Consider the following 57,671-nt stretch of genomic DNA (forward strand, 5'->3'; position numbering starts at 1 on the left):
GTCGTTGACCTTTTGCGGCGCGATCACGTTGCCCAGCGACTTGGACATCTTGCGGCCGGACTCGTCGACGGTGAAGCCGTGGGTCAGCAGCTCGCGGTATGGCGCGTGGTCGTCGATGGCGCAACCGGTCAGCAGCGACGAGTGGAACCAGCCACGGTGTTGGTCCGAGCCTTCCAGGTACAGGTCGGCGCGTGGACCGGTTTCGTGGCCCATCGGGTGCGAACCGCGCAGGACGTGCCAGTGTGTGGTGCCCGAATCGAACCAGACGTCCAGGGTGTCGCTGATCTTGTCGTACTGCGGCGCTTCGTCACCGAGCAGCTCGGCAGCGTCCATCTTGAACCAGGCTTCGATGCCTTCGACTTCAACGCGCTTGGCGACTTCTTCCATCAGCTCGGCGGTACGTGGGTGCAGCTCGCCGCTTTCCTTGTTCAGGAAGAACGGGATCGGCACGCCCCAGTTGCGCTGACGGGAGATGCACCAGTCCGGACGGTTGGCGATCATCGAGTGCAGGCGCGCCTGGCCCCAGGCCGGAACGAACTGAGTCTCTTCGATGGCTTTAAGAGCGCGCTTGCGCAGGGTGTCGCCGCTGACAGGCTCTTTGTCCATGCCGATGAACCACTGCGCAGTGGCGCGGTAGATCAGCGGGGTCTTGTGACGCCAGCAGTGCATGTAGCTGTGTTCGATGATGGTGGTGTGCAGCAGCGCACCGACTTCGGTCAGCTTGTCGACGATGGCCGGGTTGGCTTTCCAGATGAACTGGCCGCCAAAGAACTCCAGCGAAGTCGCGTATACGCCGTTGCTTTGTACCGGGTTGAGGATGTCGTCGTTGACCATGCCGTATTTCTTGCAGGTCACGAAGTCGTCCACGCCGTAGGCCGGAGCGGAGTGAACCACACCAGTGCCAGCGCCCAGCTCAACGTAGTCAGCCAGGTAAACCGGCGACAGACGGTCGTAGAACGGGTGACGGAAGTTGATCAGTTCCAGTTCTTTACCGGTGGTGGTCGCGATGACCGAACCTTCAAGGCTGTAACGGACCAGGCAGGATTCAACCAGCTCTTCAGCCAGCACCAGCAACTTGTCGCCTACATCGACCAGGGCGTAGTTGAATTCCGGGTGAACGTTCAGAGCCTGGTTGGCCGGGATGGTCCACGGGGTGGTGGTCCAGATCACGATCGAAGCAGGTTTGCCCAGCGACGGCAGACCGAAAGCGGCAGCCAGCTTGGCTTCATCGGCAATCGGGAACGCTACGTCGATGGTCGAGGACTTTTTGTTCTCGTACTCGACTTCCGCTTCAGCCAGGGCCGAACCGCAGTCGAAGCACCAGTTCACAGGCTTCAGGCCCTTGAACACAAAACCGCCCTTGACGATTTCGGCGAGTGCGCGGATTTCACCGGCCTCGTTCTTGAAGTCCATGGTCTTGTACGGGTTGGCGAAGTCGCCCAACACGCCCAGACGGATGAATTCGGATTTCTGGCCTTCGATCTGCTCGGTGGCGTAGGCACGGCACAGCTCGCGGGTCTTGTCCGCGCCCAGGTTCTTGCCGTGGGTCACTTCGACTTTGTGCTCGATTGGCAGACCGTGGCAGTCCCAGCCCGGAACATAAGGCGCGTCGAAACCCGACAGGGTTTTCGAGCGGATGATCATGTCCTTGAGGATCTTGTTCAGCGCATGACCGATGTGAATCGTGCCGTTGGCGTATGGAGGACCGTCGTGCAGAACGAACTTCGGACGATCCTTGCCAATCTCGCGCAACTTTCCGTACAGGCCAATACTGTCCCAGCGCTGCAGAATCTGCGGTTCGCGCTGTGGCAGGCCGGCCTTCATTGGGAAGGCGGTGTCCGGAAGGTTTAGCGTGGCTTTATAGTCGGTCATTTATGGCTCTTCATTAGCGATTGGCGCTAGGTGCGACAGGGCACGGGCGGCGGCGACATCCGCATTGATCGCCGTCTTAAGCGCCTCCAGAGAGGCGAAACGCTGCTCTTCACGCAGCTTGTGGTGGAAAACCACCGTCAAACGCCGGTCATACAGATCGCCGGCAAAATCTAAAAGATGTACTTCGAGGTGGGCTTTGCCATCCCCTTGGACCGTGGGCCGCACGCCGATATTGGCGACGCCTGGACAGGTCTTGCCGTCGATATCGACGTTGACCAGGTAAACCCCAGTGAGCGGCACGCGACGGCGCTTGAGTTGAATGTTGGCGGTTGGCGTACCCAACTGGCGCGCCAGTTTCTGACCATGCAGGACTCGCCCGGTAATCTGGAACGGCCGACCGAGCAGGCGTTCTGCCAAGGCAAAATCGGCAGCGGCCAGGGCATTTCGCACCTGGGTGCTGCTGACGCGAATGCCGTCCAGCTCAACGGTTTGCGCCGCTTCGACGGTGAAGCCCTGCATGACGCCGGCCTGTTGCAGGAAATCGAAATCCCCTACCCGATCACAGCCGAAGCGGAAGTCGTCACCAACCTCAAGATGCTGCACGCCGAGACCGTCCACCAGAATGGTATCAACGAATTCGCTGGCGCTGAGCTTGCTCAGGCGCTGGTTGAAAGCCAGGCACAGGACCCGGTCGACGCCTTCGTCAGCCAGCAGCTGCAGTTTGTCGCGCAGGCGCGCCAAGCGGGCCGGCGCTGTCTCCGGAGCGAAAAACTCCCGTGGCTGCGGCTCGAAAATCACCACGCAGCTGGGCACGCCCAACTCGAGCGCTCGCTCACGCAGCCTCGCCAGGATAGCCTGGTGGCCACGGTGAACACCGTCAAAGTTGCCAATAGTGGCGACACAGCCCCGATGCTGGGGGCGCAGGTTGTGGAGGCCTCGAACCAGCTGCATAACGCGCTTCTTGCTCATAAAGTGGTCGATTATAACCACACCCGGCGGCCGACGACAGGCAACACCGTAACCCAAAGTGATCGAACCGACAAAACTGCCGGCCCGCCCGTGTTTATCGAGGCAAAAGCCTCAGTTCAGCGCCTTGCGATTGAAGTCGCGCAAACGGAAGCCCATCAACAGCAACATGCCGAAATACGAGACCACGCCAGCCCCTACCAGAGCGCCCAGACGCAGGAATCGCTCAAGCATGTGGCCCTGATCCCAGGCCGGCATGAAATGCATCCCGGCCAGCAACACCGCGGACATCACCGTGACCGCTACCACCAGCTTGGCACCGAACTTCGCCCAGCCCGGCTGCGGCTGATACATCTGCTGTTTGCGCAGCTGATAGAACAACAACCCGGCGTTAAGGCAGGCACCAGCGCTGATCGCCAGAGCCAGACCGGCATGGGCCAGCGGCCCGATCAGCATCAGGTTGAACAACTGGGTAACCACCAGGGTGAAAATTGCGATTTTCACCGGCGTGCGAATGTTTTGTTGCGCATAAAAGCCCGGCGCCAGCACTTTGATCACGATAATCCCAAGCAACCCGACCGAATACGCAATGAGCGCGCGCTGAGTCATGGACGCATCGAAGGCGTTGAACTGGCCGTATTGAAACAGTGAGACCGTCAGCGGCTCAGCCAGGATCCCCAACGCCAGCGAGCACGGCAGCACCAGCACAAAGCACAGTCGCAGCCCCCAATCGAGAATCCGCGAATACTCTGCGCGATCCTTGCTGGCGTAGGTCTTGGCCAGGGTCGGCAACAGGATCGTGCCCAACGCCACACCCAGCACGCCGGACGGCAACTCCATCAGTCGGTCGGCGTAATACATCCACGACACCGAACCGGCGACCAGGAACGAGGCAAAAATGGTGTTGATGATCAGCGAAATCTGGCTCACCGAAACGCCGAGAATCGCCGGCAGCATCTGTTTCATGACCCGCCACACGCCACTGTCACGCAGGTTCAGGCGTGGCAGCACCAGCATGCCGATCTTTTTCAGGTGCGGCAGTTGATAGAGCAACTGCGCCAGACCACCCGCCAGCACCGCCCAACCCAGCGCCATGACCGGCGGATCGAAATACGGTGTCAGGAACACCGCAAAGATGATCATGCTGACGTTGAGCAAGGTCGGCACGAAGGCCGGCACCGAGAAGCGGTTATAGGTGTTGAGGATCGCCCCGGCCAATGAAGACAGGGAGATCAGCAATATGTAAGGGAATGTCACTCGCAACAGACTGGAGGTCAGCTCGAATTTTTCCGGGGTATCGGTGAAACCGGGCGCGGTCACCCAGATGACCCACGGTGCAGCGAGCATGCCCAACGCAGTGACCACTGCCAACGCCAGGGTCAGCAGTCCGGAGACGTAAGCAATAAAGGTTCGTGTCGCCTCTTCGCCTTGCTGGCTTTTATATTCAGCAAGAATCGGCACAAACGCCTGGGAAAACGCCCCTTCGGCGAAGATCCGGCGCAGCAGATTGGGCAGTTTGAAGGCGATAAAGAAGGCGTCGGTGGCCATTCCCGCACCAAAAATACGCGCAATGAGGGTGTCACGGACGAACCCCAGAATCCGGGAAAGCATCGTGATAGAGCTGACGGCGGCCAACGATTTGAGCAGATTCATTGAAAGAGTTTGTGCCTGTCGATAAACAGCAGGCGAACAAAGCGCCCACTTATGCGATACTCCGCGCCGCAGCAGCACAGAGCCAAAGCTCGCGAGTTTACAGGTCAAGCGCCGGAAATAAATATCCCGCCTCTTTATACCTACCACTTAGCGGAACGTCTCAACCGCCCTTGACAAGACATCAACTCATCGGCATGATTCGCGGCCTATTTTGTTTGCTATTTCCTAAAAAGTCTTTCGAGGAGCTCGACGGTGGCCAACACACCTTCCGCCAAAAAACGTGCAAAACAGGCTGAGAAGCGTCGCAGCCACAACGCCAGCCTGCGTTCCATGGTTCGTACCTACATCAAGAATGTAGTTAAAGCCATCGACGCAAAAGACGCTGAAAAAGCTCAAGCTGCTTACGTTCTGGCCGTGCCAGTTATCGACCGTATGGCCGATAAAGGCATCATCCACAAGAACAAGGCTGCTCGCCATAAGAGCCGCCTGAATGGCCACGTCAAGGCTCTGAACCTTGCTGCTGCCTAAGTAACACGCTTGTTAAAAAACCGACCTCAGGGTCGGTTTTTTATTGCCTGCGATTTGTGCTGCACGCCTGAAATCTCATTGAAACTGATCGCCAGCAAGCCGGCTCCTACAGGTATTGCGCAATCCTTGTAAGAGCCGGCTTGCTGGCGATAGCGGCCTTCAGATCACTGATGCGCCCAAGGCAGGATAGGAATCGCCGTCACCGCATTCTGCGGACTGCCTTCGATCAAGCGATCGCTGTACACCAGATACACCAGCGTATTGCGCTTCTTGTCGAGGAAACGCACCACCTGCATGGTCTTGAAGACTAGCGAAGTACGCTCCTTGAACACTTCTTCGCCATCCTTCAACTCACCCTTGAAGTTGATCGGACCAACCTGACGGCACGCAATGGACGCTTCCGCCCGATCTTCAGCCAAGCCCAAACCACCCTTCACACCGCCCGTCTTAGCCCGAGACAGGTAGCACGTCACCCCTTCGACCTTCGGATCATCAAATGCCTCGACGACGATGCGGTCGTTCGGGCCGACGAATTTAAACACCGTCGACACCTGACCAATCTCCTCGGCCGAAGCCAGCAGCGGCATTGCCAACAGCAAGCCCAACAATCCTTTTGCCACGCGCATTCAAATATTCCTTCAAACCAGGATCAGGTTATCGCGATGAACCAGTTCCGGCTCCGCCATGTAACCCAACAAACCGACAATCGCCTCAGACGACTGACCGATGATTTTTTGTGCTTCCAGCGCGCTGTAGTTGGCCAGGCCACGGGCGATTTCACGACCGTCCGGCGCGACGCACACCACCATTTCACCGCGACGGAAACTGCCCTGAACCAGTTTGACACCCACCGGCAGCAGACTTTTATTGCCCTGGGACAAGGCCGTCACCGCACCGGCATCCAGCACCAGCGTGCCGCGAGTTTGCAGATGCCCGGCCAGCCATTGCTTGCGCGCCGCCAGCATGCCGCGCTCCGGCGACAGCAAGGTGCCGATGCGCTCGCCGGCCTTCAGGCGATCCAGCACACGCTCAAGGCGCCCACCGACGATGATGGTGTGCGCACCTGAACGGGCCGCCAAGCGCGCCGCACGCAACTTGGTCTGCATGCCGCCACGACCCAACGCACCACCGGTACCGCCCGCCACCGCATCCAGCGCCGGATCATCAGCGCGCGCTTCGTAAATCAGCTTGGCATCAGGGTTGTTGCGCGGATCGGCGTCGAACATGCCGTCGCGATCCGTCAGGATCACCAGCAAATCAGCCTCGACCAGGTTGGCCACCAGCGCCGCGAGCGTATCGTTGTCGCCGAAACGGATTTCGTCGGTGACCACGGTGTCGTTTTCGTTGATCACCGGGATCACTTTCAACTCGACCAAGGCACGCAAGGTGCTGCGGGCATTCAGGTAGCGCTTGCGGTCGGACAGATCGTCATGAGTCAGAAGAATCTGCGCAGTGTGCCGGCCATGCTCGGCAAAGCTCGACTCCCACGCCTGAACCAGACCCATCTGGCCGATGGCGGCAGCTGCCTGCAATTCGTGCATTGCACTGGGTCGCACGGTCCAGCCCAGACGGCTCATGCCCGCCGCTACCGCCCCGGAGGACACCAGCACCAGCTCGACGCCCGCCTCATGCAAGGCCACCATCTGTTCGACCCAGACACCCATTGCCGCGCGATCCAGGCCCTTGCCGTCCGCCGTCAGCAACGCGCTGCCGATTTTCACGACCCAACGCTGCGCACCTGTCACCTTGCTCCGCATCATCTTCAACCTTAGCTTGAGGGCAGCACGACCTGGCACTGCCCGTGACGTTAATCGTGGCTATTTGTTACTAACAATCGATTTCCAGATACTAAAACGCCGCTCCAGGGAGCGGCGTTCAAGTTTATCGCAACAGATCAGTCGCGCACGTAAATGATTTCCGGACCGTCTTCGTCATCCACATCTTCTTCGTCCCAATCATCGTCACCGATGTCATGGACCGACTTCACGCCGCTGCGACGCAGGGCACGCTGGTCATCCAGGGCCTGCAACTGAGCGCGCGCTTCGTCTTCGATGCGCTGATCGAGATCGGCCAGCTCTTCCTTGTAAGCCGGGTCGTTCGCCAGACGGTCAGCACGATCTTCCATGTAACGCATGATGTCGTGGCACAGGCGCTCGGTACCGAGCTTGGAGATGGCGGAGATCACATAAACCGGACCGGTCCACTCCAGGCGATCAACGATTTCCTTGACGCGAGCATCGTGCTCTTCTTCAAGGATCTGGTCGCACTTGTTCAGTACCAGCCAGCGATCACGTTCAGCCAGGGACGGGCTGAACTTGGTCAGCTCGCTGACGATCACTTCAGCCGCATCCGGAGCGCTGGTGTCATCCAGCGGCGCCATGTCCACGAGGTGCAGCAGCAAACGGGTACGCGCCAAGTGCTTGAGGAAACGAATCCCCAGGCCAGCGCCGTCAGAGGCACCTTCGATCAGGCCTGGAATGTCCGCAACCACGAAGCTTTTCCAGCGATCGACGCTGACCACACCCAGGTTCGGCACCAGCGTGGTGAACGGGTAGTCGGCGACTTTCGGCTTGGCGGCCGATACCGAGCGAATGAAGGTACTTTTGCCAGCATTCGGCAAACCCAGCAGACCAACGTCCGCCAACACCTTCATTTCCAGCTTCAGGTCACGCGCCTCACCCGGCTTACCCGGAGTGGTCTGACGCGGAGCGCGGTTGGTACTGGATTTGAAACGGGTGTTACCCAGACCGTGCCAGCCGCCATGGGCCACCAGCAGCTTTTGACCAGCCTTGGTCAGGTCACCGATCACTTCTTGAGTGGCAGCGTCGATAACTGTGGTGCCGACCGGCACACGCAGCACCAGCTCTTCACCTTTCTTACCGGTGCAGTCGGTGCTGCCACCGTTGGAACCGCGCTCGGCATCAAAATGCCGGGTGTAACGGTAGTCCACCAGGGTGTTGAGGTTTTCATCGGCGATCATGTAGACCGAGCCACCATCACCACCGTCGCCGCCGTTCGGGCCGCCGTTTTCGATGAATTTCTCGCGACGGAAGCTCATGCAACCGTTGCCGCCGTCACCGGCCTTTACTCGAATCGATACTTCATCAACAAACTTCATAACAAAACGCCTCTCGCCATACGGACGAGCCGAAAAAATCCAGACATAAGACTCTTGCAAAAATGAGCGCAGCGACCTCAATCAACGACCGCAAATCCAGCGCTGGAGCTCATTACAAACAGCTTTGCAAGAGACTCACCCCACAAACGAAAAAGCCCCGTCGCGAGACAGGGCTTTTCCAGCATCTACGTAATTATGCCGCGACGACTTCAGTCTTCGGGACAATGCTCACGTAACGGCGGTTGAAAGCGCCTTTTACTTCAAACTTGATCACGCCGTCGATTTTAGCGAACAGAGTGTGATCTTTACCCATGCCAACACCGTAACCGGCGTGGAATTGGGTGCCGCGCTGACGCACGATGATGTTGCCCGGAATGATAACCTGGCCGCCATACATCTTCACGCCAAGGCGTTTGGCTTCTGAGTCGCGACCGTTACGGGTACTACCACCAGCTTTTTTGTGTGCCATGAGTCAATTCTCCTAGTGAGGAATTAGGCTGAAATTAAGCCTGAATACCGGTGATTTTGATCTCGGTGTACCACTGGCGGTGGCCCATACGCTTCATGTGGTGCTTACGACGACGGAACTTGATGATGCGGACTTTATCGTGACGACCTTGGGAGATCACTTCAGCCACAACGGTAGCGCCAGCAACAACTGGAGCGCCGATGTTCACGTCATCGCCATTGGCGACCAACAGAACGCGATCAAAAGTAACGGATTCGCCGGTAGCGATTTCCAGTTTTTCGATCTTCAGGTATTCACCTGGGGCGACCTTGTATTGCTTGCCACCAGTAACAATTACTGCGTACGACATGGTATTTCTCCGATAATCCTGCTCACCCAGCTCTTTATAAGAAGAGGTATTGGCTGGCATGGCTGCATATGGCTGGAAGGCCAGTTTGCAATTGCGTAAGGCAGGTGCTGCCCAGGAAGTTCAGGGTGCGCGATTGTACGCAAGCTGCCGTGGCGTTGCAAGAGGCCGTCCATCGCGCCTTGACACCCGCCGACGTGGGTCCTAGCATGCCGCGCAACCCTTCTGGAGCGACTGTCGCTGATGCAACCCCAAGCTTTCTACCGCGCGGTGGCGGACGATTTTAGCGCCGTCGACGGCATCATCAAGAAGCAGCTGACTTCCCGAGTGCCGCTGGTTTCAAAAATCGGCGATTACATTACCTCGGCTGGCGGTAAACGCCTGCGTCCTTTGTTAGTGCTGCTGTGTGGCAAGGCCCTTGGCCGCGAAGGCGACGACCTGCGTCTGCTGGCCGCGACCATCGAGTTCCTGCACACCGCCACCCTGCTGCACGACGACGTGGTCGACATGTCCGGCATGCGCCGCGGCCGTTCGACCGCCAACGCCATGTGGGGCAACGCGCCAAGCGTGCTGGTGGGCGACTTCCTGTACTCGCGCTCCTTCGAAATGATGGTCGAACTGGGCTCCATGCCGGTGATGAAGATCCTTTCGCAAGCCACGCGCATCATCGCCGAAGGCGAGGTGTTGCAGCTGTCCAAGGTTCGTGACGCGAGCACTACCGAAGAAACCTACATGGAAGTCATCCGCGGCAAGACCGCGATGCTTTTCGAGGCTTCGACCCACAGTGCCGCCGCCCTCTGCGAAGCCACGCCGGAACAGGCTGAAGCCCTGCGCACGTTTGGCGATCACCTGGGCGTAGCCTTCCAGCTGGTCGACGACCTGCTGGACTACAAAGGTGACGCAGAGACCCTGGGCAAGAACGTCGGTGACGATCTGGCCGAAGGCAAGCCGACCCTGCCGCTGATCTACACCATGCGCGAAGGCACGCCGGAGCAAGCAGCCCTGGTGCGCAAGGCGATCCAGAAAGGTGGCATCGAGGACCTGGAAAGCATTCGCGAGGCCGTTGATGCTTCCGGTTCGCTTGAGTACACCGCGCAACTGGCCCGCGACTACGTGGCCCGTGCGATCAAATGCCTCGACGCGCTGCCCGCCAGCGAATACCGCGATGCATTGGTCGAGCTGAGTGAATTCGCGGTCGCCCGCACTCACTGATCCGCTATTTGTAGGAGCCGGCTTGCTGGCGATCCAGTCGCTGCGGTGTTCCAGAAACACCGCGTGTGATGCCATCGCCGGCAAGCCGGCTCCTACAGGTCACCTCCCCCCGCCTAAAACCCTATATAATGTGCGCTTTTTAGCGATCCTGAATCCAAGGAGCTTTAGTGAGCACGTTGCCACCCTGCCCGAAATGCAATTCCGAATACACCTATGAAGACGGCGCACAGCTGATCTGCCCGGAGTGCGCCCACGAATGGTCCGCCAGCGGCGAAGCTGAAGCGGCGTCCGATGACGCCGTGAAAAAGGATTCGGTGGGCAATGTCCTGCAAGACGGCGACACCATCACCGTGATCAAGGACCTCAAGGTCAAAGGCACATCGCTGGTGGTCAAGGTCGGCACCAAGGTCAAGAACATCCGCTTGTGCGATGGCGATCACGACATCGACTGCAAGATCGACGGCATCGGCCCGATGAAGCTCAAATCCGAGTTCGTCAGAAAAGTCTGAACCTGCTGTATTCCATCCCGCGCCCGGCGTGGGATGGTGCTTCGCCCTCCCCCGCTTCGCCCCGCATTTCCTCGCAATAGCCAAACGCCAGCCGTTTTGACCTTACGCAATCTTTACCCGGAAAAAAACACAAACCGCCAATAGGCCCTTGCTATTTGATGAATAAGAATTATTCTCATTGAAACCAATCAATGGAGATGAGACCCATGACTTATTTGATCGATGCCTGGCTGGACCGCCCACACCCCTACCTCAGGATCCTGCATCGGGAAACCGGGGAAGTCTGTGCGGTGCTTGAAGAAGAAGCCTTGAACGAGCTGCAGGATCAGGGTGACCTGGACGTCAACGGCTTGAGTTCCAGCGAGCCGGTGGTGCTCAAGGAACTGGTGCGCAATCTGTTTCTGTTCTGCTACGCCCGGGCGTTGCGCCCGTCGCATGAACTGCATCACAAGCTAGAAATATGAGAAATCCCAAACCGTGTAGGAGCCGGCTTGCTGGCGATCGCATCACCGCGGTGCAACTGAAACACCGAGGCGCATGGATCGCCAGCAAGCCGGCTCCTACAGGTAGTCAGGCTTACAGAACGTCGAGCAGCTCGACGTCGAAGACCAGTACGCTGTGCGGCGGAATGCTGCCAACGCCTTGAGCGCCGTAAGCCAGTTCGCTCGGCACGTACAGACGCCATTTGCTGCCAGCGTTCATCAGTTGCAGGGCTTCGGTCCAGCCAGCGATCACGCCGCCTACCGGGAATTCTGCAGGCTGACCGCGCTCGTAGGAGCTGTCGAACACAGTGCCGTCGATCAGGGTGCCGTGGTAGTGAGTACGCACTTGGTCTTCACGGGTCGGCTTGGCGCCTTCACCGGCAGTCAGCACTTCGAATTGCAGACCGGAAGCCAGGGTGGTGATGCCATCGCGCTTGGCGTTTTCAGCCAGGAATGCCAAGCCTTCGCCAGCAGCCGCTTCAGCTTTTGCAGCTGCTTCGGCTTGCATGATTTCACGGATAACCTTGAAGCTGGCGGACATTTCTTCCTGACCTACACGGCTTTCCTTACCGGCGAAAGCGTCAGTCAGGCCTGCCAGGATTGCGTCCAGGCTAACGCCCGGCGGCGGGTTGTCGCGCAGTTGGTCGCCCAACTGACGGCCAATGCCGTAGCTGACGCGGGTTTCGTCGGTGGACAGATTTACTTCGGACATGACACTGCTCCGCTGTGCGGACGGCCCTGGAACTTGCCGTGCGTGCACAGCGCGTCCCGGAACGCCCGGAACCAAAAGGGCCAGCAGACTAGCACAGATGTCGTTGCGCTGATGAGGGGGTGTCAGTGCTGCCAGGCAGAACCGAAGGCAATCGGTACCTTCAGGCTTTCCCCAGCACTCGCACCCAACCCGCACATTTCATCGTGAACCGATGTATGCACAAGGTTGAATGGCAAGGTGGGAAAGTTATGCAGCACTTCACGCGCATGCTCGACCGAGCGCAGGTGAACCATCTCGCCGTGAGCATCACTCAACGGGTAGGCGGCCCCGTGCATGCGCGCCTCCAACAGGTAGATTCCGCCTTCCATGGAGATCAGGTTCAGCTCATCGACTTTCCCTGCGATGGCATAAGCACGTAACTCTACGAAGTTCATGAACGCACCTCACGCAGTGGCGAGCCAGCATTCATACAGGCATAGGCCTCGCAGCATCAAAGTACAAGCCATAAGCGCCACCGCCCGTCTGTTTCACACCGCCCATGTAGGAGCGAGCCTGCTCGCGAAGAACGTCAACGATAGCGCGTGCATCCTGGATAAACGCGGTGTCCTTGAGTTCTTCGCGAGCAGGCTCGCTCCTACATGGGGCCGCACTCAGTGCTTGGTGAGTTTATCCAGATACCCCATGGCAAACGCCGATACAACGAAGGTCATGTGGATGATCACGTACCACTTCAAATGCTCGGGATCGACGTTCTTGGCGTCCATGAAAACCCGCAGCAGGTGAATCGACGAAATGGCCACGATCGACGCCGCGACCTTCATCTTCAACGAAGACGAATCCATGGTGCCCAGCCAGTTGAGCTTTTCCTTGTTGTCGTCGATGTCCAGCTGGGAGACGAAGTTCTCGTAGCCGGAAATCATCACCATCACCAGCAAACCGCCCACCAGTGCCATGTCGATCAGCGACAGCAGCACCAGGATCACTTCCGACTCAACCATCGAGAAGATGTTGGGGAGAATGTGGAAAACTTCCTGGAAGAATTTCAGCGCCAGGGCCAGCAGCCCGAGGGACAGACCGAAGTAGATCGGCGCCAGCAGCCAGCGGGAGGCGTACATTGCATTTTCGATAAAGCGTTCCATTGAATCTCACACGTGGGCTGGAAATGGCCGCGAGTATACCAGCCACCCGTTACAGCCAGAAACACTCGGAAAATCCGCCACCTGCGCGTGTGTGACAAGGTTTTTCTGCTAGTGTCCAAAGCATTGACACCTCTGCGACATCGGACAGGACGACGGGAAATGGATGTGCGATTGCCTTTAATGAGCGCCGGGATTTGTCTGGCCCTGCTGGTGAGCGGCTGTTCACCGGACGATGACAAACGCCAGGTCAGCCTTGAGGAAAAGACCGCGCAATTCGAAACCTCCCTCGACGCAATCCAGGACCCGAAACTCAAGGATGCCGTGGCCGAACTCGGTGGCTCCCTGCTGCTGCTCGAACGTGCGCAACTCAAACTCGACAGCAAACCGGTAGAAACCGAGTACGGCGCAGACGTCCTTGCCGTGCTCAAGCACTACCCCACGCCACAGGCGCTGGTCGACACGTACATTAACGGCCTGTTCGTGCTGCACAAGGATTCCAGCTCCGACTACCTGACCGATCTGCAACCGGTGTTCCCGTTCAACTTCAACATTCCGGCCGAGTTTCTCTTTCCCCATGGCCTGGAATGGCAGTCGGTGACCTTGAGCAACAAACGCGTGATCCCGTTCCAGCCGGAGTGGTCGGAAACCGATCCGGGCATTCAACTGAGCCCGTCGAGCTCCAACCTGACCAGCCCCGACGATCTCACGGTGACTTACCCCTTCATCGACGGCCTGGGCATGGAAATCAAGAACCAGCCGCAGCCCGTCAGCCTGCAAGGCAAGGTCGAAGTCATCGCCCCGCGCAGGCTCTATAGCTTCGACCTGACCAAAAAAGACGTCGGCCAGACTCGCAGCAATGACAACCTGAGCGTCACGCTGCTGAAGCTGACAAACAACTACGCCGAAATCGAGTTCAGCAACAGCGCGCCGCTGGCCCCGGAAGTCAGCGAGATACCCTTCAACCCGTCGGTCGTCCAGGCCAGGGACGCCACCGGGCAATTTCTCTCACGCTCGGGTTCGATCAACCAAACCGCCGCGCAAATTGCCTTCTACCAGAAACAACTGGCGAAAATGCAACAGCAGAAGAGCTGGAGCGAAGCCTTCGAAAGGCAGCTCGATGAAGAACAACGCGCGTTTGAGAAGCAACAAACCAGGCATTACTCCAAGGTGTATTTCAACGGCCCCATCGAGACCCTTGAAGTCAGCCTGCTGGACTTTTCGGCGGCCACGGTCACGCGCAAGGACCTGGACCTGCCGATCCGTCGCTTCGATCAACACACCACGGCAAAAACCATCCAGCCACTGACTTTACCCGTGGTCGTGTACGACGATCAGGCACCGACCTGGCTCAAAGGCGCAACGCTCAGCGAGGAGCAACTGAAGAAAAGCGTCAGCATCCGGCAATCGGTGGACGACCCGAGCGCGGCGCGCATCGAGTTCGATCACACCCGAAGCTTCAACGATGAACTGCTTGGCACGTCCTTCAGCCCTGGCGATAGCCCGGTCAGCTTCTTTACCGAGGACAGCAGCGGTAAACGCGACGAGCCGATCGAACTGCCGCCCGAGGCTTACCAGGTCGATCCCCTGCGCGGCATCATCACTTATGACCTGAACCTGTTCGCGCAAACGCCGGCGTTTGCGGTGGGTTCCATGCCTCTGTTCCTGGCCACGGTCGACAAGCAAACACTTGAAACCGACCGGCTGCCCAAAGGCCTGGAATTGAAAGGCAATGCACTGGTGGTTGATCTGAAGCTGTTTCCCGCCCAGGACTGGCGCTTTTTCGCCAGGGACGATAGCGGCCACTATCTCAAGGAGATTCTCTCGGTCATTCACGATGCGAGTGCGCAGGGCCCGGCGTTATTCAGCGTGCATTACTTCTACGGCCAGCCGGCGCAGCTGGAAACCTACCAGCGAACCGATCTCACCACGGTGCAATATGGATTCGAGGTCAAACTCGACAAGGCTGATACGTCCAACCTCGCCCAATAGTCGTCTCAGTGATCGGGGCGGAACTCGAAGCCCCCCATGTTGCGGCAGCGCCCACCATTGATTTCCCGTAGCTGGGCTTGCAGGTGCAGGCACCAGATTTGCGGGTCATCGGCCAGTTCATAGCCGTGCAACGTCAGGCTTTCAACGATGGTGTCGAGGATCGATTCAGCCGCGAAGGGCCCAGGAAACGGACCTTGGGCTTTGATGGCTGAGGGTTGTTCGCCAGCCATTCCGGCGGCGAAAAGCAAAGTCCACATGCCCGTATCACCAGCCAATGGCTTGATGGCACATTCGATACGGGTCACAAGGCCCAGGCATTGACGGGTGAGGCAGAGGTTGCGCGACATGGCGGCGACCCTCGGTAGATCCGGTATTCAGCTCCCACGGGAGAACTGTCTCGATCCAGTGATTACTGTCGATGTCCTTGAGCTGAGAATAGAAGAAAAGTCAGACCCGCACGCCAGCTGAGACCAGAAGGCGCCGAATGGTCATTGTGTGAATATTGACGTCAGAGTGATGGCACATTGTTCTGGATAGGCCCGATACAAATGTGGGAGCGGGCCTGCTCGCGATAGCGATGTGTCAGCCGACATTTATGTCAACTGACACTCCCCAATCGCGAGCAGGCTCGCTCCCACAGTGGACCGGTGCTGTATCAGGCCGGCTTGGCTTCGACCAACGCTTCTTGTGCCGCTTCTTTCTCGGCTTCTTTCAGGTCTTCTTCGCTGATCATTTCCGCGATCACCCGCAAGCGCTCCACCACCCGCGCATTCACGCTGCCTTCTGGGAATTCGCCATTTTCATCCGGCGCACCGGCAGGCTCGCCGACCAACAGGCTCAGCGCTTCGTCAGCCTGGCGCACTGCGTAAACGTGGAATTGCCCTGCGCGCACCGCCGCCAGCACTTTCTCGTCCAGCATCAGCGTCGCCACGTTGGCGTGAGGAATGATCGCCCCCTGCTCACCGGTCAGCCCGCGGGCTTCGCAGAGACGGAAGAAGCCTTCGATCTTCTCGTTGACCCCGCCCACCGCCTGCACTTCGCCGAACTGGTTGATCGAGCCAGTGATTGCAAAGCATTGCTTGAGCGGCGTTTTCGACAACGCCGAAATCAACGTGCATGCCTCGCCCAACGACGCACTGTCGCCATCGACATAACCGTAGGACTGCTCCAGGGCGATACTCGCGGAAATCGCCAACGGGAATTCCTGGGCGTAACGGCTGCCCAGATACCCGGTGAGGATCATCACGCCTTTGGAGTGAATCGGCTGGCCGAGGTTGACCTCACGCTCGATGTCGACAATGCCGCTGCCACCCGGGTACACCGTGGCGGAAATCCGCGCCGGGACACCAAACGCCGAGTCCCCGACTTCCAGTACCGTCAGCCCGTTGCACTTGCCCACGGCCGCGCCATCGGTGTCGATCAGGATGATTCCCGCCAGCATGTCATCGAGAATCCGCGCCGAAACGCGCCCGGTGCGGGTGGCCTTGGCCTTGAGCGCACGCTCGATGTGGCCGGCGTCGGTCATTTCATCGCTGGCCAGGTGACGAATGAAATCCGCCTCGCTGACCAGTTGGAACAAGTCACCGATCCGCGCCGACAAACGCCCCTGGTGCTCGGCCAGACGCGCGCTGTAGGTCGCCAGACGCGCCACCGCATCGGCGGTCAGCGGTGCCATGCCTTCTTCGGAGGTACGGGTTTTGAGCAACTGGGCGAACTGCTCCAGGCTTTCGTCGACCATCGGGATGTCTTCGTCGAAGTCCACCAGAACGCGGAACATCTCCTGGAAGTCCGGATCGAGGTCTTGCAGCGTGTAATACAACTGCCGGGCACCGATGATGACGACTTTGACCTGCAACGGAATGTGTTGCGGTGTCAGGGTCACGGTGGCCAGACGCCCCAGCTCACCCAGCGGTGATTCCATTTTCAGTTTGCGCGATTGCAGGGCGCGCTTGAGCGCATCCCATACGAACGGCTCGCTGAGCATTTTATCGGCTTCAAGGATCAGGAAACCGCCGTTCGCGCGGTGCAGCGCGCCCGGTCGCAACTGGCGATACGTAGTGTAGAGCGCGCCCTGATCGGTGCTGTATTCGATGCGGCCAAACAGGTTTTCGTAGGTCGGGTGCGGCTCGAACACCACCGGCGCACCGCCGCTGGCCGAGTGACCGACCACCAGGCTCGGCGCGTATTGCTCTTCCAGCATCTTGCGCGCCACCGCATCGACCTTGCTGTCGTCGACCAATTGCTCGACCACGGTTTTCAGCAAGTAAACCTGCATGGCTTGCAGGTAACCGCACACCGCCGCGTTCTCGGCGTATTTTTCCGATAACGGCGACAGCAACGGTTGCAAGGCCAGGGTGATGGTTTCTTCGTTGAGGTGGCGCAGCTGATTGCTCGACTCGCGCTTCCACTGCGGCAGGCTGGCGAGTTCTTCGTTCAGACGCTCTTCCAGGCCAGAGATGTCTTCGTGGAAACGCTCGCGATCGGCTTCCGGCAACTGGGCGAATTCAGCTTCATCCAGCGCCTTGCCTTCGCTCATCGGGGTAAACGCGATGTTGCTCGCGTCACGGTACAGCGCGACTTCTTTCTCCAGCGCCAGGCGCTCGATGATGTCCAGCGCCTTGTCGTAGCGCTGGTTGAAGGCGCGGTCGATGGCGCTTTTTTTCTGCTGATAAGACGGATGTTCGAAGACCGCCGGGAAGGTCGCCAGCAGGTTGTCGATCAAAGCGTTGATATCACCGATGAACGCGCCGGCCGTGCCCGATGGCAATTCCAGGGCGCGCGGCTCGCGGGGTTCATCGAAATTGTTGACGTAGACCCAGTCGGCCGGGGTCTGCAGGCGCTTGCCTTCGGCCTTCAGGTAGCGTTTGACGAACGAAAACCGGCCAGTGCCAGGCTCGCCCATGACGAATACGTTGTAACCGGGGCGTGGCATGGCCACACCAAACTGCAAGGCTTCGACCGCACGTTCCTGGCCAAGCACACCGCGGAAGGGCTCCAGATCATTGGTGGTAGAGAAGCTGAACTGTTCAGCGGAAAACGGACGGGTCAGCGCTTCGGGCGCTAGACGCAAGCTGGCAGCAACAGGATCAGGCATCGGGCTTCCTTACATCAGGCGGGGCAGATAGCGGCATTCTGGCGCTGCCCATACCCCACTTGCAAGGCGCGCCTTTCGCCAAAGCATAGCCAAACGGGCATCCCCAGGCGGGCCGGGTCTAAATCAATGTTTTCAACGAATGTTTCGTAAAAAGTCACGGAACCCTTGGAACGTGCCTAAACTCCAAGCTGCGCGGCTGGAACAATAACCGGCCCACTGGCGCCAGATCGGGCCAGAACCCTTGTCCATTGGTACGCACATAAAGAGAACAAAGCTATGAAACGGATTCTTCTCGGTACTCTCTTCACCGCTGTATCCATCAACGCTATGGCACAGGCGCCAGGCGGCCCGGATTGCGGGTGGGGCAACATGCTGTTCGAAGGTCAGCGTGGCACCCCGGCTCACTTCCTGGCATCCACCACCAACGGCACTTCCGGCAACGCAACGTTCGGTATGACCTCTGGTACCAACGGTTGCGCGACTAATGCGTCGCTGACTTATGGCGGCAAATCCTGGTTTGCCATGAATGGCATGATGAACGAGCTGTCCGAAGACATGGCTAAAGGTAACGGCGAAGCGCTGACGACCTACGCCGTGGTACTGGGCGTGGCGCCGGAAGACCGTGCGCATTTCGCGGCTGTGACTCACGAGCACTTCCAGCAGATCTTCAGCAAGGCTGACGTGACTGCAGAAGATGTGCATACCAACACCCTGGCCGTTTTGAAGGCCGATCCTCGTCTGGCCAAGTACGCAACTCAAGCTTAAGCTCGACCCGCCCGCTCCTTTCGGGGAGCGGGTTTTATTTTTTGGACCTGCCCTCTTTGGTAATCCTGTTTAACTGTAGGAGCTGGCTTGCCAGCGATGATCGTTAACGATGACGCGTGCTTACTGGATAAACACGGCGCCTTTGAGACCATCGCTGGCAAGCCAGCTCCTACATTGACGGTGTCTACCGCGCTGGGTCTTTATTTTTTTCGACTTAAGTTGCCCACTATGCTCAAACGCCTTGCCTGGCTGGCGCTCTGTGTCTGCGCCCCGCTGTCCGCCGCGCCTCACATCGACAATCAACGTTTGCAGCAACTGGCCAACGACCCCTTCTGGATTTCCCTGGGGCATTACGAAACCGCCAAGCTCGGTGGCTGGCGCAGCTATGTCAGCGACAGGAAGTTCTTTCTGGCGCCCGATGGCAACGAACACCCCGACCGCGAACTGGCGGCCACCGTACAGGCGCTGTACGCTCCGGCCAGTGCCGGCGAAAAACATGCGCAATGCGTCTACCCGGCGCGTACCCGCTGGCTCAAGGCGCAACTCAACCTGACTGATTTGCCGGCCTTGGACTGTGCCGAATTCAAGCAATGGTTCAAGGATGTCTCGCCCCACAGCGCGGTGATGATTTTCCCGGCAGCCTACTTGAACAGTCCGTCATCGATGTTCGGCCACACGCTGCTGCGCATCGATCAGGCGGATGTGCAGAGCGACAAGACGTCATTGCTCAGCTACGCCATCAACTTCGGCGCCTACATCGAAGGTTCCGACAACAGCATTCTCTACGCCTGGAAAGGTTTGATGGGCGGCTACCCGGGCCTGTTTGCGCTGGTGCCGTATCAGGAAAAACTCTCGGAATACCGCAGCCTCGAAAACCGTGACCTGTGGGAATACCGGCTGAACCTGACGCAGCAGGAAACCGAGCGCATGGTCGAGCACGTCTGGGAACTCAAGCAGATCCAGTTCGACTATTTCTTCTTCGACGAAAACTGCTCCTATCGCCTGCTGGAACTGCTGCAGGTGGCGCGTCCAAACTTGCGCCTGACCGAACAATTCCCGCTGACCGCAATCCCCACCGATACGGTCAAAGCGGTGAAAGAAGCCGGCCTGGTGGAATCCATTCAGTATCGGCCGTCCCGCGAACGCGAACTGCTGAGCCGCGCCGAACCGTTGAATCCTGAAGAGCAGCAGTGGGTGCTGAAAGTCAGCGCCGACCAGAAACAGTTGCAGGAGCCGGCGTTCAAGGCGCAACCGCGCGAACGTCAGGCGCTGATCATCGACGCGGCTTACCGGCTCGAACGCTACCGCGCCAACGGCCAGGAACGCGACCCGCAGCGGGCTCAGCGCAGTTTTGAATTGCTGCGGGCGATCAACCAGAACCCGGCGCCGGAGCTGGACATCCCGCAACCGGGCTTACCCGAAGATGGCCATGAATCGCGCACCTGGCAGGCCGGCCTCGGCACCCGGGGCGACAAAGCCTTTGGCGAATATGGCCTGCGCATGGCGTATCACGACCTCAACGACAACTCGGAAAGCTTTCCCCTCGGCGCGCAGATCGAAATCCTGCAGATGAAACTGCGCCAGTACGAAGGCAATCAGTGGCAGTTGCAGCAACTGGATCTGGCGACCATTCGCTCCCTGACCCCGCGCAACGAGCTGCTGCAACCGCTGTCGTGGCAGGTCACCGGCGGCCTGGAGCGGGTGCCGGGCAAACATGACGATGAAACCCTCGTCAGCCATGTCAACGGCGGTGGTGGCGGCACGTGGCAACTGGGCGACGACATGCTCGGTTTTGCCTTGGGCACCGTGCGCGTCGAGCACAACAACGACTTCGCCGGTTTCATCGCCCCGGCGGCGGGTTTTAACAGCGGTGTGCTATGGAAGAATCCGCTGGGCAATTTCAGCCTGGAGGCCAAGGGGGATTTCTTCACCAATGGCGAAGTGCGCCGTAGTTTGAGTCTGAACCAGCAGTGGGAATTGTCGCGCAACCTGGGTCTGCGTCTGAGCGCCCAGCGTGAATTCAGCCATCTGGCTACACCTGAGAATGAAGTGATGCTTGAGCTGAAGTGGTATCACTACTGACCTGTAGGAGCCGGCTTGCTGCGGGCGGCGTTCCGACGATGGCATCACCGCGGTGAATCAGATAAACCGTGTCGATGCGATCGCCAGCAAGCCGGCTCCTACAAGGGATCTGTGTTGTTCAACGGATTCATCACAGGCCTTTCACGAAGGTCTCACGAATGCACTTCTAGACTTGAACCATAGGCCGTTGAACGGCCGGGAGTCCGAGATGTGGCGTTGTGTGGGTGTGGTGGGTGTGTTGCTGTTGTGCGCGGGTTGCCAGACGACTCACGAAGACCTGATTGCCAAAGGTTATCCTCCGGCCTTCGCCGATGGTTTCGATGACGGCTGCAGCAGTGGTCGACAGGCCGCCGGGGCGATCACCGGTGAATTTCGCAAGAACGTGCCGCGGTATCTCAAGGACAAGCCATACGCCGAAGGCTGGAGCGATGGTTTCCGCCAATGCCAGGCCATGCGCGAAAGCGAAGACCGCGAGGACTATCGCAGCCATCACTGGGACGAACGTGAAAAAGCCTGGCAACAGCAGAAAGATCAGGACGCCGCCCGTGCGTTTCGCTCGCAATGAGTCGCTGACAGACATCCGCCGAAACTAAAAGCCTGTGACCATGGCCTAAACCTCATAACGGGAGGAAACCATGAGTCGCGCCTTCGTCAATGAAGATAACGCCGCCGCGCAAGTTGATCAGCCCGTCGAACGGCAGGTCAGCACGCAGCCCAATTACGTCACGCCCGCAGGCCTTGCCCAGTTGCAGGCAAAAGTCGCCGGGTTGCAACAATTGCACAATGAACAATCGGCCAAAGGCGAACAGGCCGACAAGCAACGCCTGGTGGACCTTGAGCGGGATTTGCGCTACTTCAATCAGCGCCTGCAAAGCGCTCAGGTCGTGACCGCCGCCAGTTCGACGCAAAAGGTGCAGATCGGCGGCCGCGTGACCTTCGCCGACGAGCACAGCACCGAGCAAACCGTGCAATTGGTCGGTGAAGACCAGGCCGACGCGTCTGCGGGCCTGATCAACTGGGGTTCACCGCTGGGCCGGGCATTGCTTGGGGCGCAACTCGGCGACGAGGTGCTGTGGCAACGCCCGGCCGGCGATCAGACGATCGAAATCATCCGCATCGAACCGGCTTAAACCACGCCCTGGGCAAGCATGGCGTCGGCGACTTTGACGAAACCGGCGATGTTCGCGCCTTTGACGTAGTTGATGCGGCCGTTCTCTTCGCCGTAATGCACGCACGCATGGTGGATCGATTGCATGATCCCGTGGAGCTTGCTGTCCACTTCCCCGCCGGTCCACAGCAGACGCATGGCGTTCTGCGACATCTCCAGCCCGCTCACCGCGACACCGCCGGCGTTGGACGCCTTGCCCGGCGCGAACAGAATCCCGGCCTCGATAAACAGGTCCACGGCTTCCAGGGTGGTCGGCATGTTCGCGCCTTCCGCCACGCAGATGCAGCCGTTGCGCAGCAACGTGCGCGCGGCCTCGGCATCCAGTTCGTTTTGAGTGGCGCAGGGCAGCGCGATGTCGCACGCCAGATCCCATGGGCACTGACCCGCACGGAACTCCAGGCCGAAACGCGTGGCCAGCTCGCTGATCCGTCCACGCTTGACGTTTTTCAGCTCCAACAGCGCCAGCCACTGTTCTTCGGTCAAACCCGCCTCGCAATACAGCGTGCCTTCGGAGTCCGAGAGCGAAATCACCTTGCCGCCCAGGTCCATGACCTTGCGCGCCGCGTACTGCGCAACGTTGCCGGAACCCGAGATGGCTACGCGCTTGCCTTCGACGGCTTCACCGCTGCGCTTGAGCATTTCCTCGGCGAAGTACACGCAGCCGAAACCGGTGGCTTCCGGGCGAATCAGGCTGCCGCCATAGCTCGGGCCTTTGCCGGTCAGCACGCTGGTGAACTGGTTGCTCAGGCGCTTGTACTGGCCGAACAGGAAACCGATCTCGCGGGCACCCACGCCGATGTCGCCGGCCGGCACGTCAACGTCTGCACCGATGTGGCGGTACAACTCGCTCATGAAGGCCTGACAGAAGCGCATGACTTCCGCATCGCTTTTGCCTTTCGGGTCGAAGTCCGAGCCCCCCTTGCCACCGCCCATGGGCAACGAGGTCAGGGAGTTTTTGAAGGTCTGTTCGAAGGCGAGGAATTTCAGTACGCCGAGGTTCACCGAAGGATGGAAACGCAAGCCGCCCTTGTACGGACCGATCGCGCTGTTCATCTGGATGCGGAAACCGCGATTGACCTGCACCTTGCCGTGATCGTCGACCCAGGAAACACGGAACACAATCGCCCGCTCCGGCTCGCAGATCCGCTCCAGAATGCCGGAGGTCAGATAATGCGGATTGGCTTCAAGAAACGGCCACAGACTGCGCAGGACCTCTTCGACGGCCTGGTGGAATTCAGGTTGGTCCGGGTCGCGTTTTTTCAGTCGGGCAAGGAAGGTTTCGACGGATTCGATCATGGAAAAGTCTCGGCAAATTTATTGTCGTTGGAAGAGATTGGGCCGGACTTTAGCAAACGGAGTGCGCACAGTAATAGAGCAAAATGTCGCGTTTATGAAATTAAATGGTGCGCAGGATATAAATAAACTCCATTTTCAGGCTGATTTCGCACCTAAAAAGGGATTCGCAATCTGGGTTTTGCACCATTAGTTACACCGCTATCGCGAGCAGGCTCACTCCTACAATTTGATGTGCATTCCCCCTGTGGGAGCGAGCCTGCTCGCGATGAATTCGCCACGGTGCCACTGAAAAACCCATAAAAAAAAACGGAGCCCGAAGGCTCCGTTTTTTCATGCAACCAACCCGAAATCAGGCCAGTTTCTTGTGCCGTACACGATGCGGCTGGGAAGCCGCTTCGCCGAGGCGTTTCTTGCGATCGGCTTCGTACTCGGTGTAGTTACCTTCGAAGAACACTGCTTGCGAATCGTCTTCGTACGCCAGGATGTGCGTCGCGACGCGGTCAAGGAACCACCGATCGTGAGAGATCACAATGGCGGCGCCCGGGAAGTCCAGCAGGGCTTCTTCCAGGGAACGCAGGGTTTCAACGTCGAGGTCGTTGGACGGTTCGTCGAGCAGCAGGACGTTGCCGCCCTCTTTCAGGGTCAGGGCCAGGTGCAAGCGACCGCGCTCACCACCGGACAGATCCTTGACGAACTTCTGCTGATCGCCGCCCTTGAAGTTGAAGCGACCGACGTAGGTACGCGACGGGATCTCGTAGTTGCCGATGCGGATCTGATCCGAACCGTCGGAGATTTGCTGGAACACAGTCTTGCTGCCGTCCAGGTCTTCGCGGCTCTGATCGACGCAGGCCAGTTGCACGGTTTCGCCGACTTCGATGCTGCCCGAATCCGGTTGTTCCTTGCCCATCAGCATGCGGAACAGCGTCGACTTACCGGCACCGTTACCGCCGATCACGCCAACGATGGCGCCTTTAGGCATGGAGAACGACAGGTTGTCGATCAGCACGCGATCGCCATAGCCCTTGGAAACGTTCTTGAACTCGATGACCTTGTCACCCAGGCGTGGACCGGCCGGGATGTAGATCTCGTTGGTTTCCGAACGCTTCTGGAATTCCTGCGATTGCATTTCTTCGAAGCGTTGCAGACGTGCCTTGGATTTGGATTGGCGGGCCTTGGCGCCTTTGCGCACCCACTCCAGTTCTTCCTTCATGGCTTTTTCGTGGGCCGACTGTTGCTTGGATTCGGCAGCGAGACGATCGGACTTGGCTTCAAGCCAACCCGAATAGTTGCCCTCGTACGGGATACCGGCGCCGCGGTCGAGCTCGAGGATCCAGCCAGCAACGTTGTCCAGGAAGTAACGGTCGTGCGTGATCGCAACGACAGTGCCCGGGAAGTCGTGGAGAAAGTGTTCCAGCCAGGCGACGGAATCGGCGTCCAGGTGGTTGGTCGGTTCGTCGAGCAGCAGCATGTCGGGGGCGGACAGCAGCAGGCGGCACAGGGCCACACGACGTTTTTCACCACCGGAAAGGAATTCGACCTTGGCGTCCCAGGCCGGCAGGCGCAGCGCATCGGCGGCGACTTCCAGTTGGCGATCCAGGTTGTGACCGTCGCTGGCTTGCAGGATGGCTTCGAGCTTGGCCTGTTCGGCGGCCAGCTTGTCGAAGTCGGCATCTTCATCAGCGTAAGCCGCGTAGACCTCGTCCAGGCGTGCCTGGGCGTTCTTGATCACGCTGACCGCTTCCTCGACCACTTCACGCACGGTCTTGGTCGGGTCCAGGATCGGTTCCTGTGGCAGGTAACCGATGTTCAACTCCGGCATCGGACGGGCTTCGCCCTCGAACTCGGTGTCGACGCCGGCCATGATTTTCAGCAGCGTGGATTTACCCGAACCGTTGAGGCCGAGCACGCCGATCTTGGCGCCGGGGAAGAAGGACAGCGAAATGTTTTTCAGGATTTCCCGCTTCGGCGGAACAACTTTGCCCAGCCGATGCATGGTGAAGACGTATTGAGCCATGGAGAACCTTGGGTCAGTGACAGATGAATGATTGGAGCGCAGGCGATGCCCGGCCAGGCCGTGCGCGTCGACGACTGATAGGTATCAATGCTGCGCGCTGAAAAAACCTGATTCTAGGAGCTGGAACGCTCCCGCGTAACCGGCAAAGCTACCTTATTGACAGAAGGCAGTCCAGCCGGGAGGGTCTGGCACTTTGCCACAACTCAAGGCATGCTAGCCGCCCTCCGGGCGTCCGGCTTATAGTGCACGTCGCGCCAGTCCAGCTAAACCGCAGGATTACAGTTTGTCTAATGTCACTCCGCCCTTGACCACCCGTGCACCGACTGCTGTGTCCGGTTCCCCCCTGCGCGGAACATTAAAGGGCGCGCTGGCGACACTCGTGCTTTTGCTGCTCGCGTTGCTGTTCTGGCAACTGCTGGATCAGATGCGCGAAACCCAGAAAAACCAGCGCCAATACACCATCGACTACACCGCCGATCTGGCTGCGCAAGTCAGCCTGAACATGTCGCTCAATGCGCAGATCGCCCTCAACCTGCTACCGATCGTCGAACAGCCGCAAAGCGCCGACGAACAGCAGGAGCTGCTGCGCAAGCTGCAAAAGTCCTTGCCCGACCTGCGCAGCCTCGCGTTGTTGAGCCCCTCAGGGAAAGTCATCAGCGACACCACCGCCGACAGCGAGGACGCCGACTACCTCGTCGAGCTGGTACGCCGCAGCCGTACCCAGGCACATTATTTCAGCAACGCCGATAACGGTTCGGTGGTGCACCTGTTGCTGCATCAAGCCAGCGGCAGCTCTCGGGGCTATTGGGTCCTGCGCCTGACGCCGAGCTTTTTCTCGTCACTGACCAAACCAGGCGAGGCCGGGATCCGCCCATTGTGGCTGGTGGAAAACCGCGTCAATCACCAGGTCATCAGCCGCGATGATTCACAGCCCCTGGCCAAGCCGAGCGAGCTGACCGCAAATGATGTGGCCAACAGCGTGCTGACGGTTCCCCTGACCGGCAGCGACTGGCAACTGCGCGGGTTGTTCGACCGGCAACGTGTGATCGAAGAACTGCTGCCGGCGTTTATCGGTAAATGCCTGTTGGGGCTGGCGCTCTCTCTGCTGCCGCTGATCGCCCTGTTGAACATACGCCGTCGTCAGCGCCAGGTGAGTGAAGGTCGCCGGCGCTATCAGGATATTTTCGAAGGCACCGGCGTCGCTCTGTGCGTGCTCGATGTGTCTGGCCTCAAGAACGTCTTCGACAAAAACCAGTTGCTCAGCACCGAACACCTGCAAGCCTGGTTGGAAACCCCGGAACAACGCCAGCAGCTGTTGCAGGAACTGCGCATCACCGAGGTCAACCAGGTTGCCCTGCAACTGCTCAACGTCAATTCCTGCGAACAAGCCTGGAAGTTGCTGATCGACGGCAATCCGCTGGATGGCACCGCCATCGGCAATCAAGTGCTCGAAGCGGTACTCAATCAGCAGAAACAGTTTGAGCTGGAAATAAAGCTGCAAGACGCCAATGGCCGCGATCAGCACCTGTGGCTGGTGATGCGCCTGCCGGAAAACCAGGACGACTATAAAGCGGTGATCCTGAGCATCAGCGACATCACCAGTCGCAAGCTCATCGAACTGTCGCTGCTTGAGCGTGAAGGGTTCTGGTCCGACGTGGTGCGCACCGTGCCGGATCATTTGTACGTCCAGGACGTGATCAGCCAGCGCATGATCTTCAGCAACCATCACCTGGGCCAGACACTCGGTTACAACCGCACCGAGCTGCACCAGATGGGCGAGTACTTCTGGGAAATCCTGCTGCACCCCGAAGATGCCGACCACTACCACCGCGCGCGACAGACCCAGCGGCACGCGGGCTATACGCAATTGCTGCAATGCCAACTGCGCTTCCGTCACCGCAACGGCAAATGGCGGCGTTTCGATATTCGTGAACAGGCGCTGGCGCGGGACAAACACGATCAGGTCACACGGATCATCGGCGTGGCCAAGGACATCACCGAGCAGATCGAGGCCAGTGAGTCCCTGCGCGACAGCGAGCAGCGCTACCGGATGCTCGCCGAAAGCATCAGCGACGTGATTTTCTCCACCGACAGCAAGCTCTCGCTCAACTACGTCAGCCCGTCGGTGCAAGCCGTGCTGGGCTACGACACCGACTGGATTTTCCAGAACGGCTGGCAGTCGACCATTGCCAACCCGCAGCAGTTGAGCGGCATCTACAACCTGATGGACCGCGTCAGCAAAGCGCTGGGCAAACCCGACCAACTGGCGCTGTTGCGCAGCCAGGTGCAGACCCAACTGTTCCTGTTCGACTGCCTGCGTGCCGATGGGCGCAAGATACCAATCGAGTTGCGGCTGGTGCTGGTCTGGGACGAACACGGTGCCTTCGAAGGCGTGCTCGGTGTCGGTCGCGACATCAGCCAGCAACGCCGCGCCGAGAAAGACCTGCGCATGGCGGCCACGGTATTCGAACACTCGACGTCGGCGATCCTGATCACCGACCCGGCAGGCTACATCGTGCAGGCCAACGAAGCGTTCAGTCGCGTGAGCGGCTATGCGGTGGAGCAAGTGCTCGACCAGTTGCCGAACATGCTGACCGTCGACGAGCAGCAGGAAGCGCACCTGCGCTATGTGCTCAAGCAATTGAACCAGCACAGCACCTGGGAAGGCGAAGTCTGGCTCAGGCGTCGTAACGGCGAGCATTACCCGGCGTGGGTCGGTATCACGGCGGTGCTCGACGATGAAGGCGATCTGGCCAGTTACGTGTGTTTCTTCAGCGACATCAGCGAGCGCAAGGCCAGTGAACAACGGATTCACCGCCTCGCCTATTACGACGCCCTGACGCACCTGCCCAACCGCACGCTGTTCCAGGACCGCCTGCACACCGCACTGCAATCGGCGGAACGGCAGAAGTCCTGGGTGGTGCTGATGTTCCTCGACCTCGACCGTTTCAAGCCGATCAACGACTCCCTGGGCCACGCCGCCGGCGATCGCATGCTCAAGGAAATGGCCACGCGCCTGCTCGGTTGCGTCGATGACGACGACACCGTGGCGCGTATGGGCGGCGATGAATTCACCTTGCTCCTGCAACCGCGGGCCAACCGCGAAATCGCCCTCAATCGGGCGATTCACGTGGCCGAACAGATTCTCGCCAGCCTGGTGAAACCGTTCGTGCTTGAAGGCCGCGAATTCTTCGTCACCGCCAGTATCGGCATCGCCCTGAGCCCGCAGGACGGCAACGAACTCAGTCAGCTGATGAAGAACGCCGACACCGCGATGTACCACGCCAAGGAACGCGGCAAGAACAACTTCCAGTTCTATCAGGCGGACATGAACGCCAGTGCCCTCGAGCGCCTGGAGCTGGAAAGCGACTTGCGTCACGCCCTGGAACAGAACGAATTCGTGCTGTACTACCAGCCGCAATTCAGCGGCGACGGCAAACGCCTGACCGGCGCCGAAGCCTTGCTGCGCTGGCGTCATCCGCGCCGTGGCCTGGTGCCGCCGGGGGATTTCATTCCGGTGCTCGAAGAACTGGGCCTGGTGGTGGACGTCGGCGACTGGGTGATCAGCGAGGCCTGCCGTCAGCTCAAGACCTGGCATCAGGCCAAGGTGCGGGTGCCGAAGGTATCGGTCAACATCTCTGCCCGGCAGTTCTCCGACGGCCAGCTCGGCACGCGGATCGCCACTATCCTCAAGGAAACCGGCCTGCCACCGGCGTGCCTGGAGCTGGAGCTGACCGAAAGTATCCTGATGCGCGAAGTCAGCGAGGCGATGCAGATTCTGGCCGGGCTGAAAAACCTCGGGCTGAGCATCGCGGTCGACGACTTCGGCACCGGTTATTCGTCGCTCAACTACCTCAAGCAGTTCCCGATCGACGTGCTGAAGATCGACCGTACCTTTGTCGATGGCTTGCCGTCGGGTGAACAGGATGCGCAGATCGCCCGGGCGATCATCGCCATGGCCCACAGCCTCAACCTGGCGGTGATCGCCGAGGGTGTGGAAACCCATGAGCAGCTGGACTTCCTGCGTGAGCATGGCTGCGATGAGGTTCAGGGTTACCTGTTCGGGCGGCCGATGCCGGCGGGACGGTTTGAAGCGCAGTTCAGTAATGATGCGTTGTTCATGTTCGATTGAGGTTGTGCAGTGGGGCTGATGGCCCCATCGCCGGCAAGCCGGCTCCTACATTTGGAATGCGTTCCCCTGTAGGAGCCGGCTTGCCGGCGATGTGGGCGGCATGATCACCGCTGATCCCGACATGAAGCCCACTTGTCTGCGACATGATGCCCTTTCATATGCCATCTAAATCCCATTGGGTTAGAATGCCCCCCTTTTCTGCCCCGATCCTTGAGGACCGCCATGTTCAGCCGTGATTTGACTATTGCCAAGTACGACGCCGATCTTTTTGCCGCCATGGAGCAAGAAGCTCAGCGCCAGGAAGAACACATCGAGCTGATCGCTTCGGAAAACTACACCAGCCCTGCGGTGATGGAAGCTCAAGGCTCGGTACTGACCAACAAGTACGCCGAAGGCTACCCGGGCAAGCGCTACTACGGTGGTTGCGAGTTCGTCGACGTCGTTGAGCAACTGGCCATCGACCGTGCCAAAGAACTGTTCGGCGCCGATTACGCCAACGTTCAGCCGCACGCCGGTTCGCAAGCCAACAGCGCCGTTTACCTGGCCCTGCTGCAAGCTGGCGACACCATCCTGGGCATGAGCCTGGCTCACGGTGGTCACCTGACCCACGGTGCCAGCGTTTCGTCCTCCGGCAAGCTGTACAACGCCGTTCAGTACGGCATCGACGCCAATGGCCTGATCGACTACGACGAAGTCGAGCGCCTGGCCGTTGAGCACAAGCCGAAAATGATCGTGGCCGGTTTCTCTGCTTACTCGCAGATCCTCGACTTCCCGCGCTTCCGCGCAATCGCTGACAAGGTTGGCGCCTACCTGTTCGTCGACATGGCCCACGTGGCCGGTCTGGTAGCCGCTGGCGTCTACCCGAACCCGGTGCCATTCGCTGACGTCGTGACCACCACCACGCACAAGACCCTGCGCGGTCCACGTGGCGGCCTGATCCTGGCTCGCGCCAACGCCGACATCGAGAAGAAGCTGAACTCCGCAGTATTCCCGGGCGCCCAGGGTGGCCCGCTGGAGCACGTGATCGCCGCTAAAGCGATCTGCTTCAAGGAAGCGCTGCAGCCTGAGTTCAAGGCTTACCAGCAACAAGTGGTGAAAAACGCCCAGGCCATGGCCAGCGTCTTCATCGAGCGCGGTTTCGACGTGGTTTCCGGCGGTACTGAAAACCACCTGTTCCTGCTGTCGCTGATCAAGCAGGAAATCTCCGGTAAAGACGCTGACGCCGCTCTGGGCAAAGCATTCATCACCGTGAACAAGAACTCCGTGCCAAACGATCCACGCTCCCCGTTCGTCACCTCCGGCCTGCGCTTCGGCACTCCGGCTGTGACCACTCGCGGCTTCAAGGAAGCAGAGTGCAAAGAGCTGGCCGGCTGGATCTGCGACATCCTGGCTGACCTGAACAACGAAGCGGTGATCGACGCCGTTCGTGAGAAGGTCAAGGCCATCTGCAAGAAGCTGCCGGTATACGGCGCTTAATTGCATCGCTGAACCGCTGCGATAAAAAAACCGGCCAGTGATGGCCGGTTTTTTTTCGCCTGGGTTTTGTGCCACTCAGGCAGCAGCCGGTCTTGCAAACTCGAGGGACAACACATCAGGCAAACCGTCCGCCACAGCATGCAGCAGCGCCTGACCGACGCCCGCGATCCCGAGCATCAGGCCCGGATCAGGGATAGTGCGCTCATCCAGAAAATCTTCATTGAAGAAGTTCTGGGTCACCTGTGAGAGTGCTCGCTCCACCCGGGCGATACCCTGCTCATTACGTGTGTCGCGATAGAGTCTGAGCAAGCACATCAGATTGCCGAAGTCTCCATGACACAGACTATAACCAGACCCCAGGCCCTGCTCCCAGAGATGACGCTCACACCGCTCGGCATCCTGCTCGAGCACCGCCCTGGTATCGACGTCCAGCGCCTCACCCAGCGCCCGAGTCAGCCCGCGTCTGGAAATGAGAATGCCGGCGTCGCCATGACACCATTTGACGGTGGACGCTGACTTCGCGGTTTCACGCAGATCAAGCCAGAAACCATCGATTGTCAGGCGGTTTTCTGCCTGCAACACCTGCGCGATCAGCTCGGCCAAACCCGGCGCTTTCGTCACCTCCCAGACTTTTCCCAACGCGTGCAGAACGCCTGAAATGCCATGGGAGAAACCCGTCAACAGCGGCTTGCCCGTTGCCTTGAGCAACAGCGTTCCATTGTCCAGCGTCAGTGCTGACTGAATGGCTTGCGAGAACTTTTCGATCAAGGGCAGCAACGTTTCGCGTTTCTCCAATTGGTAGAGATTCACCAGAACCGTCACCGCGCCGCACCAGCCATGAATGAAGTCGAACTCATCACCCTCACGGGGAAAGTCGGCCAGTTGGAGCACTGTTTCGTCGATGCTTGCCTGATACGTCTGGCGGCCGGTCATGATCTGGTAGTTGACCAGAACGTATAAGTAGGAGGTCAAGCCGAAATAGGCGCTGACGGTCAGCTCGCTTGCAAAATGCCCTTGGGATTTACTGATACCCACGAGGATCCGCTCAGCCTCTTGCAGATAACGCGTCGCACCGCTGGCCCTGAACAGGCTCAAGTAAAAAATCGCCAGGCCTCCCATCCCGTTGTACAAACCACTACCCATGGGCGAAATGAAGTGGCGCCGGGTACGCGGGTGCGTATCCATGAACGTCCACGCCACATCGCCCTCCTCGCCCTCGACACGCGTTCGATCAATGATTCCGGCGATGGTCATCGCGTGTTCAAGGTAGTGCGCCCGGCTCAGGTCAGGCGCTGTTTTGAGGTGATGCTCCCGGTTGAGTGGCAAGGCTTCATTGGCCACAGGAAACAGGCACATCTGCACGATGTGTATCTGAAAGGCTTTGTGTTCGGGCGAAAGGTTTTCCAACTTGCGGCGGCAACTGTCGAACGGGCGCTCAATGGCCAAAGAAGCTACGGCTTGTCCATGCGCGTCCAGCAAGCTATTGGACAGTAAGGGCAAGGTAAAACAAGGAAAGTTGGCCTTCGCCAGATCGCTGATTTCATGCCTGGGAATCCCGTAGTCATTGAGCGTTTCGTTCAGCTCCGACCATAAGGTTGCCAGTAAAAGATCCCGCTGAAGCCCACAGCGGGTAAACCGTGGATGGAGCATCATCCCGATGAAATCAGCATAACGCTGGGTATTTTTGATCAGAACCCGGTTTTTCAACGACTGGGCATGCTGTTCGAGCAACTCAAGCACCGCACCGCGGTGGTTCATCATCTCGTCGTAACCCGCCTCAAAACCGAGAAAAAAGGCGTCCTTGTGATCCGTGACCGAATGCGTCCTGCTTTCGAAAACGGGCAGGTGCCGAATGACCGGGCGGCTGTGGGCGTCGATGGGCTTCAAACGGTACAAACGCTGCTCACGGACCAATTGTTTTTTTTTCGCGACGAACTGTTGCTGGCAGCTCAGACCACTGTAGTCATTGTCGGAGTCCGGCGAATTAGGCACGAATCCGCTTGCATACACTGATTGACTGTTGAGTTTGATGGTTTTGAACAGCGCACGGCTGTGAGGCAAATTGACCCTCAAGTCGACCATGACCGGCGTGAACAGGCATTCCAGATCGATCATCACCGGGCTGCTACCGCAGGCAATGATGTTTTCGTAGTGAAAGTCGATGCCGTTCAGCGCATGAATCACCGCGACCTGGGCGCCCAGACGCTGAAAAAAAAGTGACAGGTCGCTGTGGGTTTCACAGGCCCGGTTGTCGATTTTTTCAATCCAGCAATGATTGTCCAGTGACACCATGAGCGGTACGTAAACGGAGAAACAGGCCTCACCGCTGCGTTCATGCAGTTGCCTGAGCAATGCGCCGTAAAACAATGCTTCACGGTTACTCCTGGGTTTGTACATCAGTGCCTGATTGCCGATCTGCAGACAGCAGACGGTTTCGCCGTTGGCATGTGAGTCCCCGAGACCGAGGGTGATCGAGTCGATTCGTGTGTCGGGCAATGCGAAAGCGGTTTTAAGTCGTTGGCTATCGTCCGCGAAATGCCCGATCACCTTGTACAGGTAGGCCACCGTGTCTTCGATTCGTACCATGAGCAAGCGGGCCAGCACCGGGTATGAGCGGAGGAACGAGCTGAATCCATCGCCTGCCAGGGCCTGGTCAAACCCCTGCAGATCCAGATCGGCACCTTCGGTTATCTGGCTGTTTAACTGGTAAACCAGTGATTTCTCCGAAAAGCCTTTAACCAAGGCCGTTATATGCAATCGAATGCCGGAAAGAAAAAGCTCTGTATTAACCCACTCACTTATCGAATTGTATTTTGGATCACCTTCAAAGATACATTTAAAATACGCATACCACCGCGCATAAAAAATACTGAATACCTCCTGACTATCAAGCTCACTCTCGAACGACAACGAAGCAATAAGCTTTATCTTCTGCTCGAGCATTTCAATCGCTGGGGATTCTTTATTATTAGACGACGATGAAAGGCGATAACATTCGCCCAGAAGTGCTTGTCGATCGACACCAAAATATCGCCGAACAGCTTTATCGTCCTTATGCAAAAGTTCGAGGGTCTTGCGCAGGACGTCATGGTCTACCGCTGTTTTAACGCCCCCGATCAGTCGTTCATTGAAACTCAAAACATCAGTCAACATCGCCAACCACTCTCGACGAACAGCGCGGGTCAGAGACCCGCCCTGTATTATTTGAGGATCAGCAGGTGCAGCCGATAACGGTGCAGCCCAAGGTCTCGCACGAAACCATGGTGCACATGGTTTCCCCGCCGTTGATACCGGCACTACCAGAATTTACATAAGCTTCGAACTCGGCACCCAGTTCACCGGACAGATCCATAATGTGTTCTTGCATGAGACTTCTCCTGATAAAAAAACAAGTCGCCCTAGTTGGCGAAAGTTGAAGTTATCACTCACTGACCGACGGCACCCAGCCATTAAATAAAACCAAATGTAAGCCACTTGATCAACAATAAACTCTGACGCCTACACGAGTATCAACATAAAAAACAACGACGCTCATACATCCTGAAACAGATGAGCCTCAACCCAAAGAGAAAGACAACAAAACCGGAACTAAAAACATTTTTCAGAACTTAACAAAACAGCAATTCTTCCCTCATCACAACAAACTAAACTGATTCAACCTTAGTTTACGAACATTAAAATAAAACATTCACTTACAACTAGATGGCCATGTATGAGCTGTCCCTGCGCCGCTATCGCAGACAAGCTGGCTCCCGAAAGGATCTGACGTTGACCGCCTACACCACTGGTCAGACCGGTCATGCCAATTTTCAGGTTTTCACTTGTCATCGTAAAAAAATCCAGCGTAGACTGCGCCTGCACTGGACATACCGGTAAGACCACAATAATTAAGTCCTGAATCTGATGCGCTTATGCGTCGGCAGCCAGGACACCGACCAGGATTCCTCCCATGCTCAGATGGTGCTCGCGTTCAATCTTCCTTCAAGTGGTTCTCGGACTGGTGCTCGGCATCATCTGCGGGCTGACCCTTCCTGAATACTCCGCCCAGCTCAAACCCCTCGGCGACGGCTTCATCAAACTGATCAAGATGCTCATCGGCCTGATCGTGTTCTGCGTGGTGGTCAGCGGCATCAGCGGTGCCGGCGACCTGAAGAAGGTCGGGCGCATCGGCCTCAAATCGGTGATCTACTTCGAAGTGCTGACCACCATCGCCCTGGTGATTGGCCTGGTGTTCGCCTTCAGCACCGGCATCGGCAGCGGCGCGAACATTCATCTGGAGCAGCTGTCTGCCGCCGACATGGGCGACATCGCCCAGCGCGGCCAGCACATGCACACCACTACGCAGTTCCTGATGGACCTGATTCCAACCTCGGTGATCGGCGCCTTCGCCGACAACAACATCCTGCAGGTCCTGCTGTTTTCAGTGCTGTTCGGCAGCGCACTGAACCTGGTGGGCGAAGCCGCGTCGGGCATTTCCCGGCTGATCAATGAGCTGAGCCATGTGATCTTCCGCATCATGGGCATGATCGTGCGCCTGGCGCCGATCGGCGTGTTCGGCGCGATTGCCTTCACCACCAGCAAATATGGCCTGGACTCGCTGCAACACCTGGGCAGTCTGGTCGGTCTTTTCTACCTGACGTGTGTCGCGTTCGTGGCGCTGATTCTCGGCCTGGTGATGCGCCTGTCCGGCCTGCGCATGTGGCCGTTGCTCAAATACCTGCGCGAAGAACTGATGATCGTCATGGGCACCGCATCGTCCGACGCCGTGCTGCCGCAAATCATGCGCAAGCTCGAACATCTGGGCATCGGCAGTTCAACGGTCGGGCTGGTGATTCCCACCGGCTACTCGTTCAACCTCGACGGCTTTTCGATCTACCTGACATTGGCCATCGTGTTCATCGCCAATGCCACGGGCACGCCGCTGGCCATGTCCGATTTGCTGACCATTTTGCTGGTGTCGTTGATCACCTCCAAAGGAGCTCACGGGATTCCCGGCTCGGCGCTGGTGATTCTGGCGGCGACACTGACGGCCATCCCGGCGATTCCGGTGGTCGGTCTGGTGCTGGTATTGGCGGTGGACTGGTTCATGGGTATCGGCCGTGCGCTGACCAACCTGATCGGCAACTGCGTCGCCACCGTGGCCATCGCCCGATGGGAAAAAGACATCGATATCCAACGCGCAAACAAGGTGCTTTCCGGTCAGGTGGGTTATACCTTCCAGCCTCGAAAACCGGTCGCACCCGCGCACCAGCAGGAATTTTAAACAACGTGTGCCTGCCTTTGGGCGGGCACATTATCGCGACTTGGAGCGAACAGTGATTACCTCGTCAACCGTCGTAAATTCAGTAGTGGAAAAACTTCGTGCCGCGCTGGCACGTGGGCAATGGCGCTCCGGCGAGATGCTGCCGGGGCAACGTGAACTGGCCGAACAACTGGGCATCAGCCGCCCGAGCCTGCGCGAGGCGGTCATCGTCCTGGAAACCCTCGGCCTGGTGCGCTCGATGCCGGGCAAAGGCGTAGTGGTGCTCGATGCCCATCTGGCTGACAGCCAAAGCCACGACAGTGCAGTGGCCGGCGCGAGCCTGGAAGACGTGCTGCAACTGCGCTACACCCTTGAGCCGTTTATCGTCGGCCTGGTGGCGCAGTCGATCAGCAGCAAGGAAGTCGGGCAACTGCGCCTGACCCTGATGGACATGCGCGAAGCTCTGGAGGCGAACGACAGCGAAGCCGGGGTCAACGCCTACATCGCGTTCCACGAAGAGCTGTTCACGCTGACCTCGAACCCGATTTTCCAGAGCGTGGTACAGCAGACCAGCAACGCCCTCAAGCAAAGCGCCGAGGTGCTGCGCAACTCACCCGAGCATCTGGCCGAACGCCTCGAAGAAAACGAAGCCGTGGTGCGCGCGATCCGCAGCAAAAACAGCGCCCTGGCGAGTGCCGAAATGCGTCGGCACATTCTTCGCGAAGGCCAGCGGATGGGCATCGAATTGAATATCCCGGACGACAACCTCGGCAGTTGAACCCTCTTGGAACCGGAGACAGGCCATGAACAGCTTCGCTTCAGCGCAAACTCTTGTTGCCCTGCCCTTTCCCGCGCCGACGGATGATCTCTACTCGCGAGTCTTCGACGCCATTCTTGAACAGCGCATCGATGCAGCCAGTCGCTTTACCGAAGAAAGCCTGGCGCAGATGTTCGGCGTTCGCCGCAGTGACATGCGTGGGGTGCTGACGCAGTTGTCCCATCAGCAGATCATCGTGTTGCGCACTCACCATCGTCCCCGAGTCGCGGCGCTCGATCATGAGCAAGTCCGGCAGACGCTGCATGCGCGACGGCTGACCGAAACCACGGTGGTGCGGCTGGCGTGCCAGCAGCCCCGTGCACAAGGCTTGAAGTGTCTGCGTGGGTTGATTGATCGCGAGCGCCAATGTGCCGCGCATGGCTCGGCGATCAGGTTGGCGGGGGCGTTTCATCTGCAGCTGGCCGAAATGGCGGGGAATGCACCGTTGGCGCATTTTCTGGGCAGCCTGGTGCCACTGACTTCACTGGCGATTGCGCAGTTTGATGTATCAGTGGAGGGTTATTGCGATTGGCGGGTGCATTCCGCGATTCTGGATGCGGTGGCGCGTGGGGATGTGGCGAAGGCGGTCTCGCTGCTGAGCGGGCACCTGGATGATCTTGAGGAAATATTGTTGAACTCAGGACTTGGGCTTGGTCAGGATCGTGTTGCTGGTTAGATCGCTTTCGCGGGCAAGCCTCGCTCCTACGGATATCACCGACTGTAGGAGCGAGGCTTGCCCGCGAAGGCGTTATCACTGACGAACGAAATGATTCAATCTGCCGCCACCCGCGCAAACCCCTCGCGAATCTTCTCCTCCGGCAATTCATCGGCAATAAACACAATCACGCTTTCCCGCGCCTCGCCCTCTGCCCATTCCGTATCCCAATCGAAGCCGTACAACTTCAGCACCCCCTGAAACACCATGCGCCGCGGCTCGCCAAGGATGTTCAGCACCCCTTTGTAGCGCAGCAGCTGTTTGCCATGCTCTTCCAGCAGTTCGTTCATGAACTCGCTGAGCTTGTCGATATCCAGCGGCTTGTCGGTGCGCAGCACCAGGCTGGAAATGCGGTCGATGGAAGGCGCTTTGCTGACCGGGCGCAAACTCACGCCGCCACCCAGGTCGGCATTGAGGTTGAAGCCGCGCACATCGAGCAGTTCGGCCAGATCGATCTGGCCGTGGTCGACCACGCGAATCGGCGCGCGACGGTTGATACGGGTCAGGCGCTCGCTCAACGCAGTGAAAGTCGGCTCGTCCACCAGATCGCGTTTGCTCACCAGCAAGCGGTCGGCGAAACCAATCTGCGCCTGGGCGATGGTTTGTGTCAGGTGTACGTCGGCGTGCGCGGCATCGACCAACGTGATGATGCCGTCGAGGATGTAACGCTCACGCAGTTCTTCGTCGATGAAGAAGGTTTGCGCCACCGGTGCCGGATCAGCCAGGCCGGTGCACTCGATCACCAGGCGGTCGAAGGCGATTTCGCCGCTGTCCAGCCGTTCAAGCAACAGATAGAGCGCCTTGGTCAGGTCGGTGTGGATGGTGCAGCAGACGCAGCCGTTGGACAGCGTCATCACTTGCACCGGCTCGTCGCCCAACAGTTGGGTGTCGATGCCGGCGTCACTGAATTCGTTTTCGATCACGGCGATTTTCAGGCCGTGCTCGGCTTTGAGCAGGTGGCGCAACAGCGTGGTCTTGCCGGCGCCGAGGAAGCCGCTGAGGATCGTGACGGGGATGGGAGAGGACAACTGGAGTCTCCTGCTTTACAAAATTAGAAAACAACATAAAACAAATGTGGGAGCTAGCCTGCTAGCGATGGCGGACTGTCAATCAACAGTGATGTTGAATGTTCAGCCGCCATCGCCAGCAGGCTAGCTCCCACAGGGATTGCTGTTAACCCGACAACCGGGTCAACAGCACTTCGGCCCACCCTTGCCACCGTAACGGGCTTCCTGACGTTCCCGAAAGAACATTTCGTAGCTCATCACCGGTTTGTCCGGGTGTTTGGTCTGCATATGCTCGACGTAGTTGTCGTAGTCGGGCATGCCGACCATCAGGCGCGCGGCCTGACCGAGGTATTTACCGAGGCGACTCAGGTCATTGAACATGCTGCAATCCTCGATTACGCGTCCGGCAAGGCCTGGAATGGCGATTCTTTATCCGTACGCTCTTTTTTACCCCAGGCGGCAATGCCGACCTTGAGTGCATAGAACAGGATACTGAACACCACGAACAGGAACAGCGCGGTCAGCGTTGCGTTGGTGTAGGCGTTGAAAATCACGTGTTGCATCTGAGTGATGTCCTTGGCCGGGGCGAGGATCTGACCGTTGGCCAGCGCATCGCTGTACTTTTTAGCCAGCGATAGGAAGCCGATCGCCGGGTTGGCATCGAACAGCTTGATGAAGCCGGCGGTGGTGGTGCAGATCAACAGCCAGACCGCAGGCAGCATGGTCACCCAGACGTAGCGTTGGCGTTTCATTTTGATCAGCACGACGGTGCCGAGCATCAGCGCGATACCGGCCAGCATCTGGTTGGAGATACCGAACAGCGGCCACAAGGTGTTGATGCCACCCAACGGATCGATCACGCCCTGATACAGCAACCAGCCCCACATCGCCACACAACCAGCCGTGGCGATCAGGTTGGCGGTCCACGACTCGGTGCGTTTCAGCGCCGGCACGAACGAGCCGAGCAAATCCTGCAACATGAAGCGACCGGCACGGGTGCCGGCGTCTACCGCTGTCAGGATGAACAACGCTTCGAACAGGATCGCAAAGTGGTACCAGAACGCCATGGTGTTTTCACCCGGCAGGACACTGTGCAGGATCTGCGCGATACCGACCGCCAGGGTCGGCGCACCGCCGGCGCGGGCCAGGATGGTGGTTTCACCGATGTCCTTGGCCACCGTTTGCAGCGCTTCCGGGGTAATTGCAAAGCCCCAGCTGCTGACAGTTTGTGCAACCGCGACCACGTCACCACCGACGACGGCCGCCGGGCTGTTCATGGCGAAATACACGCCAGGCTCGATCACCGAAGCGGCAACCATCGCCATGATGGCCACGAACGATTCCATCAACATACCGCCGTAACCGATGTAACGGGCGTTGACCTCGTTATCCAGCAGTTTTGGCGTGGTGCCGGAAGAGATCAGCGCGTGGAAACCCGAGACAGCGCCACAAGCAATGGTGATGAACAGGAACGGGAACAGACCGCCCTTCCATACTGGGCCGGTGCCATCGATGAACTGGGTCAGCGCTGGCATTTTCAGCTCGGGCATGGTGACCAGGATGCCGATCGCCAGCGCGATGATGGTGCCGATTTTCAGGAACGTCGACAGGTAGTCACGCGGCGCCAGAATCAGCCACACCGGCAACGAGGCGGCCACGAAACCGTAACCGACCAGCATCCAGGTGATCTGCACGCCAGTGAAGGTGAAGGCCTTGGCCCAGACCGGGTCCGCGGCAATCTGCCCGCCGAGCCAGATCGAACCGAGCAGCAACAGCACGCCGACGATGGAGATCTCACCGATGCGGCCCGGGCGGATGTAGCGCATGTAGATGCCCATGAACATCGCGATCGGGATGGTCGCCATCACCGTAAAAATGCCCCACGGGCTCTCGGCCAGGGCTTTGACCACGATCAGCGCCAGCACCGCGAGGATGATGATCATGATCAGGAAGCAGCCGAACAGCGCGATGGTGCCGGGGATGCGGCCCATTTCTTCGCGGACCATGTCGCCCAGGGAGCGACCGTTGCGGCGGGTGGACATGAACAGGACCATGAAGTCCTGAACCGCACCGGCCAGCACCACACCGGCGATCAGCCACAGTGTGCCGGGCAAGTAGCCCATCTGCGCCGCCAACACCGGACCGACCAGCGGACCTGCGCCAGCGATGGCCGCGAAGTGGTGACCGAAGAGAATGTGTTTGTTGGTAGGGACGTAGTCCAGACCATCATTGTTGAGCACGGCGGGGGTGGCCCGTCGCGAATCGAGTTGCATCACGTTGTTAGCGATGAACAGACTGTAGTAACGGTACGCAACCAGATAAATGGCCACGGCAGCGACCACAATCCACAAGGCGTTGATTGCCTCGCCTCGGCGCAATGCCACTACGCCAAGGGCGCACGCTCCTACGATTGCCAGCAGCAGCCAGGGTAGGTGGCGTAGCGGGCTATTATTATTTTTCATTTTTTTATTCCAGCCAGGGTGGACAAGAAAGACAGCCACCCCGAGTTTAGCTCTCCTGACGGCAAAGGCCATACCCGACATTGGTCTAGACGCCTGTGTCAGCTGGCAGGCTTTGACAATGCGGGTCTATAGTCAGCGGACATTAAGAGGAATAAGCCATGAGCGAACACCCTGCCAATCGCCGCCGCTTCAAACGTATCGCGTTCGATGCCAAAACCGAGCTGTGCCAAGGGGAATTCATCTGGCCAGCGAAGCTTATCGACCTGTCGCTCAAGGGAATACTGATCGAGCGGCCCGAGCCATGGCTGGGCGACCCGGAAAAGATCTTTTCCGTCGACATTCATCTCAGCAACGACGTTGACATCAAGATGGATGTGCAACTGATGCACGATGATCCTCGCCATTTGGGATTCGTTTGCCGATACATCAGCCTGGAATCCATAGAACGCCTGCGCCGATTGATCGAGCTCAATCTGGGGGATCCGCAGGAGCTGGAGCGCGAGTTGGGCGCACTTATAGAGGTGTGAACCTCCCTTTGTAGGAGCCAGCTTGCTGGCGAAGGCGGCCTCAAGAACAACTCAAGGCCCCTTCGCCAGCAAGCTGGCTCCTACAAGGATTGGGGTTACTCGAACAATGCGTCGAGGGCCTGTTCGAGGCGGGTCACGGCAATAATCTGCAATCCCGGTGGAGACTCCTTCGGCGCATTGCCCTTGGGCACGATGGCCCGTTTGAAGCCGTGCTTGGCGGCCTCCTTCAAGCGTTCCTGCCCACTCGGCACCGGACGCACTTCGCCAGACAAACCGACTTCGCCGAACACCAGCAGGTCATGGGGCAATGGCCGGTTGCGCAAGCTGGACATGACCGCCGCCATCAGCGCCAGGTCGGAAGCGGTTTCCAATACCTTCACGCCGCCCACCACGTTGAGGAACACGTCCTGGTCGTGGGTCGGAATACCGCCGTGTCGATGCAAAACTGCCAGCAACATCGCCAGTCGGTTCTGATCCAGCCCCAACGTGACCCGACGCGGGTTGGCCAGATGGCTGTCATCCACCAACGCCTGAACTTCCACCAGCATCGGTCGGGTGCCTTCCCACGTTGCCATGACCACACTGCCCGGGACTTCTTCCTGTGCACGAGTGAGAAAAATCGCCGAAGGGTTGGAGACTTCTTTCAAACCCTTGTCGGTCATGCCGAACACGCCCAGTTCGTTGACCGCGCCAAAACGGTTCTTCACCGCCCGCAGCAAGCGCAAGCGACCGTCGGATTCGCCCTCGAAATACAGCACGGTATCGACCATGTGCTCCAGCACGCGCGGACCGGCCAGCGCACCTTCTTTCGTCACGTGGCCAACCAGGAAAATGGCTGTGCCACTCTGTTTGGCATAACGCACCAGCAAGGCTGCGCTCTCCCGCACCTGGGACACGCCGCCCGGTGCCGATTGCAGCTGCTCGGTGAAAATCGTCTGAATCGAGTCGATCACCATGACCTTGGGCTTTTCGACCCGGGCGGTGGCGATAATGGTTTCGATGCAGGTTTCGGTCATGACCCGCAGTTGATCCTGCGGTAATCCCAGGCGTCGAGCGCGCATGGCCACTTGCTGCTGGGACTCTTCGCCCGTGACATACAGCGCTGGCATGCTCTTGGCGAGGTTGCACAAGGTTTGCAAGAGGATGGTTGATTTGCCGATGCCCGGATCACCGCCGATCAGCACCACCGAACCATCCACCAGTCCGCCACCCAAGACGCGATCGAGCTCACTGGAGGCGGTGGAAAAACGTGGTATTTCTTCAACACTGACTTCGGCCAGGGTCTTGATCTGCGCCTGCTGGCCTGTCCAGCCGGTGCGACCGCTGGGAGCTGCGGCACCGCCGCTCTCGACCATGGTTTCGGTCAAGGTGTTCCAGGCCCCGCACTCGCCGCACTGGCCGGCCCACTTGGGGAAGGTTGAGCCGCACTCGGTGCAGCCGTACATGCGCTTGGCCTTGGCCATCTGAACTCCCGGCAAAAACCGCGATGATAGCTCAGCTGGGCTGGATCAGTGCGACGGAGTTACTCAATGGAGATTCGCTGCAACTTATTCGGTTCTCGAGACACCTACAGTGTTGCAACTGGAATAACTTGTACAACGCACCACTCAAATAACACTGTCAAACTTAAAATAAGCCCCCACAAAGCTATACACGCCATAGCACTCTAAAAATTTAATGTACAACATCATCCAAAAATAAATAATTTAATACAGAGAATCAAATAAATGGCTTTATGACATCGTGCACCCTGTGTTTTTTCCGGCCACTACTTTTTAACCAAGAACTGACACCTGAAATGCAGCACTGTAAAACTTATTGCGCACACTCCCACTACTCTCAATAAGTCACTCCTGAGACGCACACACCTTTAATGACAACCACCACCTCCATCGCTGAATGACGAACAACGCCACCTCAGATGGATAGCGAAAGCAAGCCTGGAACACGCAGACCTGCGCATCAGCGATGGCATTTTGAAAACTTTTTACCGTTGCCCCGGTCGATAGCAGGCAAGCGCTGTAAGCAGTTGTTTCGGGCAAGAACCATTTGGCTGATTTACACTGCATTACCAACCTCATCTGTAACAAGGAAATAACCTATGGGCGTGCTAAATGAGTTCAAGGCCTTCGCGGTAAAAGGCAACGTGGTCGACATGGCCGTCGGTATCATCATCGGTGCCGCCTTCGGCAAGATCGTTTCGTCGTTTGTCGGCGACGTGGTCATGCCGCCAATCGGCCTGCTGATCGGTGGGGTGGATTTCAGTGATCTCGCCATTACGCTCAAGGCCGCCAGCGGCGACGCCCCCGCAGTGGTGCTGGCGTACGGCAAATTCATCCAGAGCATGATCGACTTCATCATCGTCGCGTTCGCGATTTTCATGGGCGTCAAAGCCATCAATCGCTTGAAGCGCGAAGAGGCCGTTGCGCCCACCCTGCCGCCGGTTCCGACCAAGGAAGAAGAGCTGTTGGGTGAGATTCGCGATCTGTTGAAGGCTCAGAACAATCGGCCTTAATGATCGGATGCAGGTAAAAACGGCGCCTTCGTGGCGCCGTTTTTTTACCAGTAATTTTCCACCGCAACGTGCCCGGGACGTCGGCTGAGGCTCAAGTGCATGTCACGCTGTTTCAGCAGTTTTCGCGTGTCATCGATCATCTGCGGGTTACCACACAGCATGACCCGCGCATGCTCGGCCGTCAGTGCCACGCCTGCCGCCTGCTCCAGTTCGCTACTCTCTATCAAGGTGGTGATCCGGCCATTCAAGGCGCCTGGATGCTGCTCGCGGGTGACGGTGGCAATGTACTGAAACTTGTGCGCGTACTCGGCCAGATAGTCACGCTGCACCAACTCCGCGATCAGCTCCTGATACGCCAGCTCCCGGGCTTCGCGCACGCTGTAGACCAGGATGATTCGCTCGAATTTCTCCCAGACCTCGAAGTCCTGCAGGATCGACAGAAACGGCGCCACGCCCGTGCCTGTGGATAACAACCAGAGATCCCGCCCATCGATGAAGCGGTCAAGCGTCAGGTAACCAAAGGCCTGGCGGTCGACCAGGAGCGTATCGCCGACGCCCAGCCGGCTCAGCTCACTGGTGAACTCGCCCCCCGGCACCACGATGGAAAAGAATTCGAGGAACTCGTCGTAAGGCGAAGAGACCATGGAATAGGCACGCCACACAACGCTGCCGTCAGCCTTGGTCACGCCCAGCCGGGCGAATTGCCCTGCACGAAAACGAAAACCCGGATCCCGCGTCGTGCGCAGGGTGAACAGGCTCGGGGTCAACGGCTTGACGTCGAGCAGGGTCTGGCGCGTGAATTTTTCTGCACTGGCAGTCATGGGGCGCTCCATTCAACAGATTGCGTCCAGTGTCCCGCAAAGCATGGGAAACAAACACCGACGATTTGTAGTGCCTTTAATGCGGTTGTCGAGCTGAACATTACAAATAGTATTTTATTTCTATACGTACCATTCAGTTAAAAATAACTATCTATGAAATTAAACTCGACATTCAAAATCGGTCATATGTTTAAACACCCTATTAGATCTTGATATTTATTTTTTAACGCCTGGTAAAGCGAAAAAGTCTCACCTGAATGTAGGATTCATCCTACACTCGGCTCGTGCTTGATCTCGGATCCAAACAGCACCCCAGTAGATTCAAATTGGAGATACATGATGGAGCGGTGGAAGGAGTCACAACTCAACCAACTATCGAGCACGAAGCATATGGATGCCGCGTACCCGATCGCACTTGAATTCGCGAAAAATATCGGGTTTAAATTTTTCGCTTTTTCAACTACTTATCAAACAAAAAACAACCAATTCAATACTATCCAACACAACAATTACCCAACCAGTTGGAACAAGGAGTATGAACAAAAAAATTTAAGCTCGATTGATCCGTTAGTAGCTCATTGCAATCACTCTATGCTGCCAATCCTGTGGAGCGAAAATCTTTTTTCCAAGGCTCCTTTACTGTGGGAGGCCCTTGAAGCACAAGGTTTGCAGCACGGCTGGTCACAATCGCTGCATGACGAAGATAGCGGCCTGTGCAGCATTCTGAGCCTGGCCAGGAGCCATTGTCCGATCACGGTCCTGGAGCTGTATGAAAATCTCGGTTTCTCGGTATTCATGTGCCGTCATCTTCATGCGTTGATCGCACAATCGCTGCCCAGGAAAATGCTGAAACAGCCTGCTCCGCAGTTAACTCCAAGGGAAATCGACGTATTGGAACTGGCGGCAGCCGGTAAAACAGCTGAAGAAAGCGCACGAATTCTCAATCTGAGCGCACGGACCATCCATTTCCACATTCAAAGCGTGATTTGTAAACTCGGGGTCAGCAACAAGATTGCCGCGATCATCGCCGCGATCAAGGCCGGCTACCTCAAAAGCACCTTGACACGTTGATCGATTAAAACCTGCGAGTAACGTACCATTTGCGATTCCTCCTGAGTGTTGACGTGTGAAGCTTCACGACGCAGTGCACTCGGACAGTCTCGCCCGCTACAACGCCCCTGGGCCGCGGGATACCCGTTGATTTACCCAGAGCCCCGCCCCATGCCTTTGCTCGAAACACCCTTCGCCCGCCTCGACCTGATCCGCCAGCCAGAACAGCAGAACGAACCGCTGCAAGCGTTTGATGCCGCCGACGAATACCTGCTCAATCACTTGGCCGACCAACAACCGGGCGCGAACACTCGAGTGTTGGTGCTCAATGACAGCTTTGGCGCATTGGCTGCCAGCCTCGCGGGCAAGGTTCAGGTGACCAGCAGCGGCGACTCGTTCCTGGCCTTTCAGGGCCTGGAAAAAAATCTGATCCGTAACGCTCAGGCATTTGATGCCGTGCCTCGCGTGCCTGCCAGCGAAGCGTTTAGTGGCCCGTTTGATCGGGTCCTGATCCGCGTGCCGAAAACCCTGGCCTTGCTGGAGGAACAACTGATCCGTCTGCAAAGCCAATTGGCGCCCGGCGCCCAAGTGATTGCCGGCGCCATGATCAAGCATCTGCCACGCGCCGCCGGGGATTTGCTGGAGCGCTACATCGGTCCGGTTCAAGCCTCGCTGGCGGTGAAAAAGGCTCGGCTGTTGATGGCCACCGCTGAAGCGAAAGCACCCGCGACGTCGCCCTACCCGACTCGCTATCGGCTCGATGCGCCGGCGATTGAACTGCTCAACCACGCCAATGTGTTCTGCCGCGAAGGGCTGGATATCGGTACCCGAGCCTTTTTGCCGCACTTGCCGACAAACCTCGGCGCGGCACGGGTCGCGGATCTGGGCTGCGGTAACGGCGTGTTGGCCATTGCCAGCGCTCTGCAAAACCCGCAGGCACACTACACGCTGGTGGACGAGTCCTTCATGGCCGTGCAATCGGCCGCCGAAAACTGGCGCGCGGCGCTGGGTGACCGGGACGTGATCGTGCGTGCCGGGGATGGTCTGGCCGGACAGGAACCGCAGTCACTGGACGTGGTGCTGTGCAACCCCCCGTTTCACCAGCAACAAGTCGTGGGCGACTTCCTCGCCTGGCGGATGTTCCAGCAAGCGCGCGAAGCGCTGGTGGTCGGCGGCGCGCTGTACATCGTCGGCAACCGTCATCTGGGTTATCACAGCAAACTGGCGCGGTTGTTCCGTGGCGTCGAACAAGTGGCCGCCACGCCGAAGTTCGTGATCCTCAAAGCCCGAAAATAATCCCGGGCAAAAAAAAACCTCCAGCGCAGGAGGGTTGTAAATCCGTGCCGCAAGGCATCGGGATGGGATTTTGCGAACTCAGTGGGTCGACAGGCCTGCGGCATTCATGAACATGCGCATCAGGCTCGCAACGATGAACAGCGCTACCACGCTGCCGGCCCAGATCATCGCCAGCCAGCCGAGCCGCTGCCAGAGCGGCTTTTTCTCTGCCGCCTGAATTTCTTCCAAAGTGTGTTTACCAGTCATGGCGTTCCAACCCTCCTCTTCAAGGTTGATGGCGTCAGTGATGACGCCATCGCGAGCAAGCTTGCTCCTACAGGATTAGTGGTAACCATCTTCATGGGTGACCTTGCCGCGGAACACGTAGTAGCTCCAGAAGGTGTAACCCAGGATGAACGGGATGATGAACAAGGTGCCAACCAGCATGAAGCCCTGGCTTTGCGGCGGTGCGGCGGCGTCCCAGATCGAGATCGACGGCGGCACGATGTTCGGCCACAGGCTGATGCCCAGACCGCTGTAGCCGAGGAAAATCAGCACCAGCGTCAGCAGGAACGGCGTGTAGTGAGCATTGCGAGCCACAGCGCGGATCAAGCCGTACATGGTCACCAACACCAGAATCGGCACCGGCAGGAACCAGAACAGATTCGGCAACGTGAACCAGCGTGCGGCGATTTCCGCGTGAGCCAGCGGCGTCCAGATGCTGACGATACCAATTACCGCCAGCACCACGAACGCCAGCGGCCGCGCCAGGTTGTGCATCTGCTCCTGCAACTTGCCTTCGGTTTTCATGATCAGCCAAGTGCAACCGAGCAGCGCATAAGCCACCACCAACGCCACGCCGCAGAACATCGTGAACGGTGTCAGCCAGTCCAGTGATCCGCCGGCGAACTGACGGTTGACGACCGGCAGCCCATCGATGAACGCACCCAATGCGACACCCTGGAAGAAGGTCGCGGCGATGGAGCCACCAATGAACGCCTTGTCCCAGAGGTGGCGCTTGTCGTCCTTGGCCTTGAAGCGGAACTCGAACGCCACGCCGCGAAAGATCAGCCCGATCAGCATGAAAATCAGCGGCAGGTACAGCGCCGAGAGCACCACCGAATACGCCAGCGGGAAGGCGCCGAACAGCGCCGCACCGCCCAGCACCAACCAGGTTTCATTGCCGTCCCAGACCGGTGCGACGGTGTTCATCATCACGTCACGGTCGGTCTTGCCCGGGATGAACGGGAAGAGAATCCCGATCCCCAGGTCGAAGCCGTCCATGACCACGTACATCATGATGCCGAAGATGATGATCACGGCCCAGATCAGCGGAAGATCAATACCCATGACTCAAATCTCCTTGGTCAGGCTGGGGCTGTGGTCGTTTTCGGCGCCATCATCGTCAGCCGCAGACAGGGGACGCGCCGGTGTGCGTTTCTGGCCGGGACCACCGTCGTTGGTTTCCTTGCCCTCGTCGATCTTCGGCCCTTTGCGCACCAGGCGCATCATGTAGCCCAGACCGGCACCGAACAGCGCGAAATAGACCACAACGAACAGGATCAGCGTGATGCTCATCTGCATGAAGCTGTGATTGGAGGACGCGTCCGCCGTGCGCATCAGGCCGTAGACGACCCAAGGCTGACGACCGATTTCAGTGGTAAACCAACCGGCGAGGATCGCGATCAAGCCGGACGGCCCCATCCACAATGCCAGGTACAGGAACGGTCGCGAGCTATACAGCTTGTCGCTTTTGCGCAGCCACAGGCTCCACAGACCGGTAAAGATCATCAGCATGCCCAAGCCGACCATGATCCGGAACGACCAGAACACGATGGTCGAATTCGGCCGGTCTTCCGGCGGGAACTCCTTGAGCGCCGGCACCTGTTTGTCCAGAGAGTGCGTGAGGATCAGGCTGCCCAGATACGGAATCTCGACGGCGAACTTGGTCCTCTCTTCTTTCATGTCCGGCCAGCCGAACAGGATCAGCGGGGTCGGTTCATCGCCGTGGTTTTCCCAGTGGCCTTCGATCGCGGCGATTTTCGCCGGTTGATGCTTCAACGTATTGAGACCGTGGAAGTCACCGATGACCGCCTGAATCGGCGCGACGATCAAGGCCATCCACATGGCCATCGAGAGCATGGTGCGAATCGCCGGGTTGTCCTTGCCGCGCAGCAAATGCCAGGCCGCCGAGGAACCGACGAAGAATGCGGTCGCGACAAACGCGGCCGTCGCCATGTGCATCAGGCGGTACGGGAACGACGGGTTGAAGATCACCGCCAGCCAGTCGGTTGGAATGACCTGGCCGTTGACGATTTCGAAGCCCTGCGGGGTCTGCATCCAGCTGTTGGACGCAAGAATCCAGAAGGTCGAGATCAGCGTGCCGATGGCGACCATGACCGTGGCGAAGAAGTGCAGATTGCGCCCGACCTTGTTCCACCCGAACAGCATGACCCCAAGGAAACCGGCTTCAAGGAAAAACGCGGTCAGTACTTCGTACGTCAGCAACGGCCCGGTGACGGAACCGGCGAAGTCCGAAAAACGGCTCCAGTTGGTGCCGAACTGATAGGCCATGACCAGCCCGGAGACCACGCCCATGCCGAAGTTGACGGCAAAGATCTTCGACCAGAAGTGGTACAGATCGCGGTAGGTGTCGTTATTGGTTTTCAGCCACAGGCCTTCGAGTACCGCCAGGTAACTCGCCAGACCAATGGTGATGGCCGGGAACAGGATGTGGAACGAGATGGTGAACGCGAACTGAATTCGGGCGAGATCAAGCGCCTCCAAACCGAACATAAGTCTTCCTCTGTCAGGTAATACCGGCTGAAGGCTTGCGGCCTACACCCACGGCCCCCACGAATAGGAGTGTGGCGAATTTGAATTCGTTCTTCTTTTTACAAACATCACACGTAGGGAGTCTGGCCATCTGGCCACCAGATCAATTCCACAAAGGCCTTGATCTGGATCAAGCATGGGTAAAAGAGTAGTCCGGTTTTTGGCGATGGACGGTGTGGTCTTTTGCCGCGTGACAGGTTGCCTCATAGCCACAGTCATAGCTGGCAACACATTCCTGTGGGAGCGAGCCTGCTCGCGAAAGCGGTCTGTCTGTCACCTTTAATGTTGGATGTACCGACGCCATCGCGAGCAGGCTCACTCCTACAGGGGGATTTCAGGGTTTTCGGGATCGGTGTCTAGCTAACTAAATTTCCCGCCTCTGCAACTTCTGGTTACAGGTTGGTGATAATCTCGGGCCTCCCCTCGCTCAAGATCTGCCTCCGATGCCCAGCCAAGCGCCTTTGCTGTTACGTCATCACCGCCCTTTCATCGCGTTCTGGCTGGCTCGGGTATTTACCGCCAGCGGCTTTCAGATGCTCACCGTGGCCATCGGCTGGAACCTCTATCAACTGACCGGCAACGTGCTGGATCTGGGCTTGGTCGGTCTGGTGGAATTTGCCCCGCGCGTGCTGTTCATGTTGCACACCGGGCATGTCGCCGACCGCTATGACCGGCGTAAAGTCGCGGCGATCTGTCAGTCGCTGCAAGCCTTGATTGCCTTGACCCTGGCGATTGGCGGTGCCACCGGCCATGTCACGCGGGAAATGATCTTCATCCTCGCGTTTCTGCTCGGCGCCGCGCGTTCTTTCGAGATGCCGACCACCCAGGCGCTGCTGCCAAGTATCGTTCCCTCCGCGCTGTTCCCTCGCGCCGTTGCCGCTGCACAGTCCGCCCAACAATCGGCGACCATCGTCGCGCCGGCCCTCGGCGGCTTGCTGTATGCCTTTGGCAGCGTCTGGGTCTATGGCCCGACCGTGATTCTCTACGTGATTGCCTGCCTGCTGATGCTCAACCTGCCCGCGCGGCAAACGCCGTTGAACAAAGGCAAGGCCACCCTGGATTCGCTGCTGGCGGGTATCCGCTTCATTCGCAGCCGACCGGATATTCTCGGGGCGATTTCTCTGGATCTGTTTGCCGTGCTGCTCGGCGGCGCGACGGCCTTGCTGCCGGTGTTTGCCAAGGACATTCTGCTGACCGGGCCATGGGGCCTGGGCTTGTTGCGTTCGGCTCCGGCAGTGGGCGCGTTGCTGATGTCGCTATGGCTGGCGCGGTTCTCCGTGGATCGCAAGGTCGGTCGGGTGATGTTTACCGCCGTCGGTGTATTCGGCGTCGCGACCATTGCGTTCGGCCTGTCCACTTCATTCTGGTTCTCGCTGGCGGTGCTGGTCGTGTTGGGCGCAGCAGACATGATCAGCATGGTGATCCGCGCGTCCTTCGTGCAACTGGAAACCCCGGATGAAATGCGTGGCCGGGTCAGCGCCGTCAACGGCCTGTTCATCGGCGCTTCGAACCAGCTGGGCGAGTTCGAATCCGGTCTCACCGCCCATTGGTTCGGCACCGTGCCTGCGGTGGTCATGGGCGGCATCGGCACGCTGGTGGTGACCGGGGTCTGGATCAAACTGTTTCCGACCCTGGCCAAGCGGGATCGCATGCATGTGCCAGTGGAAGAAACGACGGCCTGACACTCGTTAAACCACCAACTCCCCCGCCACCGTTGCACGCATGGCCTTGCCGCAAAGTTGTTCCACCAGTGTCAGGGCAAACTCCAGTGCGCCGCCTGAACCTTGAGCGGTCACGCAATTGCCGTCGACCACCACCGGTTGATCGACGAAGTTGCAACCCGACAGTTGATGGCTGGCCGTCGGCAGGCACGTCATCCGCCGTTGACGCAGGACGCCAAAGGCCTGAAGTGCCAGGGCCGGGGCTTCGGCGATGCCGGCGAACAGACGGCCGGCTGCCGCCTGATCCTTGATCAATTGCTGCAAAGGTTGATGGCCGGCCAGATGTTGCGCGCCGACGGCACCGCCAGGTAGCGCGACCAGGTCGAACGGCTGGGCCAGCAAATCCACCAGCATTGCATCGGCCGTCACGCGGGTGCCGCGGGCACAGGTGAGCATGCGCCGGCCCTCGATGCTGGCCACCACCACTTCAACCTTGGCGCGGCGCAGCACATCGATCAGCGTCACGGTTTGCAGATCATCGATGCCCTCGGCGAGGGTAATCAGGGCTCTAAAGGTCATGGGCGCAATCCACAGAATGATCTTTAAAGCGTAGTCAGCTTTCCTGACCCTTGTTCGAGCCGGCCGTTACTTGATGTAAAGCTGCGTCGAGAGCGTGTTGCCCGGCGCATTGATAGACGTGTTGCTGAAGGTGAACGTGCCTTCTTGTTTGCCGGCCAGATCGAAGACATACAAATAGCCCACGGTTTTTCTGCCGACGGTGCAATCGGTCAGGTTGCCGTTATCAAAGGCACAGATCGGGGTCCGGGTGCCGTCCACATCGAAACCGTCCAGCCCGACTTGCGCCTTGCGGCCATAGCCGACTTCCAGCACGTAGATCTTGATGTTCGGCCCGCTGTGATCGCAGCGTGTTGCCTCCTGCCCCTCGCCAATGTCCTCAAACCCACAGGCCGGCGACTCGACCTTGAGCACCTTGACCTGGCTCAACGGTGCCGCCGAGGCAGCCGAAGCGGTTTGCGCCCCCAGCATCAAGGCAATCAATACTCCAAATACGTTAACCAGACGCTTTTTCATGCAATCCCCATGTCCCCCAAAACCAGCGCGCAGTATGGCGCACTTGGCTTTAACGCAAAACATCGACGACGATCACCACCATAAGCAGCCACAACCCCACGCGGCTGGTATGATGCGCGGCTTTTTCCGACCCACAGAAAATTACCAGGCGCCTGCAGCGGTCTGTGCTTTGCTGTTGAGGTCGATACATTCACGGCGCCGGGCGCGCCACGGGGAGCAGACATGCTGGAAAGGCTGTTTCAACTCAAGGCACACAACACCAACGTGCGGACCGAGATTCTTGCGGGCGTCACGACCTTCCTGGCCATGGCCTACATTCTGTTCGTCAACCCGAGCATCCTCGGCGAGACCGGCATGGACAAAGGTGCGGTGTTTGTCGCCACCTGTCTGGCAGCCGCCATCGGCTCCACGACCATGGGCCTGATCGCCAACTACCCGATCGCCCTCGCACCGGGCATGGGCCTCAACGCCTTCTTTACCTACACCGTGGTCCTGCACATGGGCCACACCTGGCAAGTGGCGCTGGGCGCGGTATTCATCTCGGCAGTGTGCTTCTTCCTGCTGTCGATCTTCCGCATCCGGGAATGGATCATCAACAGCATCCCGCTGCCGCTGCGTTCGGCGATTGCTGCCGGTATCGGCCTGTTCCTGGCGCTGATCGCCCTGCACAACGCCGGCATCGTGGTCAGTAATCCGGCGACCATGGTCGGCCTCGGTGACCTGAAACAACCGGCACCGATCCTCGCCACCCTGGGTTTTGCCCTGATCGTTGCCCTTGAAGCCCTCGCCGTGCGCGGTGCGGTGCTGATCGGGATTCTGGTCGTGACCATTGCGTCGATTGCCCTCGGTTTCACCCCGTTCGGCGGCGTGATGTCGATGCCGCCATCGCTGGCGCCGACCTTCCTGCAACTGGACATCAAGGGTGCACTGGACATCGGTCTGGTCAGCGTGATCTTCGCCTTCCTGTTCGTCGACCTGTTCGACAACTCCGGCACCCTGATCGGCGTCGCCAAGCGCGCCGGCCTAATGGGCAAGGACGGCCACATGCCGAAAATGGGCCGTGCCCTGATCGCGGACAGCACCGCGGCCATGGCCGGTTCGTTGCTGGGTACGTCGACCACCACCAGCTACATCGAATCCGCAGCGGGCGTGAGCGCCGGCGGCCGCACCGGTCTGACGGCCATTGTGGTGGCGATCCTGTTCCTGCTGGCGCTGTTCTTCTCGCCACTGGCCGCCAGTGTTCCGGCATTTGCCACAGCGCCGGCACTGCTGTTCGTCGCTGTCCTGATGACTTCCGGCCTGGCCGAAATAGACTGGGACGACATCACCGTTGCCGCACCGGTCGTGGTCACTGCCCTGGCCATGCCATTCACTTACTCCATCGCCAACGGCATCGCCTTCGGTTTCATTTCCTGGACCGCCATCAAGCTGCTGTCCGGTCGCGGCCGTGAGCTGAACCCGGCGCTGGTGATTCTGTCGATTCTGTTTGTGATCAAGTTGGGTTGGTTCAACGCATGACTTTTGATTCCCAGGCTTACACCGTTCAGCTCGAAGAAAAGGTCTCGCGCCTGCGCGACCTGCTGGCCCCGTTTGATGCACCGGAGCCGGCAGTGTTCGATTCGCCGCTGAAGAACTTCCGCCTGCGTGCCGAATTCCGCCTGTGGCGTGAAGCCGGCGAGCGTCACTACGCGATGTTTTCCCAGGAAGACAAACGCACGCCGATCCTGATTGAAGAGTTCCCGATTGCCAGCCTGCGCATCAATCAACTGATGCCGCAGCTCAAGGCCGCGTGGAAAGCCAGTGCGGCCCTGAGCCACAAGCTGTTCCAGGTGGAGTTCCTGACCACCCTGGCCGGCGATGCGATGATTACCCTGTGCTATCACCGCCCGCTGGATGAACACTGGCACGCGGCGGCATCGAAGCTGGCAGCCGACTTGAACGTCAGCGTGATCGGTCGCTCGAAAGGCAAACGCGAAGTGATCGGCCACGATTACGTGGTCGAAAAACTGGAAGTCGGTGGCCGCACGTTCAGCTACCGCCAGCCGGAAGGCGCGTTCACCCAACCCAACGGCACCGTGAACCAGAAGATGTTGAACTGGGCTTACGACGCACTCGGCGACCGCCCGGACGATTTGCTGGAACTGTATTGCGGCAACGGCAACTTCACGCTGCCGCTCGCGACCCGCGTACGCAAAGTGCTGGCCACCGAGATCAGCAAGACCTCAGTCAACGCGGCACTGAGCAACCTCAGCGAAAATGCGGTGGATAACGTCACGCTGGTGCGCCTGTCCGCCGAAGAGCTGACCGAAGCCCTGAACGAAGTGCGTCCGTTCCGTCGCCTGCATGGCATCGACCTCAAAAGCTACGAGTTCGGCAGCGTCTTCGTCGACCCGCCTCGCGCCGGCATGGACCCGGACACCTGCGAGTTGACCCGACGCTTCGACAATATCCTGTACATCTCCTGCAACCCGGAAACCCTCGCGGCCAACATCGCCCAGTTGCACGACACTCACCGCATTACCCAATGCGCAATGTTCGACCAGTTCCCGTGGACTCACCACATGGAATCCGGGGTGTTGTTGACCCGTCGTTGATTGCTGCTGAGCGATACAAAACAGCCGTCATTTCGACGGCTTTTTTGTGCGTGCTCATTCGGTGATGTCTGGCTTGCGCGGACGTCCGCCCTTGCGACCATTGGCCCGCGCAGCCTCTGCTTTGGCTGCGCTGCTTTGGCGACCATTGCGCGAAGCAATGACCGAGGCGGCCATGTCCATCAGCGGCTTGCTCGCCGAGATCATGCCGGCGATGGAGACATGCAAATCCTTGCCCTCATGGCAGAGGGCGGTTCCGGAAAAGCCGACTTTCAGGTCGGCGAAATCCTCGACCTCGAATCCATCGAACTCCGGATAGTGCTGCACCGGCAGCAGCACGCCACTGCCATCAACGAAACTGACTGCCAGACACGGCTCCACATAGGACACGGCCGTCACGTGCAAACCAGCTTTGTGGCGCACTTGCCCACGACGGATAGCCGTATCCAGCGCGGTCTCTGTCACAGGCCGATCCGCCAGTGTTTTCGCCTCTATCGATTTCATAACTTGATCTCCACACCCTCCGAAACGCCAAACAGCGCCAGCAAGGTCTTGTTCGTCTCGGGCTCATAGCAAGCCGAATAAATCATGTTGGTCGCACTGGAGGAACAATCTCATGCTAACCCATCCGTTAGGTTATTGAGCCCAATGACTCGTCATTCCTTTGAAAATCCGATAACCGGTGCAAGCCTGCACGTTATCGCCCGAACTTGAGGCTAGCGTTCCAACTCGCATCGGGCGTGGCGATTAGCTGCAAAAATGGTAAGCAATCCTTTCCGCAATTTGATAAACACTGCATCAGGCCCTCCATTTGATCCCCGGTGTAATCAATCATGCAGCGAACATTCGACGATCTTCAGCTCGGCAGCATCGAACTGTTTTGCCTCGCCGCTGAAGCTGGCAGCTTTACCGCCGCCGCGCTGGTCGCTGGCGTGACGCCGGCAGCGGTGAGTCGGTCCGTCTCGCGCATGGAAGAACGCTTGGGTGTGCGGCTGTTCGCGCGCACCACTCGCAGCGTCAAACTGACGGATAGCGGGCGTCGGTATTACGAAGAATGTCGTCAGGCGCTGGCGCAATTGGTCGAAGCTCAGCGCGAGGTGATGGGCCAGCAGCAAGAGCCTTCCGGCACCTTGCGCATCAGTATTCCCACGACGTATGCGCATCACCGGATCCTGCCGTTGCTGCCAGCGTTTCGGGAGCGTTTTCCGCAGGTGAAAGTCGAGTCGCACATCAGCAATCGCAACATCGATTTCGTCGGTGAAGGCTATGACCTGGCCATCCGCGTGCGGGCGATTCCGGATTCCGGGCTGATCGCCCGGCAACTGGAGGACGCGCAATTGGTGATGATCGCCAGCCCCGATTACCTGAAGCGCGCGGGCACGCCGCAAACCCTGGATGACCTGAAAAATCATGAATGCATCCAGTACGATTTGCCCAGCAGCGGTCGGCGGATTGCCTGGCTGTTCAACGACGATGGCGTGCAGCGCGAAATCCTCGCCGAGGGCGATCTCAGTTGTTCCGACGACGTGCTGGGCGGTGTGACCCTGGCCAAACATGGAGCGGGTCTCTTCCAGACTTATCGTTTTATCGTCGAAAAAGAGCTGGCCGATGGCTCGCTGGTGGAAATCCTCAAACCTTACGGCGGGCGGTCACGACCATTCACCCTGCTTTACCCGCAAAGCCGCCATGTGCCTCTGCGATTACGGGCGTTTATTGATTTTCTGATCGAGCATTTGCCGCGTTGAGATGCCGAAACCGTCCGATCACCGCACACAAACCTCCGTCCTGGCGCCTGTTCAATTGACCAAATTAACCATCTAGTACAATTTATCTCCACAGGCTGAAACATCAGCCCATGCCAAAAATAATATGTGGAGAGACCCTGATGAACCCTATCGTTCTGGTGCTCAACGGCCCGAACCTGAACTTGCTCGGCACCCGTGAACCGGCAACTTACGGCCACGAAACCCTGGCGGATATCGCAGCGTTGTGCGGCCGGGCCGCCGAAGAGTTCGGCCTGGCGGTGGAGTTTCGCCAGA

At 58.6% G+C, this 57,671-nt stretch carries 51 protein-coding genes and 1 pseudogene (2 of these 52 cut by a window edge); 23 read left to right on the forward strand and 29 right to left on the reverse strand.

Annotation, left to right across the window (positions count from 1 at the left end):
• The 3 genes from ileS to murJ all read right to left on the reverse strand — a co-directional run.
• On the reverse strand, positions 1–1,872 hold the 5' portion of the coding sequence (gene ileS / locus PMI32_RS16065; RefSeq protein ID WP_008028820.1) for an isoleucine--tRNA ligase. 960 nt of this gene lie to the left of the window's left edge; only the first 1,872 of its 2,832 coding nucleotides appear in the window; the start codon lies at positions 1,870–1,872; its stop codon lies off the left edge, out of view.
• Positions 1,873–2,823, reverse strand: coding sequence for a bifunctional riboflavin kinase/FAD synthetase (gene ribF / locus PMI32_RS16060; RefSeq protein ID WP_008028822.1), 951 nt, complete (start codon positions 2,821–2,823; stop codon positions 1,873–1,875). It lies immediately after the preceding gene.
• A 129-nt stretch (positions 2,824–2,952) separates the two neighbouring features.
• Positions 2,953–4,491: a murein biosynthesis integral membrane protein MurJ gene (murJ, locus tag PMI32_RS16055; RefSeq protein WP_008028823.1), complete on the reverse strand. Its 1,539-nt coding sequence runs from the start codon at positions 4,489–4,491 to the stop codon at positions 2,953–2,955.
• A 252-nt stretch (positions 4,492–4,743) separates the two neighbouring features.
• Between murJ and rpsT the strand changes: the two genes are divergently transcribed.
• Entirely contained in the window at positions 4,744–5,019 is a 276-nt protein-coding gene (rpsT, locus tag PMI32_RS16050; RefSeq protein WP_008028826.1) for a 30S ribosomal protein S20, read from the forward strand.
• Positions 5,020–5,183: 164 nt separating this feature from the next.
• Here rpsT and PMI32_RS16045 read toward each other — a convergent pair whose 3' ends face one another.
• From PMI32_RS16045 to rplU, 5 genes are all read right to left on the reverse strand, one after another.
• Positions 5,184–5,645, reverse strand: a complete 462-nt coding sequence (locus PMI32_RS16045; RefSeq protein ID WP_008028828.1) for a CreA family protein — start codon at positions 5,643–5,645, stop codon at positions 5,184–5,186.
• A 12-nt stretch (positions 5,646–5,657) separates the two neighbouring features.
• Positions 5,658–6,776 (reverse strand): glutamate 5-kinase, encoded by a 1,119-nt coding sequence (proB, locus tag PMI32_RS16040; protein ID WP_017340857.1) that lies wholly within the window; start codon positions 6,774–6,776, stop codon positions 5,658–5,660.
• 137 nt (positions 6,777–6,913) lie between these two features.
• Complete coding sequence (cgtA, locus tag PMI32_RS16035; RefSeq protein ID WP_008028831.1) at positions 6,914–8,137, reverse strand: Obg family GTPase CgtA; 1,224 nt, start codon at positions 8,135–8,137, stop codon at positions 6,914–6,916.
• Between the two features lie 193 nt (positions 8,138–8,330).
• Complete coding sequence (rpmA, locus tag PMI32_RS16030) at positions 8,331–8,606, reverse strand: 50S ribosomal protein L27 (protein WP_003215862.1); 276 nt, start codon at positions 8,604–8,606, stop codon at positions 8,331–8,333.
• 34 nt (positions 8,607–8,640) lie between these two features.
• Positions 8,641–8,955, reverse strand: a complete 315-nt coding sequence (rplU, locus tag PMI32_RS16025) for a 50S ribosomal protein L21 (RefSeq protein WP_003176051.1) — start codon at positions 8,953–8,955, stop codon at positions 8,641–8,643.
• A 240-nt stretch (positions 8,956–9,195) separates the two neighbouring features.
• Between rplU and PMI32_RS16020 the strand changes: the two genes are divergently transcribed.
• From PMI32_RS16020 to PMI32_RS16010, 3 genes are all read left to right on the forward strand, one after another.
• Positions 9,196–10,164 carry a polyprenyl synthetase family protein gene (locus tag PMI32_RS16020; RefSeq protein WP_008028837.1) on the forward strand — a complete coding sequence of 323 codons (969 nt, stop codon included), beginning with the start codon at positions 9,196–9,198 and terminating at the stop codon, positions 10,162–10,164.
• Between the two features lie 167 nt (positions 10,165–10,331).
• Positions 10,332–10,673 carry a zinc ribbon domain-containing protein YjdM gene (locus PMI32_RS16015; protein ID WP_008028840.1) on the forward strand — a complete coding sequence of 114 codons (342 nt, stop codon included), beginning with the start codon at positions 10,332–10,334 and terminating at the stop codon, positions 10,671–10,673.
• Between the two features lie 206 nt (positions 10,674–10,879).
• Entirely contained in the window at positions 10,880–11,137 is a 258-nt protein-coding gene (locus PMI32_RS16010) for a PA4570 family protein (protein ID WP_008028843.1), read from the forward strand.
• A gap of 112 nt (positions 11,138–11,249) precedes the next feature.
• On the opposite strand, the gene bamJ is transcribed toward PMI32_RS16010, so the two are convergent.
• The 3 genes from bamJ to PMI32_RS15995 form a co-directional block, all read right to left on the reverse strand.
• The gene (bamJ, locus tag PMI32_RS16005; protein WP_008028844.1) at positions 11,250–11,867 is read right to left on the reverse strand and encodes a BamJ family beta-barrel-assembly machinery protein; all 618 of its coding nucleotides are present in this window, start codon (positions 11,865–11,867) and stop codon (positions 11,250–11,252) included.
• A gap of 122 nt (positions 11,868–11,989) precedes the next feature.
• Entirely contained in the window at positions 11,990–12,301 is a 312-nt protein-coding gene (locus PMI32_RS16000; protein ID WP_008028846.1) for a DUF6482 family protein, read from the reverse strand.
• A gap of 216 nt (positions 12,302–12,517) precedes the next feature.
• Positions 12,518–13,006 (reverse strand): TIGR00645 family protein, encoded by a 489-nt coding sequence (locus PMI32_RS15995; RefSeq protein WP_008028847.1) that lies wholly within the window; start codon positions 13,004–13,006, stop codon positions 12,518–12,520.
• A gap of 159 nt (positions 13,007–13,165) precedes the next feature.
• Between PMI32_RS15995 and PMI32_RS15990 the strand changes: the two genes are divergently transcribed.
• Entirely contained in the window at positions 13,166–14,995 is a 1,830-nt protein-coding gene (locus tag PMI32_RS15990; RefSeq protein WP_008028849.1) for a hypothetical protein, read from the forward strand.
• 5 nt (positions 14,996–15,000) lie between these two features.
• Here the strand turns inward: PMI32_RS15990 and PMI32_RS15985 are convergent, their stop codons facing one another.
• Together PMI32_RS15985 and PMI32_RS15980 are read right to left on the reverse strand one after the other, a co-directional pair.
• A complete protein-coding gene (locus PMI32_RS15985; protein WP_008028851.1) occupies positions 15,001–15,342 on the reverse strand; it encodes a PA4575 family protein in 342 nt (113 codons plus the stop codon).
• A gap of 308 nt (positions 15,343–15,650) precedes the next feature.
• On the reverse strand, positions 15,651–18,089 hold the full coding sequence (locus tag PMI32_RS15980) for a Lon protease family protein (RefSeq protein ID WP_008028854.1): 2,439 nt from the start codon (positions 18,087–18,089) through the stop codon (positions 15,651–15,653).
• 276 nt (positions 18,090–18,365) lie between these two features.
• Between PMI32_RS15980 and PMI32_RS15975 the strand changes: the two genes are divergently transcribed.
• The 4 genes from PMI32_RS15975 to PMI32_RS15960 all read left to right on the forward strand — a co-directional run bounded on the left by PMI32_RS15975 (position 18,366) and on the right by PMI32_RS15960 (position 22,066).
• On the forward strand, positions 18,366–18,854 hold the full coding sequence (locus PMI32_RS15975) for a DUF3015 domain-containing protein (RefSeq protein ID WP_008028855.1): 489 nt from the start codon (positions 18,366–18,368) through the stop codon (positions 18,852–18,854).
• A gap of 228 nt (positions 18,855–19,082) precedes the next feature.
• Positions 19,083–20,936, forward strand: a complete 1,854-nt coding sequence (locus PMI32_RS15970; protein ID WP_032828745.1) for an Lnb N-terminal periplasmic domain-containing protein — start codon at positions 19,083–19,085, stop codon at positions 20,934–20,936.
• A gap of 208 nt (positions 20,937–21,144) precedes the next feature.
• Positions 21,145–21,501, forward strand: a complete 357-nt coding sequence (locus PMI32_RS15965; protein WP_008028859.1) for a hypothetical protein — start codon at positions 21,145–21,147, stop codon at positions 21,499–21,501.
• Positions 21,502–21,571: 70 nt separating this feature from the next.
• Positions 21,572–22,066, forward strand: a complete 495-nt coding sequence (locus tag PMI32_RS15960; protein ID WP_008028861.1) for a GreA/GreB family elongation factor — start codon at positions 21,572–21,574, stop codon at positions 22,064–22,066.
• Here PMI32_RS15960 and gdhA read toward each other — a convergent pair.
• Entirely contained in the window at positions 22,063–23,400 is a 1,338-nt protein-coding gene (gene gdhA / locus PMI32_RS15955) for an NADP-specific glutamate dehydrogenase (protein ID WP_008028863.1), read from the reverse strand. The genes PMI32_RS15960 and gdhA overlap by 4 nt on opposite strands.
• 349 nt (positions 23,401–23,749) lie before the next feature.
• Entirely contained in the window at positions 23,750–25,414 is a 1,665-nt protein-coding gene (gene ettA / locus PMI32_RS15950; protein ID WP_008028865.1) for an energy-dependent translational throttle protein EttA, read from the reverse strand.
• Positions 25,415–25,697: 283 nt separating this feature from the next.
• Between ettA and PMI32_RS15945 the strand changes: the two genes are divergently transcribed.
• Positions 25,698–29,546 (forward strand): sensor domain-containing protein, encoded by a 3,849-nt coding sequence (locus tag PMI32_RS15945; RefSeq protein WP_008028867.1) that lies wholly within the window; start codon positions 25,698–25,700, stop codon positions 29,544–29,546.
• A gap of 222 nt (positions 29,547–29,768) precedes the next feature.
• Positions 29,769–31,022 carry a serine hydroxymethyltransferase gene (glyA, locus tag PMI32_RS15940; protein ID WP_008028869.1) on the forward strand — a complete coding sequence of 418 codons (1,254 nt, stop codon included), beginning with the start codon at positions 29,769–29,771 and terminating at the stop codon, positions 31,020–31,022.
• A gap of 75 nt (positions 31,023–31,097) precedes the next feature.
• Here the strand turns inward: glyA and lanM are convergent, their stop codons facing one another.
• A complete protein-coding gene (gene lanM, locus PMI32_RS15935; protein WP_008028872.1) occupies positions 31,098–34,175 on the reverse strand; it encodes a type 2 lanthipeptide synthetase LanM in 3,078 nt (1,025 codons plus the stop codon).
• Positions 34,176–34,233: 58 nt separating this feature from the next.
• Positions 34,234–34,389, reverse strand: coding sequence for a hypothetical protein (locus tag PMI32_RS30285; RefSeq protein WP_008028874.1), 156 nt, complete (start codon positions 34,387–34,389; stop codon positions 34,234–34,236).
• A 582-nt stretch (positions 34,390–34,971) separates the two neighbouring features.
• On the opposite strand from PMI32_RS30285, the gene PMI32_RS15930 reads away from it, so the two are divergent.
• From PMI32_RS15930 to PMI32_RS15920, 3 genes are read left to right on the forward strand one after another with little or no spacing between them, the layout of a single operon-like run.
• Positions 34,972–36,285, forward strand: coding sequence for a C4-dicarboxylate transporter DctA (locus PMI32_RS15930; protein WP_008028877.1), 1,314 nt, complete (start codon positions 34,972–34,974; stop codon positions 36,283–36,285).
• Positions 36,286–36,337: 52 nt separating this feature from the next.
• Positions 36,338–37,042 carry a FadR/GntR family transcriptional regulator gene (locus PMI32_RS15925; RefSeq protein ID WP_008028878.1) on the forward strand — a complete coding sequence of 235 codons (705 nt, stop codon included), beginning with the start codon at positions 36,338–36,340 and terminating at the stop codon, positions 37,040–37,042.
• A gap of 25 nt (positions 37,043–37,067) precedes the next feature.
• Positions 37,068–37,757 carry a GntR family transcriptional regulator gene (locus PMI32_RS15920; RefSeq protein ID WP_008028880.1) on the forward strand — a complete coding sequence of 230 codons (690 nt, stop codon included), beginning with the start codon at positions 37,068–37,070 and terminating at the stop codon, positions 37,755–37,757.
• 95 nt (positions 37,758–37,852) lie between these two features.
• Here the strand turns inward: PMI32_RS15920 and yjiA are convergent, their stop codons facing one another.
• The 3 genes from yjiA to PMI32_RS15905 form a co-directional block, all read right to left on the reverse strand.
• On the reverse strand, positions 37,853–38,824 hold the full coding sequence (yjiA, locus tag PMI32_RS15915) for a GTPase (RefSeq protein ID WP_008028882.1): 972 nt from the start codon (positions 38,822–38,824) through the stop codon (positions 37,853–37,855).
• Between the two features lie 162 nt (positions 38,825–38,986).
• A complete protein-coding gene (locus PMI32_RS15910; protein WP_007895266.1) occupies positions 38,987–39,184 on the reverse strand; it encodes a YbdD/YjiX family protein in 198 nt (65 codons plus the stop codon).
• A gap of 14 nt (positions 39,185–39,198) precedes the next feature.
• Entirely contained in the window at positions 39,199–41,265 is a 2,067-nt protein-coding gene (locus PMI32_RS15905) for a carbon starvation CstA family protein (protein ID WP_008028884.1), read from the reverse strand.
• Positions 41,266–41,423: 158 nt separating this feature from the next.
• Here PMI32_RS15905 and PMI32_RS15900 point away from each other — a divergent pair, with 158 nt between their 5' ends.
• Positions 41,424–41,792 (forward strand): PilZ domain-containing protein, encoded by a 369-nt coding sequence (locus PMI32_RS15900; RefSeq protein WP_008028886.1) that lies wholly within the window; start codon positions 41,424–41,426, stop codon positions 41,790–41,792.
• A gap of 95 nt (positions 41,793–41,887) precedes the next feature.
• Here PMI32_RS15900 and radA read toward each other — a convergent pair whose 3' ends face one another.
• The gene (radA, locus tag PMI32_RS15895) at positions 41,888–43,255 is read right to left on the reverse strand and encodes a DNA repair protein RadA (protein ID WP_008028888.1); all 1,368 of its coding nucleotides are present in this window, start codon (positions 43,253–43,255) and stop codon (positions 41,888–41,890) included.
• 638 nt (positions 43,256–43,893) lie between these two features.
• On the opposite strand from radA, the gene mscL reads away from it, so the two are divergent.
• Positions 43,894–44,307, forward strand: coding sequence for a large-conductance mechanosensitive channel protein MscL (gene mscL / locus PMI32_RS15890; RefSeq protein WP_008028892.1), 414 nt, complete (start codon positions 43,894–43,896; stop codon positions 44,305–44,307).
• A gap of 44 nt (positions 44,308–44,351) precedes the next feature.
• Here mscL and PMI32_RS15885 read toward each other — a convergent pair whose 3' ends face one another.
• Positions 44,352–45,128 (reverse strand): ferredoxin--NADP reductase, encoded by a 777-nt coding sequence (locus PMI32_RS15885; RefSeq protein WP_008028894.1) that lies wholly within the window; start codon positions 45,126–45,128, stop codon positions 44,352–44,354.
• 339 nt (positions 45,129–45,467) lie between these two features.
• Here PMI32_RS15885 and PMI32_RS15880 point away from each other — a divergent pair, with 339 nt between their 5' ends.
• Both PMI32_RS15880 and PMI32_RS15875 read left to right on the forward strand, forming a co-directional pair.
• Positions 45,468–46,199: a helix-turn-helix transcriptional regulator gene (locus PMI32_RS15880; RefSeq protein WP_008028896.1), complete on the forward strand. Its 732-nt coding sequence runs from the start codon at positions 45,468–45,470 to the stop codon at positions 46,197–46,199.
• A 150-nt stretch (positions 46,200–46,349) separates the two neighbouring features.
• A complete protein-coding gene (locus PMI32_RS15875) occupies positions 46,350–47,474 on the forward strand; it encodes a methyltransferase (protein ID WP_008028897.1) in 1,125 nt (374 codons plus the stop codon).
• A 78-nt stretch (positions 47,475–47,552) separates the two neighbouring features.
• Here the strand turns inward: PMI32_RS15875 and PMI32_RS29745 are convergent, their stop codons facing one another.
• The 3 genes from PMI32_RS29745 to PMI32_RS15865 form a co-directional block, all read right to left on the reverse strand.
• Complete coding sequence (locus PMI32_RS29745) at positions 47,553–47,720, reverse strand: DUF2474 domain-containing protein (protein WP_008028899.1); 168 nt, start codon at positions 47,718–47,720, stop codon at positions 47,553–47,555.
• Positions 47,721–47,795: 75 nt separating this feature from the next.
• Positions 47,796–48,803: a cytochrome d ubiquinol oxidase subunit II gene (cydB, locus tag PMI32_RS15870; protein ID WP_008028900.1), complete on the reverse strand. Its 1,008-nt coding sequence runs from the start codon at positions 48,801–48,803 to the stop codon at positions 47,796–47,798.
• A 3-nt stretch (positions 48,804–48,806) separates the two neighbouring features.
• Positions 48,807–50,249 (reverse strand): cytochrome ubiquinol oxidase subunit I, encoded by a 1,443-nt coding sequence (locus PMI32_RS15865; protein WP_008028902.1) that lies wholly within the window; start codon positions 50,247–50,249, stop codon positions 48,807–48,809.
• Positions 50,250–50,731: 482 nt separating this feature from the next.
• Here PMI32_RS15865 and PMI32_RS15860 point away from each other — a divergent pair, with 482 nt between their 5' ends.
• Positions 50,732–51,970: an MFS transporter gene (locus PMI32_RS15860; protein WP_008028904.1), complete on the forward strand. Its 1,239-nt coding sequence runs from the start codon at positions 50,732–50,734 to the stop codon at positions 51,968–51,970.
• Between the two features lie 6 nt (positions 51,971–51,976).
• Here PMI32_RS15860 and PMI32_RS15855 read toward each other — a convergent pair whose 3' ends face one another.
• A complete protein-coding gene (locus PMI32_RS15855) occupies positions 51,977–52,528 on the reverse strand; it encodes a DJ-1 family glyoxalase III (protein ID WP_008028906.1) in 552 nt (183 codons plus the stop codon).
• 66 nt (positions 52,529–52,594) lie between these two features.
• Positions 52,595–53,041 carry a DUF4879 domain-containing protein gene (locus PMI32_RS15850; protein ID WP_008028908.1) on the reverse strand — a complete coding sequence of 149 codons (447 nt, stop codon included), beginning with the start codon at positions 53,039–53,041 and terminating at the stop codon, positions 52,595–52,597.
• A gap of 222 nt (positions 53,042–53,263) precedes the next feature.
• Between PMI32_RS15850 and PMI32_RS15845 the strand changes: the two genes are divergently transcribed.
• Together PMI32_RS15845 and trmA are read left to right on the forward strand one after the other, a co-directional pair.
• On the forward strand, positions 53,264–54,559 hold the full coding sequence (locus PMI32_RS15845; RefSeq protein WP_008028910.1) for an NCS2 family permease: 1,296 nt from the start codon (positions 53,264–53,266) through the stop codon (positions 54,557–54,559).
• A complete protein-coding gene (trmA, locus tag PMI32_RS15840) occupies positions 54,556–55,635 on the forward strand; it encodes a tRNA (uridine(54)-C5)-methyltransferase TrmA (protein WP_008028912.1) in 1,080 nt (359 codons plus the stop codon). Before PMI32_RS15845 ends, trmA begins: the two co-directional genes overlap by 4 nt.
• Before the next feature lie 54 nt (positions 55,636–55,689).
• Here trmA and PMI32_RS15835 read toward each other — a convergent pair whose 3' ends face one another.
• Positions 55,690–56,136: a DUF2442 domain-containing protein gene (locus PMI32_RS15835; protein WP_008028914.1), complete on the reverse strand. Its 447-nt coding sequence runs from the start codon at positions 56,134–56,136 to the stop codon at positions 55,690–55,692.
• Positions 56,133–56,234 (reverse strand): annotated as a pseudogene (locus PMI32_RS30625) (DUF4160 domain-containing protein); the annotation flags it as partial. The gene PMI32_RS15835 and the pseudogene PMI32_RS30625, both read right to left, overlap by 4 nt.
• A gap of 231 nt (positions 56,235–56,465) precedes the next feature.
• On the opposite strand from PMI32_RS30625, the gene PMI32_RS15830 reads away from it, so the two are divergent.
• Positions 56,466–57,377 carry a LysR family transcriptional regulator gene (locus PMI32_RS15830; protein ID WP_008028916.1) on the forward strand — a complete coding sequence of 304 codons (912 nt, stop codon included), beginning with the start codon at positions 56,466–56,468 and terminating at the stop codon, positions 57,375–57,377.
• 140 nt (positions 57,378–57,517) lie between these two features.
• Positions 57,518–57,671: the beginning of a type II 3-dehydroquinate dehydratase gene (gene aroQ / locus PMI32_RS15825; protein ID WP_008028918.1), read on the forward strand. It continues 287 nt past the right edge of the window; only the first 154 of its 441 coding nucleotides appear in the window; it begins with the start codon at positions 57,518–57,520; its stop codon lies beyond the right edge, outside the window.

Origin of the sequence: Pseudomonas sp. GM60, from assembly GCF_000282415.1 — a bacterium.
Lineage (GTDB): Bacteria > Pseudomonadota > Gammaproteobacteria > Pseudomonadales > Pseudomonadaceae > Aquipseudomonas > Aquipseudomonas migulae.

What these genes read in the sequence shown, in the direction of transcription:
- ribF (WP_008028822.1), bottom strand. Translation starts at nt 2,823, where the DNA reads ATGCAGCTGGTTCGAGGCCTCCACAACCTGCGCCCCCAGCATCGGGGC.
- murJ (WP_008028823.1), bottom strand. Translation starts at nt 4,491, where the DNA reads ATGAATCTGCTCAAATCGTTGGCCGCCGTCAGCTCTATCACGATGCTT.
- PMI32_RS16045 (WP_008028828.1), bottom strand. Translation starts at nt 5,645, where the DNA reads ATGCGCGTGGCAAAAGGATTGTTGGGCTTGCTGTTGGCAATGCCGCTG.
- proB (WP_017340857.1), bottom strand. Translation starts at nt 6,776, where the DNA reads ATGCGGAGCAAGGTGACAGGTGCGCAGCGTTGGGTCGTGAAAATCGGC.
- cgtA (WP_008028831.1), bottom strand. Translation starts at nt 8,137, where the DNA reads ATGAAGTTTGTTGATGAAGTATCGATTCGAGTAAAGGCCGGTGACGGC.
- rpmA (WP_003215862.1), bottom strand. Translation starts at nt 8,606, where the DNA reads ATGGCACACAAAAAAGCTGGTGGTAGTACCCGTAACGGTCGCGACTCA.
- rplU (WP_003176051.1), bottom strand. Translation starts at nt 8,955, where the DNA reads ATGTCGTACGCAGTAATTGTTACTGGTGGCAAGCAATACAAGGTCGCC.
- PMI32_RS16020 (WP_008028837.1), top strand. Translation starts at nt 9,196, where the DNA reads ATGCAACCCCAAGCTTTCTACCGCGCGGTGGCGGACGATTTTAGCGCC.
- PMI32_RS16010 (WP_008028843.1), top strand. Translation starts at nt 10,880, where the DNA reads ATGACTTATTTGATCGATGCCTGGCTGGACCGCCCACACCCCTACCTC.
- bamJ (WP_008028844.1), bottom strand. Translation starts at nt 11,867, where the DNA reads ATGTCCGAAGTAAATCTGTCCACCGACGAAACCCGCGTCAGCTACGGC.
- PMI32_RS16000 (WP_008028846.1), bottom strand. Translation starts at nt 12,301, where the DNA reads ATGAACTTCGTAGAGTTACGTGCTTATGCCATCGCAGGGAAAGTCGAT.
- PMI32_RS15995 (WP_008028847.1), bottom strand. Translation starts at nt 13,006, where the DNA reads ATGGAACGCTTTATCGAAAATGCAATGTACGCCTCCCGCTGGCTGCTG.
- PMI32_RS15990 (WP_008028849.1), top strand. Translation starts at nt 13,166, where the DNA reads ATGGATGTGCGATTGCCTTTAATGAGCGCCGGGATTTGTCTGGCCCTG.
- PMI32_RS15985 (WP_008028851.1), bottom strand. Translation starts at nt 15,342, where the DNA reads ATGTCGCGCAACCTCTGCCTCACCCGTCAATGCCTGGGCCTTGTGACC.
- PMI32_RS15980 (WP_008028854.1), bottom strand. Translation starts at nt 18,089, where the DNA reads ATGCCTGATCCTGTTGCTGCCAGCTTGCGTCTAGCGCCCGAAGCGCTG.
- PMI32_RS15975 (WP_008028855.1), top strand. Translation starts at nt 18,366, where the DNA reads ATGAAACGGATTCTTCTCGGTACTCTCTTCACCGCTGTATCCATCAAC.
- PMI32_RS15970 (WP_032828745.1), top strand. Translation starts at nt 19,083, where the DNA reads ATGCTCAAACGCCTTGCCTGGCTGGCGCTCTGTGTCTGCGCCCCGCTG.
- PMI32_RS15965 (WP_008028859.1), top strand. Translation starts at nt 21,145, where the DNA reads ATGTGGCGTTGTGTGGGTGTGGTGGGTGTGTTGCTGTTGTGCGCGGGT.
- PMI32_RS15960 (WP_008028861.1), top strand. Translation starts at nt 21,572, where the DNA reads ATGAGTCGCGCCTTCGTCAATGAAGATAACGCCGCCGCGCAAGTTGAT.
- gdhA (WP_008028863.1), bottom strand. Translation starts at nt 23,400, where the DNA reads ATGATCGAATCCGTCGAAACCTTCCTTGCCCGACTGAAAAAACGCGAC.
- ettA (WP_008028865.1), bottom strand. Translation starts at nt 25,414, where the DNA reads ATGGCTCAATACGTCTTCACCATGCATCGGCTGGGCAAAGTTGTTCCG.
- glyA (WP_008028869.1), top strand. Translation starts at nt 29,769, where the DNA reads ATGTTCAGCCGTGATTTGACTATTGCCAAGTACGACGCCGATCTTTTT.
- lanM (WP_008028872.1), bottom strand. Translation starts at nt 34,175, where the DNA reads ATGTTGACTGATGTTTTGAGTTTCAATGAACGACTGATCGGGGGCGTT.
- PMI32_RS30285 (WP_008028874.1), bottom strand. Translation starts at nt 34,389, where the DNA reads ATGCAAGAACACATTATGGATCTGTCCGGTGAACTGGGTGCCGAGTTC.
- PMI32_RS15930 (WP_008028877.1), top strand. Translation starts at nt 34,972, where the DNA reads ATGCTCAGATGGTGCTCGCGTTCAATCTTCCTTCAAGTGGTTCTCGGA.
- PMI32_RS15920 (WP_008028880.1), top strand. Translation starts at nt 37,068, where the DNA reads ATGAACAGCTTCGCTTCAGCGCAAACTCTTGTTGCCCTGCCCTTTCCC.
- PMI32_RS15910 (WP_007895266.1), bottom strand. Translation starts at nt 39,184, where the DNA reads ATGTTCAATGACCTGAGTCGCCTCGGTAAATACCTCGGTCAGGCCGCG.
- PMI32_RS15905 (WP_008028884.1), bottom strand. Translation starts at nt 41,265, where the DNA reads ATGAAAAATAATAATAGCCCGCTACGCCACCTACCCTGGCTGCTGCTG.
- PMI32_RS15900 (WP_008028886.1), top strand. Translation starts at nt 41,424, where the DNA reads ATGAGCGAACACCCTGCCAATCGCCGCCGCTTCAAACGTATCGCGTTC.
- radA (WP_008028888.1), bottom strand. Translation starts at nt 43,255, where the DNA reads ATGGCCAAGGCCAAGCGCATGTACGGCTGCACCGAGTGCGGCTCAACC.
- mscL (WP_008028892.1), top strand. Translation starts at nt 43,894, where the DNA reads ATGGGCGTGCTAAATGAGTTCAAGGCCTTCGCGGTAAAAGGCAACGTG.
- PMI32_RS15885 (WP_008028894.1), bottom strand. Translation starts at nt 45,128, where the DNA reads ATGACTGCCAGTGCAGAAAAATTCACGCGCCAGACCCTGCTCGACGTC.
- PMI32_RS15880 (WP_008028896.1), top strand. Translation starts at nt 45,468, where the DNA reads ATGGAGCGGTGGAAGGAGTCACAACTCAACCAACTATCGAGCACGAAG.
- PMI32_RS15875 (WP_008028897.1), top strand. Translation starts at nt 46,350, where the DNA reads ATGCCTTTGCTCGAAACACCCTTCGCCCGCCTCGACCTGATCCGCCAG.
- PMI32_RS29745 (WP_008028899.1), bottom strand. Translation starts at nt 47,720, where the DNA reads ATGACTGGTAAACACACTTTGGAAGAAATTCAGGCGGCAGAGAAAAAG.
- cydB (WP_008028900.1), bottom strand. Translation starts at nt 48,803, where the DNA reads ATGGGTATTGATCTTCCGCTGATCTGGGCCGTGATCATCATCTTCGGC.
- PMI32_RS15865 (WP_008028902.1), bottom strand. Translation starts at nt 50,249, where the DNA reads ATGTTCGGTTTGGAGGCGCTTGATCTCGCCCGAATTCAGTTCGCGTTC.
- PMI32_RS15860 (WP_008028904.1), top strand. Translation starts at nt 50,732, where the DNA reads ATGCCCAGCCAAGCGCCTTTGCTGTTACGTCATCACCGCCCTTTCATC.
- PMI32_RS15855 (WP_008028906.1), bottom strand. Translation starts at nt 52,528, where the DNA reads ATGACCTTTAGAGCCCTGATTACCCTCGCCGAGGGCATCGATGATCTG.
- PMI32_RS15850 (WP_008028908.1), bottom strand. Translation starts at nt 53,041, where the DNA reads ATGAAAAAGCGTCTGGTTAACGTATTTGGAGTATTGATTGCCTTGATG.
- PMI32_RS15845 (WP_008028910.1), top strand. Translation starts at nt 53,264, where the DNA reads ATGCTGGAAAGGCTGTTTCAACTCAAGGCACACAACACCAACGTGCGG.
- trmA (WP_008028912.1), top strand. Translation starts at nt 54,556, where the DNA reads ATGACTTTTGATTCCCAGGCTTACACCGTTCAGCTCGAAGAAAAGGTC.
- PMI32_RS15835 (WP_008028914.1), bottom strand. Translation starts at nt 56,136, where the DNA reads ATGAAATCGATAGAGGCGAAAACACTGGCGGATCGGCCTGTGACAGAG.
- PMI32_RS15830 (WP_008028916.1), top strand. Translation starts at nt 56,466, where the DNA reads ATGCAGCGAACATTCGACGATCTTCAGCTCGGCAGCATCGAACTGTTT.